Consider the following 57,671-nt stretch of genomic DNA (forward strand, 5'->3'; position numbering starts at 1 on the left):
GGCGCTCGCTCAGGGCCTGGAACTCCTGCTCGATCAGGGCCAGCAGTTGCTCGCTCAGGTCGATGTCGTGGCGGGTGATCTCGAGCAAGTTGGCATGGGGCATGGCGCGGTTTCCGTTCGAACGTTAGTGGCGATCGTCAGAAAGGCCATGCCGAGCCGGGCGTCAGGACTCGAACGCCATCAGCTTGTCGGCCACCTTCTGGCTGTCGACCTTGTAGGAGCCATCGGCGATGGCCTGTTTCAGGCGGCTGACCTTGTCGCTGTCGACCACCGGCAGATCCTTGAGCCCTGCCGTCAGAGAGCTCAGTTGCTTGGCCTCGGCGCTCAAGCTGACCGACTCGCCGGAGGCGGTGCTCTTGGTAGCCTTGACGTCGCTGGTCTGAGCCGTGGACACGTCCTTAATGGACGCCGCCTTGGTGTTGCCTATGCCCGCAGTAGAGGACGAATTCAGGCGATTGATATCTAGAGCCATGAGTGAAGATCCTCGTGTCGTCTCATTCGCATGTCCGGCTTATCGGCGTGCCATGCCGAAACTTTAGCCGTAGACCTGTGCGCCTTGTCACATCCTTCGACAGGATGACGCGCAGAGGTTCAGGATGCAGACGCCAAGGTACTCCTTTTGACTTCTTCGCTAAAGCGCCACCTCCACCTGCCCCTGATCGACGACCCGACCGCGGATCACCCGGTTGGAGCTCAGGTTGCGTACACGAATCTCCTCATCCTTGGCGCCTGCGCTGAGGGCTTCGCCCTGCATGCGGATACTGAAGGAAGCGCTGCGGGCATTGATCACCACCTGTTCGCCCTTGCGGATGAGTTCGGCCTGCTCGATAAAGGAGGGCGACAGCACCTGCTCGCTGACCACCTGACGCTTCAGCTGGGTACCTATCACCTGCTCCAGGCTGGTCAGGTAACCCTGGGTCAGGGTGCCGACATCGCGCTCCACCAGGGCCACGTTCTGGTCGTCGAGCACCGCGCCACGCAACAGCGGCTGCTGAGTAACCACCACCGGGCGATACAGCTTGACCTGAGCGGGCACGAACACCGTCCAGGGACTGCCGCCTTCGCAACGCACCTTGACGTTGATCCGGCCCACCGGCGTCGGGCTGCCCTGTTGGGATAGCGTCAGGGGTTTGTCGCAGGCGGTAAGGCGCAATCGGGGATCCAGGGAGTTGATCTGGGTTTCATGGCGAGCGTTGGAATGGGTCTCCAGCAAATATTCCTGCACGCGCTCCTCAAGAAAACTTTCGACAGCGCCGATAAGTTCGTCAGATGAGGTGTAGTCGCCTTCTGCATAGGCCTTTCCGCCCAGGCATGTCAGGATCAACACAAGATTCGCAGCCCAGCGGCAAGAGTTCTTCATAGGTCGGAAACACGTCGCTTCGATCTTCATGAGTCACATCTAAGCAAGCCCTGTGCCGAGTTTTCCAACCGGTCCGTGGCAACGAGAGGAGTCGCCAAATGGCTGGTGTATTGGATGCAGTCAACCAACGTACCCAACTGGTGGGCCAGAACCGTCTGGAACTGCTGCTGTTCCGCCTGGACGGCTCGCAGCTCTACGGCATCAACGTCTTCAAGGTGAAGGAGGTGCTGCAGTGCCCCAAACTCACCGTGATGCCGAAATCCAGTCCGGTGGTACGGGGCGTGGCCAGCATTCGTGGCGGCACCTTTCCCATCATCGACCTGGCGATGGCCACCGGTCGTCGTGGGCTGGAAGACATCAACAACTGCTTCGTGATCATCACCGAGTACAACACCAAGGTGCAGGGCTTCCTGGTGCGCTCGGTGGAGCGAATCGTCAACATGAACTGGGAAGGCATCAATCCGCCGCCCAAGGGTACCGGTCGTGACCACTACCTGACCGCCGTCACCCGGGTCGACAACCAGCTCGTCGAGATCATCGACGTGGAAAAGATCCTCTCCGAAGTCGCACCGTCGGTCGAAACCGTGTCGGCCGGCGTCATCAGCGAAGTGGTACAGGCCAAGGCCGTCACCAAGCGCGTCCTGATCGTCGACGACTCCTCGGTGGCCCGCAAGCAGGTGAGCCGCTGCCTGGAAACCGTCGGGGTAGAGGTCATCTCCCTCAACGACGGTCGCCAGGCCCTGAATTTCCTCCAGGCGATGGTGGCGGAAGGCAAGCGTCCGGAAGAGGAATTGCTGATGATCATTTCCGACATCGAGATGCCGGAAATGGATGGCTACACCCTGACGGCGGAAATCCGTCATGATTCGCGGATGCAGAAAGTGCATATACTGCTGCATACCTCCTTGTCCGGCGTCTTCAACCAGGCGATGGTCAAGAAGGTCGGTGCGGACGACTTCCTGGCCAAGTTCCGTCCCGATGATCTTGCCTCCCGGGTAGCCGAGCGCATCAATGCGGTCGACAGTCACTAGGTGAAGGCGTCTCTATCCCGGTATCCAGAAGGCGGAGCGGCAGTGTCAGCAGTCAACGCGGATTTTGTGCTTTTTCGTGATTTCCTCGAGAAATCCAGCGGGATCCTGCTCGGTGACAACAAGCAGTACCTCGTCTCCAGTCGGCTCAACAAGCTGATGGAGACCGAGGGGATCAAGACGTTGTCGGAGTTGGTGCAGCGCATCCAGATGCAGCCCCGTGGCGGTCTGCGGGAAAAGGTCATCGATGCGATGACGACCAATGAAACCCTCTGGTTTCGCGACACCTATCCCTTCGAGGTGCTGAAGAACCGTCTCTTGCCGGAGTTGACCAAGAACACCTTCGGCCAGCGCCTGCGGGTCTGGTCGGCGGCCTGCTCCTCGGGTCAGGAACCCTATTCGCTGTCCATGACCATGGACGAATTCGAGCGCAGCGCGGCGGGGCAGGGGCGTGGCGGCATGCAGATCGTGGCGACCGACCTCTCCGGCGCCATTCTCACCGCGGCCAAGTCCGGTGAGTACGATTCGCTGGCGATCGGCCGGGGACTGTCTCCGGAGCGCCTGCAGCGCTACTTCGATGTGCAGCAGCCGGGGCGCTGGGCGGTCAAGCCGGCGATCCGCAGCCGTATCGAATTCCGTGCGCTGAATCTGCTGGACAGCTACGCCAGCCTTGGCAAGTTCGACATGGTGTTCTGCCGCAACGTGCTGATCTACTTCTCCGCCGAGGTGAAGAAGGACATCCTCACGCGCATCCATGGCACCCTCAAGCCGGGCGGCTATCTGTTCCTGGGCGCCTCCGAGGCCCTCAACGGCCTGCCGGATCTCTACCAGATGGTGCAGTGCAATCCGGGCATCATCTACAAGGCCAAGTAGGCCGGTGGATGGACACCCAAAGGGCAGACCCAGGTCTGCCCTTTCTTTTGCGCCAAAGTTTTGCCGCACCCGATCGCCGGGCCGGCAAAGACGGCGGAAAAACCTTGCCGCTTGCCGTCGTTCTGACTGCCGCGTCGCGCTAACCCCTTGATTTAGATGGATGCTGGAGACTGGCACGGGCCTTGCTAGATCGCTTGCAAGCCACGTCAAAGGTCTCTCGACATGAGCATCAGTTTCGACAAAGCACTCGGGTTGCACGAGCAGGCGCTGAACTTCCGTTCGCAGCGCGCCGAGGTACTGGGCAACAACATCGCCAATGCCGATACCCCGGGCTACAAGGCGCGGGATCTGGATTTCAGCGCCGTGATGGCAGAGCAGGCGGCCAAGAGCGCTCCGGGCGCTGCCGGCCACTATCAGCTGGAAACCACCAACAGCCGCCATATCGCCGCTGAAGGCTTCGATATGAGCATGGGTGACTCGGCGTTGAAATATCGCATCCCCACTCAGCCCTCGGTGGACCAGAACACTGTGGATGCGCAGGTCGAGCAGGCCAACTACGCCGAAAACGCGATGAATTTCCAGGCCAGCTTCACCCTGCTCAATAGCAAGTTCAAGGGGCTGATGTCGGCCCTGCGCGGAGAGTAGCCATGTCCCTGAGTTCGCTGTTCAACATCGCCGGTAGCGGGATGAGCGCCCAGAACGTTCGCCTCAACACCGTGGCCAGCAACATGGCCAACGCCGATTCCGTGTCTTCCAGCGTCGACCAGACCTACAAGGCGCGGCATCCGGTGTTCGCCGCCCAGCTCAACGACGCCCAGGGCGGCGCCTCGCTGTTCGACGACCAGGGCCAGGCCGGGGTCGGGGTGGAGGTGAAGGGCATCGTCGAGGATCAGAGCGAGGTGCAGAAGCGCTATGAACCCAACCATCCCATGGCGGACAAGGACGGCTACGTCTACTACCCCAATGTGAACGTGGTGGAGGAGATGGCCGACATGATTTCGGCCAGTCGCGCCTTCCAGACCAATGCGGAAATGATGAATACCGCCAAACAGATGATGCAGAAGGTACTGACCCTCGGTCAGTAAGGAACCGGCGCCATGGCCATAAGCACGACCAATTCAACCGCTCAATCGGTGCTCGACAAGTACTCCGTCAACAAGACGGACGCTACCTCCGAGACCGCTAGCAGCGATGGCAAGAAAGGCGGCAAGCTCGGCAAGGACGAGTTCCTCAAGCTGATGGTTGCCCAGATGAACAACCAGAATCCGCTGGAGCCCCAGGGCAACGGCGAATTCATCGCGCAGCTGGCGCAGTTCAGTACCGTCGAGGGCATCACCAACCTCAACACCAGCGTCAGCTCGATCCTCTCCGGCAGCCAGTCTTCCCAGGCGCTGCAGGCGTCCACCCTGGTGGGCCGCAAGGTGATCGTCGATACCGACAAGGTCAAGGTGGATACCAGTGCGGACTTCAAGGGTGCGCTCAATCTGACCGCGTCCAGTCCGAACGTCTGGGTCAACGTCTATAACGACGCGGGCAGTCAGGTGAATCGTCTGAACCTGGGGCAGCAGTCCAGTGGCCTGGTGAATTTCACCTGGGATGGCACCGACGCCAGCGGCAAGAAGCTGGATGCCGGCACCTACCGCTTCGAGGCCCAGGCGAACGTGAACGACACCACCACGGCCATGAAGACCAGTCTGCCAGCCAACGTCGACAGTGTGACGCTCGGGCAGAACGGCGGCGAAATGACACTCAACCTTGCCGGCGTCGGCAGCATCGGCATCTCCAAAGTCCAGGCGGTCGGCCAGTAAGGCGCGGCACACGAGAGGAATCCAGCATGTCTTTCAATATCGGTTTGAGCGGCATCAAGGCCGCGTCCAGTGACCTCAACATCACCGGCAACAACATCGCCAACGCCAGTACCGTCGGCTTCAAGCAGTCGCGGGCGGAGTTCCAGGACCTCTATGCCGCCTCGGTTCTGGGCACCGGCAAGAATGCCCAGGGCAGCGGCGTGCTGCTCGGCAATGTCGGCCAGCTGTTCAACCAGGGCACCATCGATTCCACGCAGAACGCGCTGGACATGGGCATCAACGGCAACGGCTTCTTCGTCACCAGCAACAATGGCGCTATCCAGTACACCCGTGCCGGTTACTTCGGGACCGACAAGCAAGGCTTCATCGTCGACAACAACGGCTACAAGCTGCAGGGCTATACCACCAACGACCAGGGTCTGCTGCAGCCGGGCGTGCGCAGCGACCTGCGCATCGAGACCGCCAGCCAGGCGCCCAAGGCGTCCAGCTCGATCAAGCAGACGGTGAACCTGAACTCGACCCAGACGACGCCGACCACGACGCCGTTCAACCCGTCCGATCCGACCAGCTACAACTCCTCGACCTCGGTGAACATCTATGACAGCCAGGGCAACGCCCACGTCCTGTCGCAGTATTTCGTCAAGGGCGCGAACAACTCCTGGACCATGAACGTGCTGATCGACGGTCGCAATCCGGGCGACCCCACCAAGGAAGATGCGACCACCAAGGTCGCCACGCCCTACAGCGTGACCCTGCCGTTCACCAGCAGTGGTGCGCTCGACGGTGCCAATGTGGCCTCGACCGATCTCAAGCAGGTCAACAACGCCAGCACCAATACCTTCGAGGGCGTGCTCAAGCTGGACAACTGGGTCCCGGCCATTTCCAACGGTGGTACCCCGGCGACCTGGGCCTCCAACGGCGCCGTGGCCAACCCGGCCGGCATTACCCTGGACATGCGTGGCTCGACCCAGTACAGCAGTGCCTTTGCCGTGACCAGCGTCAACCAGGACGGCTACACCACCGGCCAGTTGTCCGGCCTGGAGATCGACGATACCGGCCAGATCTTCGCGCGCTACACCAACGGTCAGTCCAAGGTGCAGGGCCAGGTCGTGCTGGCGAACTTCGCCAACGTCCAGGGCCTGACCCCCATGGGCAAGACCTCCTGGACCGAGTCTTCGGAGTCGGGTCAGCCGGTGGTCGGCACGCCGCGCTCCGGAACCCTGGGAGCCCTACAGTCCGGGGCGCTTGAGGCGTCCAACGTGGACATCTCCACCGAGCTGGTCGACATGATCGTGGCGCAGCGCAACTACCAGGCGAACGCCAAGACCATCGAGACCGAGAACGCCATCACCCAGACCATCATCAACCTGCGTTGATGTCGTTTCTCTGACGGCTTGCCGCTCAGACGTCAGGAAAAGCCTCCCTCGGGAGGCTTTTCTATTCTCAAGTCATTGATTCATATGTGTTTAAGTTTTCTGGAACGGGCCTTGCTATAGAACCTCCGAACGCAAGCTTGGCGGCAATCTGCCGCCGTCGGAGGATCAGATGGACAAGCTGCTGTACGTCGCCATGACCGGCGCCAGCCAGAACGAAATGGCTCAGCGCGCCCATGCCAACAACCTGGCCAACGTCTCGACCTCGGGATTCCGCAAGGATCTCGAACAGGCGCGCTCGATGCAGGTGTTCGGCGAAACCATGCCGTCGCGCGTCTATTCCATGAGCGAGCGGCCGGCGACCGACTTCACTCCCGGTGCGCTGCAGGAAACCGGGCGTGACCTGGACGTGGCCATCCAGGGGCCGGGCTTCGTCGCGGTCCAGGATCCCTCCGGCAAGGAGGCCTATGTGCGCACCTCCAGCCTGCAGATCGATCCCCTCGGCATGCTGCGGACCGGCAGCGGCTTGCCGGTGCTCGGCAATGGCGGACCCATCGCCGTGCCGCCCGCTTCCAAGGTGGAAATCGGTCAGGACGGCAGCATCACGGTGCGCGGCTCCGGTCAGGCGGCCAACGCCCTGGCCCAGGTCGATCGCATCAAGCTGGTCAATCCCGACACCAAGCAGATGGAAAAGGGGCTCGACGGCCTGCTGCACATGAAGCAGGGCCAGGCCGCGCCGCCCATGGACGCCAACGTGTCCCTGGTGTCCGGCTTCGTCGAGTCGAGCAACGTCAATGCGGCGGAGGAGATGACCTCGATCCTGTCGCTGTCCCGCCAGTTCGAGCTGCAGGTGAAGATGATGCGCAGCGCCGAAGACAACGACGCGGCGCTGGCAAAGGTTTTGCAATTCTCCTGATCAAGGCTAGCGCCGACGTAAAACCGGCACTTCGAGGAATACCATCATGATGTCGTCACTGTGGGTCGCCAAGACTGGTCTGTCCGCCCAGGACATGAACCTCACCACCATTTCCAACAACCTGGCCAACGTGTCCACCACGGGCTTCAAGCGCGATCGCGCCGAATTCCAGGACCTGCTGTACCAGATCCGTCGCCAGCCGGGTGCCCAGTCCACCCAGGACAACCAGCTGCCCTCCGGCCTGCAACTGGGTACCGGTGTGCGCATCGTCGGCACCCAGAAGAACTTCACCGAGGGTTCGCTGCAGACCACCGACCAGCCGCTGGACATGGCCATCAACGGCGACGGCTTCTTTCAGGTGACCATGCCTGACGGGACCATCAACTACACCCGTGACGGTACCTTCCACCTGAATGCCGATGGCCAACTGGTCACCGCCAACGGCTTCGCCCTGCAGCCCGCCATCGTGCTGCCGGCCGATACCAAGACCTTCACCGTCGGCGAAGACGGCACCGTGTCGGTCACCACCGCCGGGCAGGCAGCGCCCCAGGTCATCGGCAATCTGCAGATCGCCCAGTTCGTCAACCCGGGCGGTCTCCAGGCCGTGGGCCAGAACCTGTTCAGCGAGACGGCGTCCAGCGGCGCCCCCCAGGTCGGTACCCCGGGCCTCAACGGTCTTGGCACCGTGCTGCAGAGCACCCTGGAAAACTCCAACGTGAGCACCGTCGAGGAGCTGGTGAACATGATCACCACCCAGCGCGCCTACGAGATGAATTCCAAGGTCATCAAAGCGGCCGACGACATGCTCGGCTTCGTCAGTCAACAGCTCTAATCCCCTGTGAGGAAGCGCTCCATGAAACCTCTGTTCGCCGTCGCCCCGCTCCTGGGAGCGCTCGTACTCGCAGGATGCGTAGCCCCGGCCGCCAAGCCGGACGATCCCTACTACGCCCCGGTGCTGCCGCGCACGCCGGTGCCGGCGGCGCAGAACAACGGCGCCATCTTCCAGTCGGGGTTCGAGCAGAATCTCTATACCGACCGCAAGGCCTTCCGCATCGGCGACATCATCACCGTCACCCTGCAGGAGAAGACCCAGGCCAGCAAGAACGCCAGTTCCGACGTCGCCAAGAACAGCAAGGCGACCCTGGGGCTGACCTCGCTGTTCGGCGCCAAGCCGAAGATCCCCAATCCCCTGGCCGATGGCGACCTGAGCCTGGACGCCGGCTTCTCCGGCAACCGCTCCAACACCGGCAAGTCCACGGCGGCCCAGGGCAACAGCCTGTCCGGCTCGCTGACCGTGACCATCGCCGAGGTGCTGCCGAACGGCATCCTGGTGGTCCGCGGCGAGAAGTGGCTGACGCTCAACACCGGCAACGAACTCATGCGCATTCAGGGCATGGTCCGCGCCGACGACATCGCCACCGACAACACCGTGTCGTCCACCCGCGTGGCCGATGCCCGTATCACCTATTCGGGCACCGGCGCCTTCGCCGATGCCAGTCAGCCGGGCTGGCTGAGCCAGTTCTTCGGCAGCCCGCTGATGCCCTTCTGAGGATGAGCGCCATGTTCAAGACCCTCATCGCCGCTGCCGCCCTGGCCCTGGTCATGCCCCTGGCCCAGGCGGATCGGCTCAAGGACATCGCCAGCATCCAGGGCGTGCGGACCAACCAGCTGATCGGCTACGGCCTGGTGGTGGGGCTGCCCGGTACCGGCGACCAGACCACCCAGACGCCCTTCACCGTGCAGACCTTCAACAACATGCTGGCCCAGTTCGGCATCAAGGTGCCGCCGGGTACCACGGCGCAGCTGAAGAACGTCGCGGCGGTGTCCATCCATGCCGATCTGCCGGCCTTTTCCAAGCCTGGCCAGACCATCGACATCACGGTGTCCTCCATCGGCAACTCCAAGAGCCTGAGAGGCGGCAGTCTGCTGCTCTCACCGCTCAAGGGTATCGATGGCCAGATCTACGCCATCGCCCAGGGCAACCTGGTGGTCGGGGGTTTTGACGCCGAAGGCCGTGACGGCTCGAAGATTACCGTCAACGTTCCGTCATCCGGCCGCATTCCCAATGGCGCCACCGTCGAGCGACCGGTGCCGAGCGGCTTCGACCAGGGCAACAGCATCACGCTGGACCTCAATCGCAGCGACTTCACCACTGCCAAGCGCATCGTCGACAAGATCAACGAGACACTTGGCGCGGGTGTTGCATCTGCTGTTGATGCCGGATCGATTCGTGTCACGGCGCCGGTGGATCCTGGCCAGCGCGTCGACTACATCTCGATCCTGGAGAACATGGAAGTGGATCCGGGGCAGGCGGTGGCCAAGGTCATCGTCAACTCCCGCACCGGGACCATCGTCATCGGCCAGAACGTCAAGGTCTCGCCGGCGGCGGTGACCCAGGGCAGCCTGACCGTGACCATCAGCGAGGACCCTCAGGTGAGCCAGCCCAATCCCTTGTCGGGTGGGCAGACGGTGGTGACCCCCCAGTCGACCGTCAAGGCCAAGCAGGAGGCCAAGCCGATGTTCAAGTTCGGTCCGGGTACCACGTTGGACGAGATCGTGAGAGCGGTGAATCAGGTGGGCGCGGCGCCCAGCGACCTGGTCGCCATTCTCGAAGCGTTGAAACAGGCCGGCGCCTTGCAGGCCGATCTGATCGTTATCTAAGGAGAACGGGCGATGGAATCTCGTCTGGGTGGCAACTACGGCAACGTCAAGGATTCGGGGGCCTTCACCGACCTGAATCGGTTGGCCCAGATGAAGGGTAAGGATCGCGACAGCTCGGAAAACGTCAAGAAGGTCGCCGGCGAATTCGAGTCGCTGTTCCTGAGCCAGATGCTAAAGTCCATGCGCAGCGCCAACCAGGCGCTGGCGGACAAGGACAGCCCCTTTTCCAGCGAGACCACCAAGCAGTACCAGGACATGTACGACCAGCAGCTGGCCGTCTCCCTGTCCCGGGATGGCGGCGGTATCGGCCTGGCCAACGTGCTCGAGCGTCAGCTGAGCAAGACCGCCCAGCCGTCGGCGCGCCCCAATCCCTTTGCCCAGGTCGGCCAGGCTGCGCCCACCGAAGGCCAGTTGGCGGCTGGCCGCAATGCCAAGCTCAACGATGTGGCGAGCCACGGCCTCAAGCCGACCAATGCGGTGGCGTCCGGGCGTGACGATTCCAGCGCGCTCAATTCGCGTCGGCTGGCGCTGCCCGGGCGATTGGCCGAGCGTACCGCCGCCAATATTTCCGGCGCGGCGGAGCAGGGTGCTGCGCTCAAGCAGAGCTTCCAGGAAGTGGCTGCCGCCCAAAGCGCCTGGCGCCAGCAGGCCACGCAACCCGGCAGCAAGCCGGCTGCCTCGACCGAGGCCGTCGCCAGCGTGGACAGCGCCGCCGCTGCCACCGGCAAGACCCGTTTCCGTACCCGTCAGGAATTCGTCGACACCATGATGCCCATGGCCGAAGCCGCGGCGAAGCGCCTGGGCGTGGACCCCAAGTACCTGGTCGCCCAGGCGGCGCTGGAAACCGGCTGGGGCAAGCACATGGTCAAGCAGGCCGATGGCAGCAACAGTAACAACCTGTTCGGCATCAAGTCCCACGGCTGGGACGGCGGCAGCGCCCCGGCGGTGACCCAGGAATTCGTCAATGGCAAGGCGGTGACCGAGACCGCCAAGTTTCGCACCTACGATTCCTTCGCCGACAGCTTCCACGACTATGTGAACTTCCTGCAGAGCAACGACCGCTACGACAAGGCGCTGTCCACCAACGGCAACTCCGAGCGCTTCATGCAGGGCCTGCAGCAGGCCGGCTACGCCACCGATCCGCAATACGCACGCAAGGTGATCCAGATCGCCCGCAACATGAACACCTATCAGACGGTCGCCTCCCTGGGCACCAGTCCGTCCCGCGGTTGAGGTGAGCCATGGCTGATCTACTTTCCATTGGTCTGTCGGGCCTGCGCACCACGCAGAACGCCCTGACCACCACCGGCCACAACATCGCCAACGTCAACACGCCCGGCTATTCGCGGCAGGAGACCATCCAGCAGACCAACATCGCCCAGTTCAATGGCTCGGGTTATGTCGGTTCCGGCTCCCAGACGGTGGATGTACGCCGCCTCGCCAGCGATTTCCTCACCAGCCAGGTGCGCTCGGCCAACAGCCAGAACAGCGAACTGCAGACCTTCAAGAGCCAGATCTCCCAGCTCGACGGCCTGCTGTCCGACAGCACGACGGGTATCACCCCGGCCATGCAGAAGTTCTTCGCCACCCTGCAGACCGCTGCCCAGGATCCGTCGTCGATCCCGGCGCGGGAGGCCGTGCTGGCTCAGGCCCAGGGCATGGCTAAGTCGTTCAACACCCTGTACGACCAGGTCGACAAGCAGAACGGCCAGATCAACGACCAGCTGTCGGCGCTGACCAATCAGGTCAATGCGCTGGCCAAGAGCGTCGGCAGTCTCAACGACGCCATTGCCCGTTCCAAGGCCGCCGGCGGTTCGCCCAACGATCTCATCGATTCCCGTGAACAGGCGATCAAGCAGCTGTCCGGCATGGTCGGGCTGCAGGTAGTGGAACAGGACGACGGCGCGCTGAACCTCTTTGTTGGCACCGGCCAGCCGCTGGTGGTGGGCAATACCGTGTCCAGCATGACGGCCAAGCCCGGCACCGACGATCCCTCGCGCTTCCAGATCGTCCTGACCTCCGGCTCGACCGAGCAGAATGTCACCAGCCAGCTGAGCGGCGGCGAGATGGGCGGCCTGCTGTCCTATCGCGACACGGCGCTGGACCACGCCTACAACAGCCTGGGGCAGTTGTCGCTGACCCTGGCGGACACCGTCAACAAGCAGCTGGGACAGGGCCTGGACCTGTCCGGCAATGCCGGCTCGGCGCTGTTCGGCGACATCAACGACACCCAGAGCATCGGTCTGCGGGTGATGGGGCGGGCCACCAATACCGGCTCGGCCAGCGCGACCCTGAGTATCACCGATACCAGCAAGCTCTCGCCCAGCGACTACCGTCTCGACTACAACGGCACCGGCTTCACGGCGCGGCGGGCGAGTGACAACGCGGCGCTCACGGTCAACCAGAGCGGTACCGATCCGGTCACCCTGACCCTTACGGATGCCAATGGCAACGATCAGGGCTTCAAGGTGCAATTCAGTGCTGCCGAGCTCGCCAAGGCCCAGGCCGGCGATGTCTTCAGCCTGCAGCCGACGCGTCGCGGTGCTTCCCAGCTCAAGGTGGATCTGGCCCAGGCCGATCAACTGGGCTTCGCCGGTACCGCCAAGACCGCGGCCACGACCAACAACCGCGGTACGGGGGCCATCACCCAGCCGGCGCTGACCAGCACGGTGTCGCCGGTCAACACCGCCGACTTCGGGCGGCTGTTCGGAGCCACTGGGCTGAAGCTGAGCTTCAACAGCACTACCAGCCAGTTGGATGGCACCCTGCCGAGCGGCGCGACGCTCAGCTACGTGTCGCCTTCAACGACCGGTCTTACCAGTGGCCAGACCAACGCTGTTCGCCTCACGTATACCGACCCGACCACCAACAACAGCTACACCTACGATTTCAATATCAGCGGCGTTCCCCAGGCCGGTGACAGCTTCACCCTTGGGACCAACACGGGCGCGGTCTCGGACAACCGTAACGCGCTGAACCTGGTGGCCTTGCAGACCAAGCCCACCATGGGCGGCTATGGCAATACCGGCACCACCTACAACAACGCCTACGGCGGCCTGGTGGAGCGGGTCGGTACCCTGACCGCCCAGGTGCGGGTGGATTCGGCCGCCAGCGAAACCGTGCTCAAGCAGTCCCAGGACAACCGTGACTCCCTGTCGGCCGTCAACCTCGACGAGGAAGCCGCCAAACTCGTCCAGTTCCAGCAGTACTACGGTGCCTCGGCGCAGGTCATCAAGATCGCCCAGTCGCTGTTCGATACCCTGCTCGGCGCCTTCAGATAAGGAAACCGCCCATGCGCATCTCAACCGTCCAGGCATTCAACAACGGCATCAGCGGCCTGCAGAACAACTACGGCAGCGTCACCCGTACTCAGGAAGAGATCAGCACGGGCAAGAAGATCCTGACCCCGGCGGACGATCCGGTGGCCTCGGTCAAGCTGTTGCAGATCAGCCAGGAAGAGGCGCTCAACGGTCAGTACAACACCGGCATGACCGCCGCCAAGAACAGCCTCAACACCGAGGAGTCCATGCTGACCTCGGTGGAAACCGTGCTGACGCGCATCCGCGAGATCGCCGTCCAGGCCGGCAACGGTGCCTTGGATCCAACCGATCGCGCGTCCCTGGCCAAGGAGGTCGGTCAGCGCGAAGACGAGCTGATGAACCTGATGAACAGCAAGGATGCCAGCGGCAAGTACCTGTTCTCCGGCTCCATGGGCGATACCCAGCCCTATGTGCGCAACGCCGATGGCACCTACAGCTACAACGGTGATGAAGGCCAGCGCAGCGTACAGATCGCCAGCTCGACCTTCGTGCCCATCAGCGACAGCGGCAAGGACGCCTTCGAGAACAACTTCAACGCCAATCGGGTGGATACCACGCCGGTGGCTGGCAACACGGGTACCGGGCGGATCTCGCTCGGCTTGGTGGATGACAAGAAAGCCTACGATTCCACTTTTCCCGCCAGCAACCCACCGGCCGCTACCGATGGCGTCGGCATCCATTTCCTCGATGACAAGAAGTACGTCATCTACGACCTGTCCAAAGCGCCTACCGCTGCCGAATGGGCGGCCTACGACCCGGCCAATCCGCCGGCTGGCCAGCTCAAGGCAGATAGCCTCAACAGCACCCAGGAAGCCAGCAAGTTCATCAACTACGGCGGGGTGAAGGTGCAGATGGACGGTGCTCCCGCTGCCGGCGATGAGTTCAAGATCACCCGCGATACCTCCAACGAGAAGCGCAGCCTGCTCAACGTGGTATCCGATCTGCGCAAGGCCCTGGAGAGCGGCGATGGCAGCACCGAGGGTGTGTACAAGATGCGCGACAACGCTGCAGTAGCCCTGAGCAACCTCGATACGGCCTATACCCAGGTCGATGGCATCCGCGGCAAGGTCGGTGCACGTCTCAACGTCATCGACTCCACCAGCGACTTCATCGCCGACGTCAGCCTGGTCAACAAGTCGGTGCAGTCGGATCTCCAGGATCTGGACTATGCTGAGGCTTTGTCACGCTACGCGCTGCAGAACACCGTACTGCAGGCGACCCAGCAGAGTTTCGTGAAGGTGTCGCAGTTGAGTCTGTTCAATTATCTGTCATAGCTGTAGAAGGTTGTTTTATTATTATGGGGTTCGATTAATGACGAAAGTGGCCATCGTCCAGTCCAATTACATTCCTTGGCGCGGCTATTTTGATCTGATCCGAAGTGCTGATGTATTTGTGCTGTATGATGATGTCCAGTTTACTCGACGGGATTGGCGTAACCGCAATCTGATCAGGACTGCACAGGGGCTGCATTGGTTAAGTATTCCAGTGAAGAACCGTGGTCGCTTTACCCAGAGAATCCAAGATGTAGAGGTTAGTGACCGCGACTGGTCCGCAAAGCACTGGCAGACCATAAGCACTAGCTATCGCAAAGCTGCGGGCTTTGCGGCTATGGCAAATCGCCTAGAAGAGCTCTATGCCCAGTGCCAGCCTCTGGAGCGACTCTCCGATGTCAACCAGCTTTTGCTCAGCGGCATATGTCGTTTGCTCGGTATCCCTACGCCACTGATCTTTTCATCGAGTTTTCCAAGCGTGTCCGGCCGTACCGAGAATCTCGTCAACCTCTGCGTAGCTTTGAAAGCCAATACCTACATTTCGGGCCCCGCTGCCAAGGTTTATTTGCAGCACGACCTCTTTGAAAGGCGAAACATAGGCGTCGAGTATTTTGATTATGCTGGCTATCCAGCATACGCACAGTTGCACGGTGGGTTCGAATCGGCCGTCAGTATCTTGGACCTGCTGCTCAATACTGGAGAAACCGCTGCCGCTTATTTGCAAAAGGAGCTCGCATGACTGAGGTTCTGCAGGCTCTCGAGGGGGCGACGGAAAGATATTATTCGAGGAAGATCAGTGAGTTCGGTGCCACTCCCCGAGGGGTGGACTGGAATGGTCACGAGTCGCAGCAGATCAGGTTCCATCAGTTGGCCAAGATCATTGGCGAAGCCGGGCAGGAGCCGATATCGCTAAATGACCTGGGCTGCGGCTATGGAGCCTACTACGATTATTTGAACACATTGAGCATCCCGCTGAGCTACCGGGGTACCGATCTCTCAGCGGGCATGATCGCAGCAGCGCGGAACGCTCATCCCGGAGCCGGTAATGCCCAGTTCGAGGTCAAGCGCACCTGTGCAGGGCCTGCCCACTACTCGGTGGCCAGCGGAGTGTTCAACGTCCGTCAGACGGCATCCGTAACCGATTGGCATGCCTATGTACTGTCCATGTTGGAGGAGCTTGACAGCAACAGTAGTCGGGGATTCGCCTTCAATTGCCTCAGCATCTATTCCGACCTTGACCGTCAGCGCGCCGATCTCTATTACGGTGACCCGCTGTTTTTCTTCGATCATTGCAAGAGGCATTTTGCGAAAAATGTCGCGCTGCTTCATGATTATGATTTATACGAATTTACGGTGCTCGTAAGGAAGTCGTGAGAAGGGGCCATTTGATGCTCTCTGGCAATGCGGACCAATGATAAAAGGGTGTGACGCATGGAGATTCCGTTGGTCATCATCGGCGACGGGCTGTTCGCTGATATAGCCTATGAATACTTTACTCATGATTCTTCGTACCATGTCGTTGCGTTCAGCGTCGATCAGGACTATTTGCGCAGCTCGGAGAAGTTCGGTTTGCCGGTCATTCCCTTTGATAGGCTGACCGAATATTTTTCCGATACTGCTACCCGGCCTCACTTCTACGCTGCCATCACGTACGGCCAGTTGAATCGCACCCGCGAACGTTTCTATAGAGAAGCCAAGGCCATGGGCTTCCTAGCGGCGAGTTATATCAGTTCCAATGCTTTTGTATGGCGTAATGTGGTAGTTGGTGAGCATTGCTTCATCTTTGAGAACAATACGGTGCAACCGTTCGTGACCTTGGGCGACAACGTAGTACTGTGGAGCGGTAACCACATAGGTCACCATTCGGTCATTGGCAACCACGTGTTCGTCGCGTCCCAGGCAGTGATTTCCGGCAATTGCCGGATCGGCGATCACCAGTTCATCGGAGTCAATGCAACGTTGGTCAATGATGTCGCTTTGGCCGACGATGTTCTGGTGGGAGCCGGTGCGCTGGTCACCCGCAGCGTCGCCACCGATCAGATCGCGAAGGGCGTCGCCGCCACCAATGTTGCTGGAGCCAAGCGCTACTTCAAGGTCGAGCATGAGTGAACAGCGCTGGCGTCGGCTCGGATCAGTGTTCGTTCCGGATCGGCAGCGTTCCTGGCTATTCAGCCATGCCGCCAATCCCCAAGCGATAAAACTTCCCCATTCCGACCTGTACCGGATTTACTTCAACTTCCGTGATGAGCGTAGGCGCTCCGGAATTGCCTGGCTGGACTGGCGGCTTGCCACAAATGAGGTGATCTCGTTAAGCGAACACCCGGTGCTTCTCCCTGGCAAAGAAGGACATTTTGACGAGGATGGCGTTTCGCTGGGCAATATCGTCGTCCGTGACGCGGAGCTGTGGTGCTTTTATGTCGGCTGGAACCTGAGTGTCAGCGTCCCTTGGCGCAACTTCATCGGGCTCGCCCGTGGCCAGGGGGAGTATCTCCTCGAGCGGGTAGGACGAGTACCCATTCTCGACCGCAGCGAAGCTGATCCCTTTTCCCTTTCCTATCCCTGGGTGCTGTGGGACGCCCAGCATTCCCGCTGGCGTATGTGGTACGGCTCGAACCTCGCCTGGGGAGCCCAGCCAGAAAGCATGCAGCACGTCATCAAGTATGCCGAGTCGGTGGATGGCCTTTCCTGGCAACGCTCGGGCGCGGTGGTGTTGCCGTTGCGTGAGGGCGAGCTGGGCCTTTCCCGACCCTGCGTCCTGATCGACCCTCAGGGCCGGTACCGGCTCTGGTACGCCATTCGGTCGTCCCAGGGGTATCGGCTGGGGTATGCCGAATCAGCTGATGGAACGAACTGGGAACGGCTGGACCAGCGACTCCATTGGCTTGGACCGGTCGGCGCATGGGAGGGTGAGAGCCAGACCTATCCCTGCGTTTTCGCGGCTGAAGGCGTCCTCTACATGCTGTACAACGGTAACGGCTATGGTCGTCACGGGTTCGGTCTGGCGCGTCTGGAAGAGTAATCGCCCATGAAAACAAGCACGCTCGACATCGACGAGCTCAAGATTCTACTTGATACCCAGGGGTACGCTGTCGTGCCTGCCGTGGTCCCCCCACGGTTGCTAGCGCGCATGAGCGAAGGTCTCTACAGGGTGCGGGATCGAATCGAGGAAGAGGTGGGGCGGTTTCGCCTGGAAAGAGCCAGGGAAGTGGGCGTCCTACGGCTGATGATGAGGTTCGATCCGGTCTTCACCGAGCTGTTGGAGTTGCCCATCCTGCTCACGCTTGTAGATGAACTCATGGGGAGCACAGCCATTCTTCACCTGCAGAATGGCTTGCTGCTGCCGCCTACCAGCGAGCCTGACGCGGATGTCTTCCAGTATCGTTTCCATCAGGACTTCCCGCGCTATCTCAACGGTTATCGGGCATCGCTGAACGTCATGATCGCCATCGACGCCTTCACCGCAGAAAATGGCGCGACCCTAGTGGTTCCTGCAACTCATCAGCGCGAGATAGCTCCTTTGGAAGAGTTCTGCCGGCGTTGGGCGCGGCCTGTGATCTGTGCCGCCGGCGATGCCATCGTGTTCGATTCGACGTTGTGGCACGCGGCGGGGACCAACCGCAGTAGCCGTGATCGTCTGGCGATCAATCACCAGTTCACCCGTCCCTGGATAAAACAGCAGATCGATTATTGTCGTGCCCTGGACGCCACTCTGCTAGACGGCCTGCCAGAACGCAGTCGTCAGCTATTGGGCTACTACACTCGGGTGGTGGCTTCGCTGGATGACTACTACCAGCCCACGGAGCATCGCCTTTACCGGAGTGGCCAGGGCTGAACACTATGCGTCGAAAAACTGGCGGGTCTGGTTCTTGCAACGAAGGCATTGCAGACTCCATGTCGGAAGCTCGAGAGCGCTAGCGCCGCTCGTGGCATTCGATCTACTCCATTCTGGGAGACCTCATGTCACGAGCGCGTATCCCCTTCGCGAAGCCATTCATCATGGGCAAGGAGCTGTTCTACATCGCCCAAGCGGTAATGAATGGTTCCATTGCTGGTGACGGCGAGTTCACCAAGCGCTGCCAGGCCTTGCTTGAAGAGCAGCTCGGTTGCCGGAAGGTCCTGTTGACTCACTCCTGCACGGCGGCTCTGGAGATGACCGCGATTCTGGCTGGGATCGGTCCCGGAGACGAAGTCATCATGCCTTCGTTCACCTTCGTCTCTACAGCCAATGCCTTCGTCCTGCGCGGAGCAGTACCGGTATTCGTGGATATTCGCCCGGATACCCTCAACATCGATGAGCGCCTGGTCGAGGCAGCCATCACACCGCGTACCAAGGCCGTCGTCGCGGTGCATTACGCTGGTCAATCCTGCGCGATGTACACGCTCAAGGCCCTCTGCGTACGCCATGGCTTACGGCTGATCGAGGATGCGGCTCAGGCCATCCTCGTCAAGAACGAAGGCCAGTCGCTGGGTACCATAGGCGACATGGGCTGCCTGAGCTTTCACGAGACCAAGAACATCATCGCTGGCGAGGGTGGAGCGTTGATGATCAACGACGAGAGCCTGATCGAGCGCGCCGAGATCATTTGGCAGAAGGGCACCAATCGTAAGGCGTTCTTCCGCGGCGAGGTAGACAAATACACCTGGGTCGACATGGGTTCATCGTTTCTGCCAAGCGAACTGACGGCAGCCTTCCTCTTCGCCCAGCTCGAGCATGGCGAGCGGATCAACGCTCATCGTCGGGAGCTTTACGAATACTATTACCAGGCCCTGCTGCCGCTGGAGCGCGATGCGTTTCTGACACTGCCCACCTATCGCGGCGATGCCTCGGCCAATGCCCACATCTTCTTCGTTCTCACCCGGGACAGCGAAGAGCGGCGGGCGCTGATCGCTCATCTACAGGCGCTGGGTATTAGTGCGGTGTTCCACTTCGTCCCGTTGCACGACTCTCCCGGCGGCCAACGTTTTGGCCGAGCGTCCGGGGAGCTGCCGGTCACCCATGACATCTCCGATCGCATCCTCAGGCTGCCCTTGTTCTCGGACTTGACCCACGAGCAGGTACGGCAAGTCACGGAGGCTGTCACAGGCTTCTACAGGCCGACTTCGCTTTCTTTGTTCAATGTGGAATCCAGGAAGGACCGCGCATGAGTTTCTCATCGATGGCGGGCGTGCCGACAGACAGCAGGCTCCACCAAATGCACCTTGGGCTGGGGCATCCCTATTACATCTATGCGCCAGATTTCCGCGATTCCTCGGCCGGGGTAGCCTGCCTGCATTACCTCTGTCACACCCTTAACATCCACGGGCGAGATGCCTATGTGATGAGCTGCAATCAGGTCAACCCCAACCTGAAGACTCCGCGGGTGAGCCAGGAACTGGTGGATAGCCATCGACAACTGGGCAAGGTTCCCATCGTTATCTATCCAGAGGTGGTCAGTGGTAACCCGGCTGGCGCAGATGTCGTGGTGCGCTACCTGCTCAATTTCGAGGGTGCCCTGACCGGTCGAGGTATGGAGGCAGGCAGCGACGACCTGAGGATATATGCCGGCCCGGTCCTCGTCCGAGATCCCGGCGAGCGTGCGGATGGCTTTCTCGACGTCCCTTGCATCAACACCGTGCTGTTCAATGCCAATGGTTGCGGTACGCGCCTGGGCCGCTATCTCTATCGCCATCGCTATCCGCTCGATCAGGTGGACTTCAGCCGATTCCCCCTGGACGTCCAGGAATTGTCGATGCACGAGCCGCTTCCCCTGCCCAGGCTGGCGCAGCTGCTCCGAGGCGCTGAGGTTCTCTACACGTACGAATGGTCCATGACCTGTGTCCTAGCAATTCTCTGCGGCTGTCCGGTGCTGTTCATGCGGGAAGGAGGCATTGATGAGGCCTTTCTGGACCAGAGCTACATAGGTTCCGGTGGCTTCGCCATGTTCGACGCGCCTCAAGCACTGGAGGTTGCTCAAGGGGGGCTGGCCGATGCCATGGCGCGTTATGCGAGGCTCGAACATGGCTTCTGGCGGCAGCTCGATCGCTTCATCGAACTCACTCAGGCACGTAGCGAGCATCACGTGGGCGCTGATCGTCTGAACCAGCAGTATCAGCGGTGGCTGGGCGAACGTGCGCTGCAGGGTACCCGGCTGCGCCTGTACGAGCAGGCGCTGGTGGTGGGAGAGCGGCCGCTGCACTTCGAGGTAGTGGTGTTCGGTGGAGCAGGGGAGGACGAACGGACCCTGGCCAGTCTGGCGCGGCAGCACTATCCACTTACCCAGGCGTCCTTCCTGCCGGAAGCGACGGACTACCTGACGCCATGGCAGGCGCTGGCACATGCCAGTCGTTGCCAATGGTTCGTGCTGCTACCCAATGGCGATGAGGTAGCGACCGATCTATTACTGCTGGCGGCCGAAGCCATTTCCCTGAACCCGCGCCTTAAGGCGCTATACGTCGACCAGGACGAGCTGACCGCCCAGGGGCCTGCCAATCCCGTGTTCAAGCCGGATTTCAATCTGGACTTGCTCCGCAGCTACAACTATACGGGCTCGCTGTTGCTGGTGAGTCGTGACGCGCTGCTGGTTACGGTCCCCAGTGTGCCCTGTACTGGCGAAGCCATCTTCACCGATATTCTATTCCAGAGCGTTGAACGGGATGGGGTGACGGCCATTGGTCATCTCTCCGCTATCCTCCATCACAGTCGCCAAAGCTATGCAGCCTGGCTGGCCGAGCAAGTCGATCCTTCAGTCGGACGCGGCATCGTGCAGGCCCATCTTCAACGGCTGGGCCTGGCCGCTCAGGTGGAGTCTTGTCGTCTGCCGTTCGTCAACCGCATCCGCCTGGTATGGCCAGGCAACCCCCTGGTGTCCTTGCTCGTGGATGCCCGCGGGCCGCTGTCCCAGGTCACTCGCTGCCTGGAAAGCCTATTACAGACGCGCGGCGTCAATTACCAGATCCATCTGGTGGAGTCATCGCAAGCGGAGCCCGAGTTGCGCGCCTGGTTGATGGAAATCGAGGCGATGGGTGAGCCGTTGATCCGGGTCGTACGCGCACCGCTGAGCCAGGCGATTGAATCGGCGGAGGGTGAGTACCTCGTGCTGCTCGACGCTGCCTGTCTCGCCATAGATCCTGACTGGCTTCTGGAGCTGCTGGCGCAGGGGCGCCGCGATGAGGTCGCGGCGGTGGGTGCAAAACTCGTCGGGCCCGACGACCGCATCGTATCGGCCGGGCTGGTACTGGGTCTACGGGGTGCTGCCGATTGCCTGTTCAGGGGCGAGTCCGATCAGAATGGCGGCTATCTGCATCGTCTTCAGGTTGCCCAGAATCTCAGCGCCCTAGACGGAAGATGCCTGCTGCTCAAGAAGGCAGCGCTCGCTGAAATCGATGGCCTGGCTGACCTCGCCTGGGGGCAGCGAGGCGCTGATGTCGAGTTGAGCCTGAAACTTACGCAGGCCGGCTATCTGCTGGTTTGGACGCCCTACGCGAAATTGCTCTGGCAGGAACAGGAGTATCGTGGGGCCATGCTCGACGAGGTCTCTCCGGGGCTCTACGAACAATGGCTGCCGAAGCTGGTCGACGATGCTGCTTACAATCGTAACTTCAGCCGTGAGGGCCTGGATTTCGAACTGGAGACCCAGTCGCAGCATCTTTGGCGACCCCTGGCGTGGCGGCCGCTACCGGTCGTCCAGATCGTGCCGGGTCAGTCGGCGGGATGTGCTTATTACCGTGTGCTGCAACCCTTCCGAGCATTGGAACAGGCGCTCGAAATCGAGGGCATCATCACCGAGCGGCCGAAGTCGCCTGTACTGTTGGCCGGTATCGCAGCTGACGTGGTGGTCGTCCAGCGTGAGCACCAGCCCTTGCAAATGGATGCGTTGCAGACCCTAAGGCGGGCCACGGACGCCTTTGTCATTTACGACATGGACGATTGGCTCGCCGATTCGCCTGCTGCAGGTAAGGGAGCGGCGACTGGGGCACCAGCCGTTGCCGACTTGGAAAGAGCACTCGCCAACGTCGATCGTGTGGTCGTCTCTACCCCTGCGCTGGCGAATCGGCTGGAGGGCCGGCATCACGACGTACGCGTGGTACCTACCCGACTTCCCGCTGCCCATTGGGGCTCCCTTGTCAGTAATCGGCGACGCCAAGGGCGGCCACGGATCGGTTTTGCCGGCAACGCTGGTCATAGGCTGGATTTGGCGATAATCGAGGAAGTGATACAGACACTCGGGCAGGAGGTCGAATGGGTATTCCTCGGAATCCGGCCCGCAGTGGCCAAGATCGACGAGTTCCACGCTCCCGTGCCGATTGAGGATTATCCAGGGAAGCTCGCAGGTCTCGACCTCGACATCGCGCTTGCGCCCTTGCTGGCGAACGATTTCAACGAGTGTAAGAGCAACCTGCGCCTATTGGAGATGGGAGCCTGTGGCTATCCGGTGATTGCATCGGATATCGCGCCATACCGGGGAGACCTCCCTGTACAACGGGTCGCCAACGAGCCGACGCAATGGCTGGAGGCGATCCGCGCTCATCTGGTGGATTTGGACGCGGCCTTCATCCAGGGGCAGCGGCTGCGAGAAGCCGTGCAACGTGACTGGCTATTGGAGGGTGCCAATTTGAGAAGTTGGAAACGAGACTGGTTGCCAGGCTAGGAGATGTTAGCCCGCCACTGGCAGGTGCTTAGCCTCCTTCTACTCTCGAGCCTTGGCGGACGTGCCTATCTTTGTAGTACCAGGGGCTGCGCTGCCGGCCTTTGACAACCTAGATCCCCAAGGCGAGGGCCGGCCTTCAGGGGGTTTCCTTGCGATTGTGTCGCAGTGCCGACCCGGAAGCTTGGGGTTCGAGTTTGGTTAGCTTCTTGCTTGTCTCGGCCATCCACCTTCTGCTGCCGATTTCTTGACTGGAGCAGAAGCTAACCAGCAAGAGGTCTCAAGATGACGGGCTCACCCGCCAATGTGTTCTGTAATGCCGATACCGATTCGGGTGAGGTGCCTACGGCGGCTGAGGTTGATCGGAGCCATGCGCAGTGGCTGGCTGATCGGCGCTCCAGCGCGACGCGCCTTGAAATCTATCGCCAGGCACTGATCCAAAATGCTCAGCTGCATTTCTTGGTAGTGATCGTCGGCAGTCCGACGGAAGCCAGCTCTACCCTGGCATCGCTGGCTGAGCAGCATTATCCCAACTTCAGTACCGCATTGGTGGTGGCTTCGGCCAACGAGCTGTCGGACTGGCAGGAAGCGCTGGCGAGCAGTGAGGCGCACTGGTCGCTGAAGCTTCCAGCGGGTAGCCACCTAGAGCCCGAAACATTGTTGCGTTTGGCTGAGCGTATCCTTGTCTCCGGTGGCATACATGCTTGCTATTGCGACGAAGATCATCTTGCCGATAGTGGTCTCGAGTGTCCGATCTTCAGACCTGGCTTCAATCTCGATCTGCTACGCAGCTATCCCTACACCGGCTCTCTGCTGGCCATGAGTCGCGAGGCGTTGCTGGCGTCCTCATCCAGCGTCACCGCGCCTGGCGTGGCACTGGTCCAAGACGTGTTGCTGCAGGTGGTCGAGCGCCAGGGTGTCACGGCCATCGCCCATCTACCCGAAGTATTCCACCACTCGCGACAGACCTTTCCCGACTGGCTGCAACAGTGCGAACCGGCGGCGACCCATGGCATCGTCCGCGCGCACCTGGCGCGCCTGGGTGTGCAGGCGGAGATCAGCGCTGGTGCTCTTCCATGTGTCAGCCGTATTCACTACCAGAGCGATCACCAACCGCTGGTTTCCATTTTGATTGAAGCCAGGGGTTCGCTCGAAGAGCTGGGTCGCTGCCTGGAGTCTGTCTTGGGAGGCACCGCCTATCCACGTTACGAGATCCTTGTCGGGCGGCCTTCGAACGTCGCGGTCGATACCGGCTGCTGGCTAGACGAGCTGGTGACGCTGGGCTTGGAGCATTTGCGGGTCATCCCCGCTGACGGAGCTCAGGCCCTGGCTCGGGCTGCCAAGGGCGAATACCTGCTCTGGCTCAGTGCAGGTTGTCTCAGCATCAAGGCCTCTTGGCTGGATGAGCTGGTCAATCAGGCGCGACGCCCGGAGGTCGGGGTGGTAGGCGCCAAGCTTCTGGATCGTGAGGGCAGAGTAGCCATGGCCGGGCTGGTACTCGGACTGCGTGGTCCTGCCAGCAGCCTCTTCCTGGGTGAACCCGATGACCGCGCAGGCTATCTCTACCGGCAGCAGGTGGTGCAAAACTTCAGTGCCGTGAGCGGTCGTTGTCTATTGGTGCGGGCGGAGATATTTCATGCCATCCCTGATTGCGGTTCCTTCGCCACCCAGCCGTTCGCCGATGTCGAGTTCTGTCTCAAGGTTGGTCAGGCCGGCTATCTTGTGGTCTGGACGCCCCACGCCCGTCTCGGTTGGGAGTCGGAGCAGAGCCCAGAGGTGTCGGCGTGGACGCGGGCCGAGTCGAGACTCTACGAGCAGTGGCTACCCGTCCTGGCCAATGATCCCGCCTATAACCCAAGTCTAGCTCTGGACAAGGCGGATTTCGCAGTGGAAGTCGCACCCGAAAACTTATGGCGACCACTGTCCTGGCGTCCGCTGCCGGTAATCCAGGTCATGCCCGGCGATCGCTGGGGCTGCGGTCACTACCGGTTGATCCAGCCGCAGCGAGCGATGGAAGCCGCCCTGCAGATCGATTCCAACGTGCAGTTCCGCTACTTGCACGCAGCCAACCAGGGACGCATTCAGGCAGACAGCATCATCGTACAGCGCCAGCTCTCCGTGCCGCAGATCGAGGAAATGCAGGCTATCAAGCGCTATACCTCGTCCTTTCTCGTATACGACCTGGACGATCTACTGGGTAACCTCCCGCTCAAAAGCATACATCGTGAGTCTTTCCAGCCTTCCCAGGTCGCGAGAGCTCTGCGTAACGGATTAGCCATCGCGGATCGAATGACGGTCTCCACGGAACCCTTGGCTGAGGCGATGCGCGGATTTAATGCGGACATTCGCGTTGTTCCCAATCGATTGCCTGTCCCTTGGTGGGGAGAACTACAAGGCAAGCGGCGCGAAGGTCGCCCAAGGGTCGGTTGGGCAGGCGGCACCAGTCATACAGGAGATCTGCAGATCGTGGTGGATGTCATGAAGGCCTTGGCCGACGAGGTGGAGTGGGTGTTTCTTGGTATGAGCCCACCGGGTGCGCCACCTCATGAATTCCATTATGGAGTCGAAATCGAGGAATTTCCCGCGAAGCTCGCCAGTCTCGATTTGGATCTAGCCATCGCCCCGCTCGAAATCAACGCCTTCAATGAGTGCAAGAGCAATTTGCGGCTGTTGGAGCTCGGCGCCTGTGGTTTCCCCGTTGTAGCTACTGACATAGAGCCCTATAGGTGCGGTCTTCCCGTGACCCTGGTACGCAATAGATATAAAGACTGGCTAGCTGCTATTCGCGATCATCTGGCCGATATCGAGGGGGCCCGTGCATTGGGGGCCAGCCTTCGCCAGCACATTCATCGTGATTGGATGCTTGAGGGAAGAAATCTCGAGGCATGGCGAGCGGCCTGGTTGCCTGACTGACTGGAGCACGGCCTCATACGAGCTCGTTGCCGCTACCAAGAAGCTGCGAGGCGTGAGTGTGTAGGCGGATGCGTCCCTTGTAACCCGATCCGCCAGGGTGAGCGTCGCTAAGGGGCTAAATAATTTACGGGTTCGGTCGATAACCAGTATGCACGAATCGGTATGTCACCACCTGTCAAGCTTCTGCTGAAGAAAATCGCGGAAAAATCCTAAAGGTTTGACGGCAGGTACCGATAAATATCTTGAATGCGAAATACAGGGGCGTCTGAGCAAGCAGGTCCCATTCGCATGCTCAGGCACACAAGGTTCAACTGGAGACGCCACCATGGCACTTACCGTCAATACCAACATCCCTTCCCTGAACACTCAGCGTAACCTGCAGAACGCGTCCAGCTCGCTGGCTACCTCCATGCAGCGCCTGTCCACCGGTAGCCGTATCAACAGCGCCAAGGACGACGCCGCCGGTCTGCAGATCTCCAACCGTCTGACCAACCAGATCAACGGTTTGAACCAGGCGACTCGCAACGCTAACGACGGTATCTCCCTGTCGCAGACCGCTGAAGGCGCCATGCAGCAGTCCACCAACATCCTGCAGCGTATCCGCGATCTGGCCGTGCAGTCCGCCAACGGCTCCAACAGCGACGCCGACCGTTCTGCTCTGCAGAAAGAAGTGACCGCGCAGCAGAACGAACTGACCCGTATCGCCCAGACCACCACCTTCGGTGGCCGCAAGCTGCTGGACGGCTCCTTCGGCACCACCAGCTTCCAGATCGGCGCCAATGCCTACGAAACCATCGACGTCACCCTGAAGGACACCTCGGCGACGGCCCTGGGTTCCAACCAGGTGGGCTCTGGTGCCAGTACCTCCGCAGGTAGTGTCGTTGCAGGTAGTGGCAATGCCCTGGCTTCCGGTGGCACCGTTACCTTGGTGGGCGGGGGCAAGAGCCAGCCTGTGGATTATTCTGCAGGCGACTCTGCGAAGACCATCGCTGGCAAAATGAATGGCCAGATTCCCGGTCTGGCGGCCTCGGCGCGCACCGTGCTGACTGTGACCGACAGCATCTCCAGCGGTGCGGCCAACATGACCATGACCGTGGGTAGCAACTCCTTGAACCTGGTCGGTGTGGCCAGCACCAAGGACATGGCTGACCAGATCAATGCCAACGCCGCCAAGCTGGGCGTCACTGCCAACTACGATAGTCAACTCCAGAAGTTGACGATTACCTCTGCTACTGGGGAAAACGTAACCTTCGGCAAGGATACCGGCAACGCTGCAGGCGCCATCAGCGTATCCTCGCAGAAGTCCGACGGCTCCTTCAGCACTCCTGCGGTCGATATCCGGGCCAACGGCGGCCAAGCTATGGGTTACGTCAAGCTGGACTCGCCTACGACCTTCGCGATGACCGGTGACACCGCCCAATTGTTCGGCGCTAACAAGTCGACACTTAGCCAGGTTTCCAACGTCGACATCTCCACCGCCGACGGTGCCCAGAAAGCCCTGTCCGTGATCGACCAGGCCCTGGCCAACATCGACTCCCAGCGCGCTGACCTCGGTGCGGTGCAGAACCGCTTCGACAACACCATCAGCAACCTGACCAACATCTCGGAGAACGCCACCTCCGCCCGTAGCCGCATCAAGGACACCGACTACGCCGCGGAAACCGCGAACCTGTCGAAGAACCAGGTGCTGCAACAGGCCGGTACCGCGATCCTGGCCCAGGCCAAGCAGCTGCCGCAGTCGGTTCTCAGCCTGCTCCAGTAAGGGCGGAGATCGGTCTAGGCAGGGAGAAGGGGGACGCCCCTTCTCCCTTTCATGCGTTGTGAGGACATTACAATGGACATCGTCAAGACAACGGGTTTTTCAGCGGTAAGGCCCTATAGCGCTCAATCGAGCCCTGCGGCCGCAACGTCCTTCAGTGCTTCGGCGCCCACGGCGGACTCCACGATCAAGCCGGTTTCCCAGGCCAGCAAGGCTGACGGTGACAAGGCCGAGAAGCCGGAAGAAAGCAACATGGATGGCGCCCTGTCCAAGCTGAAGTCGAAATTCCAGGAAGACCACCGCAACCTGGATTTCAGTATCGATGACTCCACCGGCGAGGTAGTGGTCAAGGTGCTGGACGGCGAATCCGGCAAGCTCATCCGGCAGATGCCCAGCGAGGAAGTGCTCAAGCTGGCCAAGCAGCTGGATGAAATGCGCAGCCTGATGTTCAAGGCCGAAGCTTAGTTGGCGCGGAACTTGAATCAGACTGACTGAGCGCAGGGGCGACGACGTAACGTTGGCAGGGGGATAGACACATGGCAGGTATCAGCGGGATTGGCGGATCGGGACTGGACATCGATTCCATCGTCACCAAGATGGTGGCCGCCGAAAAGGCACCCAAGCAGGATCAGTTGAACGCGACGCAAAGCAAGGCGACCGCGCAGCTGACCGCGATCGGTTCCCTGAAGGGCGCTATCAGTGAATTCCAGACCGCGCTGACCACGCTTAACAGCCCCACCAGCTTCCAGGCGCGCGCCGTCACCCTGTCGAAGAGCGACTACCTCACGGCAACGGCCAGTACCAGCGCCAGCGTCGGGAGCTATCAGGTCGCCGTCACTCAACTGGCGGGCAGCAGCAAAGTGGCCCTGGCATCCGTGCCAGCCACTTTCACCACCACTGCCAGCGACAACAAGACCTCTACGACGTCTCCCACCACCTTCGGCCAGGGCACGCTCAGCATCAAGGTTGGTAATACCGCCTTGGCCGATATCAAGGTCGATGCCACCAACAACACTCTGAGTGGTATTCGCGATGCCATCAACAAGGCCGGACAGAGCCAGGGCCTCAGTGCCAGTGTAGTCAATGACGACTCGGGTTCGCGACTGGTACTGAGCAGCACCAAGACCGGCGACGGTAACGATATCTCGGTAGCGGTGAGTGGTGACGACGGTTCGGGCAAGCAGAGTCTGACCAAGCTGGCCTACACGCCGAGCAACACTGACTCGACTGATCCTGCTGCCGCCCATTCGCTCACGAAAGCCAAGAGCGCCCAGATGACCATCGATGGGCTGAAGGTCACCAGTGCCTCGAACACGGTGAGCAATGCGGTCGATGGCCTGAGCTTCACCCTCAAGGCCACCACCCCGGCGGACAGTCCCATGACCGTCGGCGTCAGCCAGGACGAGTCGGGGGTCAAGGGCAACATTCAGAAATTCGTCGATTCCTACAACAAGCTCATGGGCGTTATCAAGACCCAGACCTCGGTGACGAAGGTCGGGGACAACAGTTCGCCCATCGCGGCTGCGCTGGTGGGGGATGCGACTGCTCGCGGCCTTACGACCACCATCCGCAACGAACTTGGCACCCTGCAGGGGACGGGCGCCGTCAAGGCGCTGGCCGACCTGGGCATCACCACCCAGAAAGATGGCACCCTGGCCGTGGACGATACCAAGCTCAGCAAGATGGTCAGCTCCAATTTCAGTGACCTGTCTGGTTTCTTCACCGGCGACCAGGGGATTGCGGCGCGCCTCAAGGGTAAGCTCGATCCCTATACCATGACCAATGGCATTCTCGAGCAGCGTTCGAATTCCCTGAGCGATACCCTGAAAAAGGTCGACGCCCAGACCGCGACGCTAAATACCCGGATGACCGCGCTCTCCGACCGTCTTTACAAGCAATACAACACCATGGACCAGCTGTACTCGTCGTTGTCGAGCACCGCGTCCTCGCTGTCCCAGCAGCTGGCGGCCATGCCCTTCGCCAACAAGAGCTGAGTGGGCGGATTCGGCCAATCCGGTCGATAAAGGGGTCAAGTTCTTCGCGTCATGACCGATAAACAAAGTATCGGAAACACATAGAGGTCGTGACATGAACGCAATGACAGCCATGCGCCAGTACCAGCAGGTCGGCCTGCAGGCGCAGGTGTTTGAAGCCAGTCCCCATCAGCTGATCCAGATGCTCATGCAGGGCGCCCTGGATCGTCTGGCCAAGGCGCAAGGTGCCCTGGAACGCGGTTGGCTGCCGGAGAAGGGCGAGCTGATCGGCAAGGCGGTATCCATCATCGCCGGCTTGAAGGACGTTCTAGATTTCGAGCAGGGTGGCGAGCTCGCCACAAACCTGGATCGTCTGTATGACTATATGATCCGCCGGCTCAGCGAAGCCAACCGCAACAATGATCCTGTTATCCTGGAAGAAGTATCCGGCCTGATCCGCGAGATCAAATCCGGCTGGGATGCCATTGCCCCCTGATCTGGAGTCGACCGATGAACGTCGCCATGCAAAAGACCCCGGTGGAACGCGTCGAGCTCGTCTATGAGCAGATGGCCGCTGCGCTCAAGGCCGGAGACTGGACGCGGATCGCCGAGCTGGATCTGGATTGCCGGCTGTTCGTCGACGAAGCCATGTATGCCACGGGCGACGAGGCCGTAGCCCTACGTGCCAGTCTCGAGCGTCTCCTTGCCCTCTATGCCTCCCTGCTGCAAGGCTGCAAGGCAGAGCGGGACGCCACCGCCCAGGAGCTGACCAAGCTCAACAAGTCGAATCAGGCCGCCAAGGTCTATCAACTGTTCGGTTGACTGTCATCTGTTGGACAGTAATTCAAAGTTTGAATATTTCGCCGCCATAAAATTGACCCCGCATCACAATTTGTCTTAACTTGCGCAAGATGCCGACCAGTTGGCACTTGGATGCAGGCGACACCTGCGCGTAGCGAACCGACAAGCCGAATTGGGGCAGGGACATGTGGCGTGAAACCAAGATCCTTCTGATCGACGATGAAGCCGAGCGGCGCAAGGCGGTATCGGTCATTCTCGATTTTCTCGGCGAAGATCACCTCGCCTGTACCAGTTCCGATTGGCAACCCTCCCTCGAAGCGCTCGACAGCAGTCGCCAGGTCAGCTGTGTGCTGGTCGGCCGCGTCGACAGCCGCGGCAACAGCGTCGAGCTGCTCAAGCAGGTCGTCGCCTGGGACGAGATGGTCCCGCTGCTGCTGCTGGGCGAATCAGCGCAGCCGGAGTGGCCAGATGACGTTCGCCGCCGCGTGCTGGTTTCTCTCCAGTATCCGCTGGCCTACAACAAGCTGCTGGACTCCCTGCACCGCGCCCAGGTCTATCGCGAGATGTACGACCAGGCCCGGGATCGCGGGCGTCAGCGCGAGCCCGAGTTGTTCCGCAGCCTGGTGGGTACCAGCCGCGCCATTCAAGGCGTGCGCAAGATGATGCAGCAGGTGGCCGATACCGAGGCCACGGTGCTCATTCTCGGCGAATCGGGTACCGGCAAGGAGGTGGTGGCGCGCAATCTGCACTTCCACTCCAAGCGCCGCGAGGCACCCTTCGTGCCGGTCAACTGCGGCGCCATCCCCGCCGAGTTGCTAGAAAGCGAATTGTTCGGCCATGAGAAGGGCGCCTTCACCGGTGCCATCACCAGCCGCGCCGGACGCTTCGAATTGGCCAACACCGGCACCCTGTTCCTCGACGAGATCGGTGACATGCCGCTGCCCATGCAGGTCAAGCTGCTGCGCGTGCTGCAGGAACGGACCTACGAGCGGGTGGGCAGCAACAAGACCCAGAGCGTGGACGTGCGCATCATCGCAGCGACCCACAAGAATCTGGAGCAGATGATCGCCGCGGGCACCTTCCGCGAAGACCTCTACTATCGCCTCAATGTCTTTCCCATCGACATGGCGCCGCTGCGCGAGCGGGGCGAAGACATTCCGCTGCTGATCAACGAACTGATCGCCCGGATGGAACACGAGAAGCGCGGTTCCATCCGCTTCAACTCCGCAGCGATCATGTCGCTGTGCCGCCACGAATGGCCGGGCAATGTCCGCGAACTGGCCAACCTCGTGGAGCGCATGGCAATCATGCATCCCTATGGCGTCATCGGCGTGGCCGAGTTGCCGCTCAAGTTCCGCTACGTGGAGGACGAAGCCGATCCCATGGTGGAATCCCTGCGCGAGGAATTGCAGGAGCGCGAGGCCATGGCCGGGATCGGGACCCTCGAGGTGTCTTCCTCGGCGTTGCTGCCGAGCGAAGGCCTGGATCTCAAGGACTACCTGGCCAACCTGGAAAAGAGCTTCATCCAGCAGGCGCTGGACGATGCCGGTGGCGTAGTGGCGCGTGCCGCCGAGCGGCTGCGTATCCGTCGCACCACCCTGGTCGAGAAGATGCGCAAGTACGGCATGGGTCGCCGCGACGACGAGTTCGACGAAGAGATCTAGTGCACCTTCAGCGGTACTGAGCGTATCGGGGTAGGGTGGATGATGGCGTAGCCTCATCCACCTTCTACTTCATAGCGCTGCAAGTGGGTGGAAAAGGCAGCGCCGTTTTCCACGCTACGGCGATTTGACGCCAGGGCGGCATGGGTCTTGCTCCAGCCCGGCTAATGTCAATTGTCCGTCGCGAGCCCCAGCCGATGCCTGCGCAAGCCCTTTCTTCCACCGTCTCCGTCGACGCTGCCGTGGAGGCCTCCGCCTCGGCACAGGCCCGCGAAGCCTTGGGGCAGATGTCGCGTCAGCTGAGCGAATCCTTCCAGTTGCTCGAAGCCCGGATGAATTCGCTGCAGGGCGAACTGGAGTGGGTGTCCGCCCAGCGTCTGCAGGAGCTGGCGGAAAAGGAGCGCCTGGCCAGCCGGCTGCAGAATCTGCTCGATGTGCTGCCCGCCGGTATCGTGGTGGTGGATGGCGCCGGGCGCGTGCGCGACGCCAACCCGGTGGCGGAGGCCCTGCTCGGCGAACCCTTGGCCGGTGAGCTGTGGCGTACGGTGATCGCGCGGGCCTTTGCGCCGCGCCATGACGATGGCCACGAAGTGTCCCTGCGCGACGGGCGACGCCTGTCCATCGCCATCCGCTCCCTGGATGGCGAACCGGGGCAACTGGTGCTGCTCAACGACCTCACCGAAACCCGTCATCTGCAGGGCGAATTGGCACGACATGAACGACTCTCGGCACTGGGGCGGACCATGGCCTCGCTGGCGCATCAGATCCGGACCCCGCTGACCGCGGCGCTGCTCTATGCCAGCCATCTGGAGGAGGGCGGTCTGGCGCTGGCGCAACAGCAGCGTTTCGCCGGCCGCCTCAAGGAACGGCTGCACGAACTGGAAAACCAGGTCCGCGACATGCTGGTGTTCGCCCGGGGCGAATTGCCGCTGGCGGATCGGCTGACGCCGGCCGCGTTGTTCACTGCCCTGCGCGAGGCCGCGAACCCGCATCTCGGCGACTGCCCCGTGCGCTGGCAACTCGATGTCCAGGCTGGGCTGCTCACCTGCAACCGCGACATGCTGGTAGGCGCCGCCTTGAACCTCATTCACAACGCCTTGCAGGCCATGGCCGGCAGTGGCCGCCCGGGACGACTCAAGGTGCATCTCCATCGTCGTGACGGGGAGTTGTGCCTGGCGATCAGCGACAGCGGTCCCGGCATTCCGCAGGCGGTCCAGCAACGGCTGGGCGAACCCTTTCTCAGCACCAAGACCACCGGCACCGGTCTCGGCCTGCCGGTCGCCCTGGCGATGGCCAAGGCCCATGGCGGGCGGCTGAACGTGCGCTCCCGGGTGGGGCGCGGCACGCTGGTGACCTTCATCCTGCCGCTGCTGGCGAGCGAGGAGATCCCGGCATGACCCTGCCCATTCTGCTGGTGGAAGACGACCGTGCCCTGCGCGAAGCCCTGGCGGACACCCTGGAGCTCGGTGGCTATCGCTATCGCGCCGTGGACAGCGGCGAGGCGGCGCTGCTGGCGCTGGCCGAGGAACCCTTCGGCCTGGTGATCAGCGACGTCAACATGCCAGGTATCGACGGGCATCAATTGCTGGCCAGTATCCGACTGCGCGATCCGGCGCTGCCGGTGCTGCTGATGACCGCCTTCGGCAGCATCGAACGCGCCGTCGAAGCCATGCGCGGTGGGGCGGCGGATTATCTGGTCAAGCCCTTCGAGCCGCGCCTGTTGCTGGAGACCCTGGCGCGCTGCTGCCCACAGGGACGGCGCCTGTCCGATGCTCGCCAGCCGGTGGCGGCCGATCCCCAGAGTCGACAACTGCTGGAGCTGGCCAGCCGGGTGGCCCGGAGCGAGGCCACGGTGCTCATCACCGGTGAGTCGGGCGCCGGCAAGGAGGTGCTGGCGCGCTTCATCCACGATCAATCGGCGCGGGCGGATGGTCCCTTCGTGGCGGTCAATTGCGCGGCCATTCCCGATCACCTGCTCGAGGCCATCCTCTTCGGGCACGAGAAGGGCGCCTTCACCGGGGCCATCGCCGCCCAGCCGGGCAAGTTCGAACTGGCCCAGGGCGGTACCCTGCTGCTGGACGAGATTTCCGAGATGCCGCTGGGCCTGCAGGCCAAGCTGTTACGCGTCTTGCAGGAGCGCGAGGTGGAGCGGGTCGGCGCGCGCAAGCCGCTGGCGCTGGACATCCGCGTGGTGGCCACCAGCAACCGCAAGCTGGCGGAGGAGGTGGCCGCCGGGCGCTTCCGCGAAGACCTCTTTTATCGCCTGTCGGTGTTTCCGCTGGCCTGGCTGCCGCTGCGCCAGCGACCGGCCGATATCGTGCCCCTGGCCGAACGACTGCTGGCGGTCCAGGCCGCGCGGATGAATCGTTCGGTACCGGTCCTGAGCCCTGCCGCGCGCCAGGCCCTGGCCGAGCACCCCTGGCCGGGCAATGTGCGCGAGCTGGACAACGCCGTGCAGCGGGCGCTGATCCTGCAACCGGGCCAGCAGATCCAGGCCGAGGACTTCGGGCTGCACTGGTTGCCGACCGGGGTATCCCCGACGCCTGCCGCCGCGCCTGTGCCAGCGACAGGCATTGGCGATGACATACGTCCGCTGGACGCCGATCTGCGCGATCGGGAATTCCAGGTGATTCTCGATACCCTGAAGGCCGAACGCGGCCGCCGCAAGGAGACCGCCGAGCGCCTCGGCATCAGCGCCCGTACCCTCAGGTACAAGCTGGCGCAGATGCGCGACGCCGGCCTGGATGTCGAGCTGGCCCTCGCCGCCGGCTACTGAGCGCGCAAGTCGATAGCCGGCTATCTACCCGTGCGGAACCAACCCTCTGGCGTGCTGTTCTAGAGAAAGGATCGCGACTGCGGCGTGGGGTCGCAGAGGATGCATGCCCCCGCCGCCCCGGACCCTGTCCGGCCGCTTTGCTTTCTTCTCTTAGGCGCCGCCTTTGCTGAAAACGGTTTCACGGACGGTGTTTGCCGTTTTCGCCGCGGGTGGCGCGCCTGCCAGCACGAGGACGCTTGCCATGGGTTCCACCGCACCTTCCAGCTCCAACGCCGACCAGCTCGTCATCAATACCATCCGTACCCTGTCCATGGACGCGGTGCAGAAGGCCAACTCCGGCCACCCTGGTACGCCGATGGCCCTGGCCCCGGTCGGCCACACGCTGTGGAGCCGCTTCCTCCGCTATCACCCCGAGCATCCGGACTGGCCCAACCGCGACCGCTTCGTGCTGTCGGTCGGCCATGCCTCCATGCTGCTCTATTCGCTGCTGCACCTGGCGGGCGTCAAGGAAATCGACGAGCACGGCACCGCCACCGGCAAGGAAGCGGTCAGCCTCGACGACATCAAGCAATTCCGCCAGCTGGATTCCAAGACCCCGGGTCATCCCGAGTACCGCATGACCACCGGCATCGAGACCACCACCGGTCCGCTGGGGCAGGGCTGCGGCAACAGCGTCGGCATGGCGCTGGCGCAGAAGTGGCTGGCCGCCCGTTTCAACCAGCCGGGCGTGACCCTGTTCGACTATGACGTCTATGTGCTCTGCGGCGATGGCGACATGATGGAAGGCGTCACCGGCGAGGCGGCCTCCATGGCCGGTCACCTGGGGCTGGACAACCTCTGCTGGATTTACGATAACAACACCATCAGCATCGAAGGCCACACCGAGCTAGCCTTTAGCGAGGACGTGGCCGAGCGCTTCCGCGGCTATGGCTGGCATACCCTGCACGTCAAGGATGCCAATGACGCCGAAGCACTGGCCGCCGCCCTGCATCGCTTCAAGGGCAACACCGGCAAACCGACCCTGATCGTGGTCGACAGCCTCATCGGCTACGGCGCACCCAACAAGCAGAACACCGCGGCAGCCCACGGCGAGCCCCTGGGTGCGGACGAGATCAAGCTGGCGAAGAAGGCCTATGGCTGGCCCGAGGATGCCGACTTCCTGGTGCCCGACGACGCCCGTCACCACCTGCGCGACGCCCTGCTGGAACGTGCCAGCGGTCTTTACGAAGACTGGAACCGTGCCTTCGATCGCCTGCGTCAGGACGATCCGACCCGCGCCGATGAACTCCAGCGCATGCGCGCCGGTGAGATGCCGGAAGGGTGGGACGCCAAGCTGCCCAGCTTCGATACCGATGCCAAGGGTGTGGCGTCCCGCGAGTCCGGTGGCAAGGCGCTCAATGCCTTTGCCCAGAACATTCCCTGGTTGGTGGGCGGGGCGGCGGATCTGGCGCCGTCCACCAAGACCAATCTCAAGTTCGATGGCGCGGGCAGCTTCTCCGCCCGTGAGCCGTCGGGGCGCAACATGCACTTCGGCATCCGCGAGCACGCCATGGGCTCCATCGCCAACGGCATGGCGCTCTGCTACCTGCGCAGCTTCACTGCCACCTTCCTGGTGTTCAGCGACTACATGAAGCCGCCGATCCGCCTGGCGTCCATCATGGAATTGCCGGTGGTATTCGTCTTCACCCACGACTCCATCGGCGTCGGCGAAGATGGCCCGACCCACCAGCCCATCGAGCACCTGGCGCAGCTGCGCGCCACCCCGGGTCTGCTGACCCTGCGTCCGGGCGATGCCAATGAAACGGTGCAAGCCTGGAAGATCGCGCTGCAGCAGACCAATCGACCCTCCTGCATGGTGCTGTCGCGGCAACCGCTGCCGACCCTGGATCGCGCCAAGTACGCCAGCGCCGAGGGCGTCGCCCAGGGTGCCTATGTGGTGGCCGATGCCGAAGGCGGCAAGCCCCAGGTGATCCTCATGGCCACCGGCAGCGAACTGGGCCTGGCGATGCAGGCCTATGAGCAGCTCCAGGGCGAAGGGGTGAAGGCACGAGTCGTCTCCATGCCCTGCTGGGAGCTGTTCGAGGAGCAGGACGAGGCCTACAAGCAGTCGGTGCTGCCGGACGAGGTCCTGGGCCGCGTTGCCATCGAACAGGCCGGTCCCCTGGGTTGGGAGCGCTACATCGGTCGCAAGGGTGCCTCGGTGACCATGAGCACCTTTGGTGCCTCCGCGCCCATCGGCAAGCTGCAGGCGAAATACGGCTACACCGTGGAAAACGTGGTCAAGCTGGCCAAGGAACAGGCGCAACGCAAAGGGAGCGCCACATGAGCAATCCACTCAAGCAGCTGACGGAGCAGGGCCAGGCGGTCTGGCTCGACTTCGTCAGCCGCGAGTTCCTCGCCAAGGGTGAGCTGCAAAAGCTGATCGAGCGTGACGGCCTGACGGGCGTCACCTCCAACCCCTCGATCTTCGAGAAGGCCATGGGCCACGGCAGCGACTACGATGCCAGCCTCAAGGCCTTCCTGGAACGGGCCGATGCCGAGCCGGTGGATGTCTACGAGCATCTGGCCATCGAGGACATCCAGCAGGCGGCCGACATCCTGCGGCCGGTCTATGACCGGCTTGAAGGACGCGATGGTTATGTGAGCCTGGAAGTTTCGCCCTATCTGGCGCTGGATACCCGTGCCACCCTGGACGAGGCGCGCCGCCTCTGGCAGGCGGTGAATCGGCCCAACCTCATGGTCAAGGTGCCCGGCACGCCCGAAGGGGCGGTGGCCATCCGCAAGCTGATCGAGGAGGGGATCAACGTCAACGTGACCCTGCTGTTCGATCGCAATGCCTACATGGCCGTGGCGGAGGCCTATATCGCGGGTCTGGAAGCCCGGCTGCATCAGGGCAAGGACATCAGTCGGCTCGCCAGTGTCGCCAGCTTCTTCATCAGCCGGGTCGACGGCGTGCTGGACAAGCTGATCGACGAGCGCAAGGGTAACGACGGCGAACTGACCGAGCTGCGCGGCAAGGTCGCCATCGCCAACGCCAAGCTGGCCTATCAGGATTACCTGCGTCTCATCCAGTCGCCACGCTGGAAGGTGCTGGCAGTTAAGGGAGCTCATCCGCAGCGTCTGCTGTGGGCCTCCACCGGGTCCAAGGATCCCGCCTATCCCGATACCCTGTATGTCGATCAACTGATCGGCCCGGACACCGTCAACACCATGCCGCCCAAGACCATGGACGCCTTCCGCGACCATGGCACGGCAGCCCCCATGCTGAGCACCGCTATCGACGCCGCGCAGCGGGTGGTGGATGCGACGGTCCGTTTCGGGCTGGATCTCGATGGCGTGGCCAAGCGGCTGGTCAAGGATGGCGCCCGGCAATTCGAAGATGCCGCTGATGCCCTGTTGGGCGCGGTTGGGCAGAAGCGCCTCGAATTTCTTGGCGAGCGTCTGAATGCCGCGGACTATCGACTGCCAGACGATCTGAATGAAGCCGTCGAGGCCCGCCTGGACGAGGCGCGGCGTGAAGGCTGGTCGCGCCGGCTCTGGCAGGGCGACGCCTCGCTCTGGACCGGTCGTGACGAAGACCAGTGGGTCGGCTGGCTGGCCGCGGCCCAGGGGCGTCAGGCCGATCCGGTTGCCCTCGGGGTCTTGACCGAGGCCGTTCGCAAGGAAGGCCTGGATACCGTGGTGCTACTGGGCATGGGTGGTTCGAGCCTGGGCCCGGAAGTGCTGGCCAATACCCTGGGTACCGCCACGGGCGGACTCACCCTCAAGGTGCTGGATTCCACCGACCCGGCGCAAATCGCCGCGTTGGAAGAACAGTTGGACCTGCGCAAGACGCTGTTCCTGGTATCGAGCAAATCCGGCTCGACCCTGGAGCCGGAAATCCTGCGGGCCTACTTCCACAAGGCCGTCGAGCAGGCGCTGGGGGCGGAAGAGGTGCGGCGGCGCTTCGTCGCCATCACCGATCCGGGTTCCAAGCTTGAAGCCAGTGCCACGGCCAAAGGCTACCGCGCCATCTTCCAGGGCGATCCCCATATCGGCGGGCGCTACTCGGTGCTGTCGGTGTTCGGCATGGTGCCCCTGGCGCTGCTTGGCCATTCGGTGGCCGACTTCTTCCAGGTGACCCAGCCCATGGTACTGGCCTGCAGCCCCAGTGCGCCCCCTGCCATCAATCCCGGCATTCGCCTGGGCGTGGTCCTGGGCGAGGGGGTGCGTGCCGGACGCGACAAGGTCACCTTGATCGCCTCACCGGGTGTCGCCAGTCTGGGCGCCTGGCTGGAGCAGCTGCTCGCCGAGAGCACCGGCAAGCAGGGCAAGGGCATCATCCCGGTGGACCTGGAGCCCCTCGGCGAGCCAGGCGTCTACGGCAGGGACCGGGTGTTCGTCAGCCTGGTGCTGGCCGGCGAGGAAGACGCCGAGCGCGACAGTCGCCTGCAGGCCCTGGCCGCCGCGGGGCATCCGGTGGTGGATATCCGTCTGGCGCGCGCCGAATTGATCGGCCAGGAATTCTTCCGCTGGGAGGTGGCCACCGAAGTGGCCGGTGCCGTCATCGGTATCAATCCCTTCGACCAGCCGGATGTGGAAGCCAGCAAGATCAAGACCCGTGCCCTTACCGATGGCTACGAGCGCGAGGGTCGTCTGGCCGGTGATGAGCCGCTGCTGGAGGAGGGCACGCTGACACTGTTCGGCGATGCCGACCTGCAGGGGCAGGATACCGCCCGCGCGGCGATCAAGGCGCATCTGGCACGCCTGCAGCCCGGCGACTATCTCGCCGTGCTGGCCTATCTCGAGCGCAATGCCGTGCACGAGGAGGCCTTGGGCGCCATGCGTGATAGCATTCGCGACAGCAAGCGCGTAGCGACCGTCGGCGGCTTCGGCCCCCGTTTCCTGCACTCCACCGGACAGGCCTACAAGGGCGGTCCCAACTCGGGTGTGTTCATTCAGATTACCGCCGATGCCCAGAACGACCTGCAGATTCCAGGGCGGAGTCTGAGCTTTGGTGTCGTCGAGGCCGCCCAGGCCAAAGGCGACCTCGAGGTGCTGGCCGAACGGGGACGGCGCTATCTGCGCGTGCATATCAAGGGCGGCGACATCGACGCCGGCCTGCAACAAATCGTCGAACTGGTCGAGGCGGCGGTCGCCTGACCTCAAGGAGTCATCAGCATGCAATTGGGAATCATCGGACTGGGCCGCATGGGCGGCAACATCGCACGGCGTTTGATGAAGCATGGGCATGAAGTCGCGGTCTATGACCGCAGTGCCGAAACCGTGGCCGGCCTCGGCAAGGAAGGCGCCATCACCGCCGATAGCCTGGATGGCGTCATCGCCGCCCTGGCACAGCCGCGGGCCATCTGGGTCATGCTGCCGGCGGGCGCGCCGACCGAACAGACCATCGCCGAGCTGGCCGACCGCCTGGCTCCCGGTGACGTCATTATCGATGGCGGCAACACCTACTACAAGGACGACATCCGTCGCGCCAAGACCCTGGCCGAGAAGGGCATCGACTATGTCGACGTCGGTACCTCCGGTGGCGTCTGGGGCCTGGAGCGCGGCTACTGCATGATGATCGGCGGCAAGTCCGAGGCGGTCGAACGCCTGGAGCCCATCTTCGAGGCCCTGGCTCCCGGCTACGGCAGCATCGAACGGACCCGTGGTCGCAACGCCCCGGACGAGCGTGCCGAGCGTGGCTTCATCTTCACCGGTCCGGCCGGTTCGGGTCACTTCGTCAAGATGGTGCACAATGGCATCGAGTACGGCCTGATGCAGGCCTACGCCGAGGGCTTCGACATCCTCAAGATGAAGAACAGCGACAAGCTGCCGGAAGACGAGCGTTTCGACCTGGACCTGGCCGACATCGCCGAAGTCTGGCGCCGTGGCAGCGTGGTGTCCTCCTGGCTGCTGGACCTGACCGCCCAGGCCCTGGCCGGCGACGTCGAGCTGGAGAAGTTCTCCGGTTCGGTGGCCGACAGCGGCGAAGGCCGCTGGACCATCGAGGCGGCCATCGAGGAGGCGGTGCCGGTCAACGTCCTGTCCGCTGCCCTCTATGCGCGCTTCCGTTCTCGCCAGCAAGCCACCTACGCCGACAAGCTGCTGTCGGCCATGCGCTTCGGCTTTGGCGGCCACGTCGAAATCCCGCAATAAAACCCTGGCCGTTCCCCTGTGGAGCGGCCACGGGCCGCGTCCCGGGGGACGGCATCAGCCGCCCTCGTGGATAAGGCCCTGTCATGACCGATTCTCCTGCCGTTACCCCCAGCACCGCCGCCCAGGAGCGCCGCTCCTGCACCAAGGCGCCCACCGCGCCGCCCGCCACGCTCTTTCTGTTCGGCGCCAATGGCGATCTGGTCAAGCGACTGCTGATCCCCTCGCTGTACAACCTGCTGCGTGACGGCCTGCTCGACGACCGCACCCAGATCATCGGCGTCGACCACAATCCCAACACTGACGAAGGTTTCGCCGACCGGCTGGAAGCCTTCATCCGCGACCAGGCCGAAGCCAAGGGCAAGTCCCGGGACGAGGCGCTGGATGCCGATCTCTGGGGCCAGTTGCGCGGGCGCATCCGCTATCTGCAGGGTGACTTCCTCGAAGACGCCACCTATCAGGCGGTGGGCGAGCGCATCGCCCAGGCCGACACCGACAATGCCGTCTTCTACCTGGCTACCGCCGCGCGCTTCTTTGGCGACGTCGCCGAGCGCCTGGGCAAGGCCGGGCTGCTGGAAGAACGCGAAGACGCCTACCGCCGACTGGTGGTGGAAAAGCCCTTCGGCGCCGACCTGGCCAGTGCCCAGGCGCTCAACCAGCGCCTGCTGGCGAACATGGACGAAAAGCAGATCTATCGGATCGACCACTACCTGGGCAAGGAGACGGTGCAGAACATTCTGGTCAGCCGGTTCTCCAACGCGCTGTTCGAGTCGTTCTGGAACAACCACTACATCGACCATGTGCAGATCACGGCGGCCGAGACCGTGGGCGTGGAGTCGCGGGGCGATTTCTACGAGAAGACCGGCACCCTGAGGGACATGGTGCCCAACCACCTGTTCCAGCTGCTGGCCATGGTCGCCATGGAGCCGCCGGCGTCCTTCAATGCCACCTCGGTGCGTGACGAGAAGGCCAAGGTGGTCGGCGCCATCCGCCCTCAGACCACCGAAGAGGCCCTGGCCAATTCGGTGCGTGGCCAGTACGCCGCCGGGACGATGAACGACAAGCCCGTCAAAGGCTATCGCGAGGAAGAGCGGGTCGATCCGCAAAGTCAGACCGAGACCTATGTGGCGCTCAAGCTGTTCGTCGACAACTGGCGCTGGGCCGGGGTGCCCTTCTACCTGCGTACCGGCAAGCGCCTGACCGCGCGCGATACCGAGATCGCCATCTGCTTCAAGCACGCGCCCTACGCCCAGTTCCGCGATACCAAGATCGATCGGATGCGGCCCAATTACCTGATCATCCAGATCCAGCCCGACGAAGGCATGTGGTTCGACTTCCATGCCAAGCGCCCGGGACCGCTGGTGGAGCTGGAAAACATCCGCATGGGCTTCGCCTACAGCGACTTCTTCGAGATGCAGCCCTCCACCGGCTATGAAACCCTGATCTACGATTCCCTGATCGGCGACCAGACCCTGTTCCAGCGCGCTGACAACATCGAGAACGGCTGGCGCGCCGTGCAACCCTTCCTCGACGCCTGGCAACAGGGTGGCGCGGTGGAAAGCTACGCCGCGGGCAGTGCCGGTCCCGCCGGTGCCGATGAACTCCTGCAGAAGGACGGCCGCTCATGGCATCCGCTGACCTGACCCCCATCGACCTGCTGGTGTCGGATATCGACGGCACCCTGGTGCGTGACGACAAGAGCCTGAGCGAGGCGGTGATCGCCGCCGTCAAACGGCTGCAGGCGGCCGGCAAGGCCATTACCCTGGTCAGCAGCCGCCCGCCGCGGGCGCTGCTGCCGCTGGTACGGCAACTGGGCATTCATCAGGCGGTGGCCGGTTTCAACGGCGGCAATCTGGTGGAGGCGGACGGTACCCTGATCCGCGCCCATCGCCTGGCGGAGCCGGTGACGCGCCAGGTGCTGGAGCGGCTGGACAATGAAGCCTTCGAGGTCTGGCTGTTCGCCGATGACCTCTGGCTGACGCGCGATGGACAGGGTGCCTACGTTCCGCGTGAAACTCGGGCGCTGGGATATGGGCCGACTGTGGTGAAATCCTTCGAACCCTATCTGGATCGGGTCGACAAGATCGTCGCCGCCGGTAGCGATCATGCCGGCCTCGAAGCCCTGGAAGGCGAGTTGGGCGAGCGGCTGGGGGAGGGCGCCACGGTGCTGCGCTCCCAGCTCTATTACCTCGACATCACCCATCCCAAGGCCAACAAGGGCGATGCCCTGATCGAACTGGCCCAGGCCGCGGGCGTACCGGTGGCGCGCACGGCGGCTATCGGCGATGGCAGCAATGACGTGCCCATGTTCCGCCAGGCTGGCCTGGCCATCGCCATGGGCCAGGCCGGCGCAGGGGTACGGGAAGCGGCTGACCGGATAACGGCCAGTAACCAGGAAGATGGCCTGGCCCAGGCCATCGATCGGTGGATTCTGGAAAGCTGATATCGGTCGGTCGATGTTGGGCTTCGCTTGCCCTCAGCCCAACCTACAGGATGCCTAGGTTGGTTTGAGGCGGTTCCACCGCCGAAGCCCAACAGGGCCTGCCTTCGCACCAGGTGGAAAAGGCTGCGCCGTTTTCCACCCTACGCGGGGTCAGGCGGGCGCTCCCTCTCCCTCCGGGAGAGGGCCGGGGTGAGGGCCGCCCCAACCCGCGCTACCCCGCCTTCTCCTCCCGATACCCCCGCACATGCTCCACCAGCGCCCGCAGCTTGGGCGCCAGGTTGTGGCGGTTCGGATAGTAGAGGTAGAAGCCAGGAAAGGGCGGCAGATAGTCTTCCAGCACCCGCTCCAGTTCACCCCCCGCCAGATAGGGGCGGAAGGTGTCCTCCATGCCAAAGGTGATGCCGCCTCCGGCCAGGGCGGCGCGCACCATCAGCAGCATGTCGTTGGTGGTGATCCGCGGCGCGACGGCCACATCGAAGGCGCGACCGTTCTCGCTGAATTCCCAGCGCCAGGGCGCCACCTCCGGGGCCGGGCGCCAGCCGATGCAACGGTGGCCCGCCAGTTCGCGCGGGTGCCGGGGTCGGCCATGACGGGCGAAATAGCCCGGGGTCGCCACCGCCACTTCGCGCTGCGGTCCGGTCACCGGAATGGCAATCATGTCCTGCTCGATCACCTCGCCCAGCCGTACGCCGGCATCGAAACCACGCGCGACGATATCGAATTCCTCGTCGGTGACGGTGATGTCCAGGGTCACCTCCGGATAGGCCTCGACGAAGCTGGCCAGCAGCGGCCCATCGAGAAAGCGCTCGGCGATGGAGGTGGCCGCGACCCGCAACAATCCGCGCGGCGGGCCGGCGTGACTGGCGTCTTCCAGGGCGCCGAGCAGACCGGCCAGGGGTCCGGCAATCTGCCGCTGCAGGCGTTCGCCAGCCTCGGTCAGGCGCACGCTGCGGGTGGTGCGCTGCACCAGCGAGCTGCCCAGTTCGTCTTCCAGGCGGCGGATGGCCTGGCTGACCGCGGAGCGGCTGACGCCCAGGCGATCAGCCGCCACTCGGAAATTCTCCGCCGTGGCCACCACGACGAAGACCTTGAGCAGATTCAGATCGGTGTGCATTGGTGAGTCTGGCTAACCATGGCAGTCAGGAGCGGGGGAATTATCACGACAATGAGCCTTCGCTAAGGTGGTGGCAAGCCTGGAAGGGCGCAGTGCCGGAAGAGCACGCAGCCGGCCAGCAGGCCGTCCAGGCAAACCACCCCATTCGAGAGGAACACTTCATGGCTATCGACAAGGTCGTACTCATTACCGGCGCCTCCAGTGGCATAGGCGCGGGCATCGCGCGCGAACTGGGCGCGGCCGGCTGCAAGCTGCTGCTCGGCGCGCGCCGCAGCGAACGGCTGGAGGCCCTGGCGGCCGAGATCAACGCCGCGGGTGGCGAAGCCGCCTGCCGCCGGCTGGACGTCACCGACAGCGCCGACGTGGTCGCCTTCGCCCAGGCGGCTCGCGAGCGCTGGGGCCGGGTGGACGTCATCGTCAACAACGCCGGGATCATGCCGCTGTCGCCCATGGCCTCGCTCAGGACCGAAGAATGGATGCAGATGGTCGACGTCAACATCAAGGGCGTGCTCAACGGCATCGCCGCGGTGCTGCCGGAATTCACCGCCCGTGGCGCCGGGCACATCATCAACCTGGGCTCCATCGGTGCCCTGTCGGTGGTACCCACGGCGGCGGTCTATTGCGCCACCAAGCACGCGGTGCGGGCGATCTCCGAGGGACTGCGCCAGGAGCGTGACGATCTGCGGGTCACCTGCATCCATCCGGGTGTGGTGGAAAGCGAACTGGCTTCCACCATCACCGATCCCGCGGCGCGGGCGATGATGGACGACTATCGCGCCATTGCCCTGCAACCCGACGCCATCGGCCGCGCGGTGCGCTATGCCATCGAGCAGCCGGACGATGTGGACGTCAACGAGATTGTCGTCCGCCCGACCCGCAGCGCCAACTAGACGGTCTCGGCCAGGGCTTCGAGAAAGCGCTCCAGCACCAGATTCGGTCGCCGGCCCTTGCGGGTGACGGCGGCCAGGGTGGTGTCGAAGTGAAAGCGCTCGGGATTCAGGGCGCGCAACTGACCCTGGGCTACCCAGGGCTGGGCGACGTGGTCGGGCAGGTAGCCGATGTAGCAGCCGGTGAGGATGAGAAAGGCCACGCCTTCGCGATCCGAGGCGCGTGCCGTGCAGTTCAGCGCGGCATGGCGTTCGTGGCCGTCCTGGTTGAGGAGGTGATTGGGGCCGACGGCGTCCTGAGCGGCCAGGAGGGCGTCGTCCAGCGCCGCGTCGGCCACCGCGAACAGCGGATGGCTGCGGCTGCAATAGAGCAGGGCGCGTTCCTCGTAGAGCGGCAGGTAGTCCAGCCCGGCCAGGGCATTGATCAGCGGCAGCACGCCCAGGTGCAGGTGGCCGTCGAGCACGCCGGTCTCGATCTCGCCGGGCAGGGTCATGCCGATGTTGACCACCACCCCCGGCGCGGCGCGCTTGAGCGCGGCCAGGGCATGGGTGATGCGCATGCGCGGCTGGGTCACCAGGTTGTTGATGATGCCCAGGTTCAGTTCGCCACGCAGGTGCTGGTGCAGCTGGTTGACCTCGCTGCGGAAGCCTTCCAGGGCGGCGAACAGCGACTGGCTGGCCTTGAGCACCTCGCGGCCTTCGTCGGTCAGGGAGAAACCGGCGCGCCCGCGCTGGCAGAGGCGCATGCCCAGGCGTTTTTCCAGGTCGTTCATGTGCAGGCTGATGGCCGAGCGGGTGATGCCCAGCCGGCCTTCGGCGGCGGTGAAGCTGCCGCATTCCACCACCGTCTTGAACAGTCGCAGCAGGCGGATCTCGAAATCGCCGACCTGGGCGAGCAGGGCCTTGCGCGTCGTCTTCATGGCTGCCACCGCAAATGCGGGACAGCATAAGGCGCCGTCGGGAGCGGCGCCAGCGACCGGTTTCAGGCGCCGATCAGGACCCGGCTGCGCTGCCGGGTGACCTGCTTGACCACCCAGACCGCGGCGATGCAGCAGAGCAGGGTGATCAGCGTCAGGCACAGGCGGGTGCCCAGGTACTGGGCGAAGTTCTGCTCACCCAGCAGGCGACCCAGCACGCGATAGGCGCCGGCGAGATAGCCGTGCAGGAAGTAGATGGCGAAGCTGTAGGCGCCCAGCAGGGCCATGCCCTTGGTCAGGCGGCTCTCGGCGTATCCCGGCGCCTTGATCTTCTGGCTGAAGACCGCGAACAGCAACAGGCACAGTGCCAGTTTCTGCAGCCCGTAGAAGGCGCTGTCGAGTACTGCCGCGCCACTCAGCAGCAGCAGGGCCGCCAGCAGCCAGTAACGCGCCTGGGGCCGTTGCAGCCGCTCGCGCTGTTCGCAGGCCAGCATGCCGCAGAGGTAGATCGGCAGGAAGTGCAGGGCCGCCAGCAGCGGATCGGCGTCATTGATCGGGCGATCGGAAACCAGGAAATACAGCAGGCCGACCATGGTCGCCGCCGGCAGCAGGCCATGCTTGACGATCCACTCCAGGGCCGGCGCGAGCAGGAAGATCAGCGTCAGCGCCGGAATGAACCACAGCGGACCCAGGTGGGCGCCAGTGGCCAGCAGCAGGGCGGTCTGGGCGAAGGGTGGCCAGTCGTGGAAGGCGTTCATGTCGATCCACTCGTGTTCCTGCTTCAGTCCGGAGACATAGAGCAGCACGGCGGGAATCGAGATCAGCAGATAGGGGAGGATGACGTTCTGGAGCTTCTTGCCCAGATAGACCTGGTAGCTGTATTTGCCGAGGTTGTAGCGAAAGAAAAAGCCCGAGAGCGCGACGAAGATGCAGGTGGTTTCCAGCGACAGCAGATTGAGGGCGATCTGCTGGTGCTCGGTGGTCTGGTAGCTGCCCACGGTCATGTGGTGGAAAACGATGAGAACGGCCGCCAGGCCGCGGATCCAGTTGAGCTGAATCAGCATGGGGGAGGTTTCCTTGAGGAATAGCTGAACCGCGCGCTCTGCCTCGGAAGAGGGGCACGGGTTGGCAAAAGCGGAAGGTTGGCTACGCGGCAGAGACGGCGGACAGGCTACCGCGCCCGGCTGGACTACGCGCCGGGAAAAGAGGTGAGGCGAGGGTGCCTCGGCGCCACGGGACTACGGTGGCAGGCGGCCAGCTTAAAGTGTTTCAGGCAAGTTATTGATTACTAATCAAATTTGTTGGTTTCAAAATATTTCTATGGCGCCGAGTTGGCACGGATAATTGCGTCTATGAAGGGCTTTTCAGCCAATCCGTGACTGCATGAAGCGGTGTCGTTTCCCCCGCCAGTTTCTTTTGATTTCACTGGTTAGAACCCATGATTGGGTGAGTTTCAAGATGTATAGGCGCGAGAAAAAAACCATTTAACTCACGCAAGACTGGGCGCATTCTGCAGGCTCAATGTCACCGCCCGAGGCCCCGTCATGAACCAGCCGCTGACCGTTTCGCCACCTGTCGCCGCCCAGCTCAACCTGCGTGCCCACTGGATGCCCTTTACCGCCAATCGCGCCTTTCAGAAGGATCCGCGCATCGTGGTGGCCGCCGAAGGCAGCTGGCTGATCGACGACCAGGGGCGGCGCATCTATGACAGCCTCTCCGGACTCTGGACCTGCGGCGCCGGTCACTCGCGCAAGGAGATCCAGGAGGCCGTGGCGCGCCAGCTGGGCACCCTCGACTATTCGCCGGGCTTCCAGTACGGCCATCCGCTGTCCTTCCAACTGGCCGAAAAGATGGCCGAGCTGACCCCGGCGGGTCTGGACCATGTCTTCTTCACCGGCTCGGGTTCCGAGAGCGCCGACACCTCGGTCAAGCTGGCGCGGGCCTACTGGCGCATCAAGGGTCAACCCGCCAAGACCAAGCTGATCGGCCGGGCCCGCGGCTACCACGGCGTCAACATTGCCGGCACCAGCCTGGGCGGCATCGGCGGCAACCGGAAGATGTATGGCTCCTTCATGGACGTCGACCATCTGCCCCATACCCTGCAACCGGGCATGGCCTTCACCAAGGGCATGGCCGAGACCGGCGGCGTCGAGCTGGCCAACGAGCTGCTCAAGCTGATCGAGCTGCACGATGCGTCCAATATCGCGGCCGTCATCGTCGAGCCCATGTCCGGCTCGGCCGGGGTGATCGTGCCGCCGGTGGGCTATCTGCAGCGCCTGCGCGAGATCTGCACCCAGCACGACATCCTGCTGATCTTCGACGAGGTCATCACCGCCTTTGGCCGCATGGGCCGCCACACCGGCGCCGAATTCTTCGGCGTGACGCCGGATATCATGAACGTGGCCAAGCAGGTCACCAACGGCGCCGTGCCCCTGGGCGCGGTGATCGCCAGCAGCGCCATCTACGACACCTTCATGAACCAGGCCACGCCTGAGCACATGGTCGAGTTTCCCCATGGCTACACCTATTCGGCCCATCCGGTGGCCTGTGCCGCGGGTCTGGCGGCGCTGGAACTCATGGAACGTGAGAATCTGGTGCAGCAGGCCGCCGAGCTGGCACCTAAGTTCGAAGCCTCGCTGCATGGCCTCAAGGGCGCCAAGCATGTGGTGGACATCCGCAATTGCGGCCTGGCCGGTGCCCTGCAGCTCGCCCCGCGTGACGGCGATGCGGTAATCCGCCCGTTCGAGGCCGGCATCGCCCTGTGGAAGGCCGGCTTCTACGTCCGCTTCGGCGGCGACACCCTACAATTCGGACCCACCTTCAATGCCAGGATCGAAGACCTGGATCGCGTCTTCGCCGCGGTCGGTGATGTCCTCAATCGCCTCGACTGACCCTCTTTCCGGCGCTTCCCCGAGGAAGCGCCCATCCCTCGTACAAGGAGTCCCTTCATGAGCCTCAAGCATCTCATCGGCGGCCAGCTGATCGACGGTGGCAGCCGCCGCGCACCGGTTTACAACCCTTCCACGGGCGCGGTCATCCGCGAAGTGCCCCTGGCCGATGCGGCCACCCTGCAGCAGGCCGTTGATGCCGCCCAGGCCGCCTTTCCGGCCTGGCGCAACACCCCGCCGGCCAAGCGCGCCCAGGTGCTGTTCCGCTTCAAGCAGCTGCTGGAGAGCAACGAAGAGCGCCTGGTGCAGCTGATCAGCGAAGAGCACGGCAAGACCCTGGAAGACGCCGCCGGCGAATTGCGTCGCGGCATCGAGAACGTCGAATACGCCACCGCGGCACCCGAGTTGCTCAAGGGCGAATACAACCGCAACGCCGGTCCGAGCATCGACACCTGGTCCGACTTCCAGCCCCTGGGCGTGGTGGCCGGCATCACCCCCTTCAACTTCCCGGCCATGGTGCCGCTGTGGATGTATCCGCTAGCCATCGCCTGCGGCAACACCTTCATCCTCAAGCCCAGCGAGCGCGATCCCAGTTCCACCCTGGCCATCGCCCAGCTGTTCGAAGAAGCCGGCCTGCCCAAGGGCGTGTTGAACGTGGTACATGGCGACAAGGAAGCCGTGGACGGTCTGATCGACGCCCCCGAGGTCAAGGCGCTGAGCTTTGTCGGCTCCACCCCCATCGCCGAATACATCTATGCCCGCGGCACCGCCAAGGGCAAGCGCGTCCAGGCCCTGGGCGGCGCCAAGAACCATGCGGTGGTCATGCCCGATGCCGACCTCGGCAACACCGTCAATGCCCTGATGGGCGCTGCCTATGGCTCCTGCGGCGAGCGCTGCATGGCCATCTCGGTGGCGGTCTGCGTCGGTGACCAGGTCGCCGATGCCCTGATCGCCCGGCTGGTGCCGGAGATCGAGAAGCTCAAGGTCGGCCCGGGCACCCAGTGCGGCCTGGACATGGGCCCGCTGGTTACCGGCGCGCACCTGGACAAGGTCACCGGCTATGTCGTCGATGGCGTGGCGGCGGGCGCCAAGCTGGTGGTGGACGGCCGCAATCTCAAGGTCGCCGATCATGAAGAGGGCTTCTTCCTCGGTGGCTGCCTGTTCGATCAGGTCACCCCGGAGATGCGCATCTACAAGGAAGAGATCTTTGGTCCGGTGCTCTGCGTGGTGCGGGTCAAGAGCCTGGCAGAGGGCATCGCCCTGATCAATGCCCACGAATACGGCAACGGCACCTGCATCTTCACCCGCGACGGCGAAGCGGCGCGGCTGTTCGCCGATCAGATCGAGGTGGGCATGGTCGGCATCAACGTGCCGCTGCCGGTGCCGGTGGCCTACCACAGCTTCGGCGGCTGGAAGAGATCGCTGTTCGGCGACCTTCACGCCTACGGCCCGGACGGTGTGCGCTTCTACACCCGCCGCAAGACCATCACCCAGCGCTGGCCGCAACGCGAGGCCCAGGAGGCTTCGCAGTTTGCCTTCCCCAGCAACGGCTGAGCCTGTTCAAAAGCTGCTACGCGTCGGTCGAACGGCGTTGAAAATGCCCTGGGTCGCCAGCCCGGTTGGAATGCTCATTTACTACTTGTAAACCCGAGCGCAGGTCCGATCCGCTTCCTCAGCCATTTTCGCGGGGCCACCTAGGCCGTGTTTGTCGCTAGCTCGCGAGCCTTTGAATAGGCTCGAAAAGGCCCATTCCTTGGCCTGCCGCACAGCAGGCCGGCCAGGGAAGGCCTTACCCTTCGGCTGCCCTTAGCCGCCGAAGCCCCCATGCCTGCCCTTACCTTCACAGCCGTCGCCCGTCTCGGGTGTGTGATTGGCCTCCTGCTCGCGAGCCTGGCCGGCTGTAGCAGCCAGTCCGCCCAGGACATTGCCCGGCAATTCGGCAAGACCCGCCCCAGCGAATTCCTGCAGACCAGCTCCGACCGCATGGCTACCCTCGCCATGCAGGCCAATCTGCAAAGTCTCTACCGGCTGATGAACAAGCTCTACCTGCGCAATCCGGCCGAATGGAAGAAGACCGGCCTGCCCGATGCCGCCAGCGCCGAGCGCGAGATCCGCATGGCCATCGAGCAGCAGCGCAGCCTGCCTGCGCTGGGCGGACGCAAGGACGTGGCGGCCCTGAGCTACGTGCTCGGCGACGACTACCGCGGCGACCGCGTCGGCGCCTTCATCTATGCCATCGGCAGCATGATCATCGCGGCCCACGGCAATCGCACCGAGTTCTACATCACCGATGTGGTGAATGCGCGCTTCGTCAACAACGCGGCCCGCAACATTGAGAAAGCCACCTGGCTGCTCGGCCAGCGCAAGAACGCCGAGGGCGAACCGCTGCTGTTCGCCAACGAGATCTCGGAGGAGGGCAGCAACCTCAGCTTCGCCACCGAGTTCGGCAAGATCGTCGCCCGCCTGGACCTGCTCGCCCAGTTGCTCGACGAGCGCTATCGGCGCATCGGCGTCAACTACGCCCAGAGTCTGCTGTTCATCAATTTCCTGCCGGTGCAGTAGCGCCTTCGACCGGGCGTCCCTTAGAGTCGAGCGACCTCGACAACCACAACAAGGGGTTCTCTCATGGTCGCTGCCTTGCGCATCGCCCTCATCGGCGCCGGCAACATGGGCCGCCAGCACCTGCATCATCTTCAAGCCGTGCCGAGCGCCCGGCTGTGCGCCCTGGCCGATCCCGATCCGAGGGCGGCCGAGCTCGCCGCGCAGTGGGCCGTGCCGCATTTCCGCGATCATCGGCAGCTGCTGGAAAGCGTGCGCCCGGAAGCGGTGATCGTCGCCAATCCCAATGCGCTGCATGTGGCCACCGCCCTGGATTGTCTGGATCTGGGCATCCCGCTGCTGCTGGAGAAGCCCGTGGGGACCACGTCAGCAGAGGTGGCTCAGCTGCTGCACGCCCAGCGCGACCAGCGCGTGCCACTGCTGGTCGGGCATCATCGTCGCCACAATCCGCTGATCGCCAGGGCTCATGAATTGTTGCGCCAGGGCGCGCTTGGCCGCCTGGTCACCGTCACCGCGCTGTGGCAACTGCAGAAGCCTGAGAGCTATTTCGAGAGTGCCTGGCGCCGCGAAGCGGGGGCCGGGATGCTGCTTACCAATCTGATCCACGACCTCGACCTGCTGCGTCATCTCTGCGGTGAGGTGCGCCAGGTCCAGGCCTTCGCCGACAACGCCCTGCGCGGCTACGCCAATGCCGACAGCGCCGTGATCAATCTGCAATTCGAGAGCGGCGCCCTGGGCAGTCTCACCGCCAGTGACGGCGCCGTCGCGCCCTGGAGCTGGGAGCTCACCAGTGGCGAGAATCCGGTCTATCCCCACCAGCCTGACCAGTCCTGCTACCTCTTCGCCGGCACCGAAGGCGCCCTGAGCGTGCCGCAGCTGCGCCTCTGGCGCTATGCCGAGCCGGGCGCCGGCTGGCACCAGCCGCTTGCGACAGAGGTGCGGGCAACGGTCCCGGACGAGGCCTTGCGGCTGCAGCTGGAGCACTTCGTGCGGGTCGCGCGGGGAGAGGAGGCTCCCCTGGTCAGCACCGAGGATGCCGCCCGTACCCTGGCGCTGGTGGCCGCCGTGGAGCGTGCCGCCGCCAGCGGCACGGCACAGCACCCGGCAGCGCCCTTGCCAGACTAGCGGTCCTTACAGCGGCTTGGTCAGTTCCTTGGCGCGGTCATAGGCCTTGGAAAAACCCTTGAGCGACAGGCTTTCGCTGGCGGTCTCGCCATTGGCGACCGGAGTGGTCACGGTCAGGCGACCGCCGCGCTGCAGCTGCTTGAAGACGTCACCGACGAATTCCACCGGCACCACGCAGCCCTGGGGGATGCAGGTGTGGAAGGGCCGATTCTCCAGGCTGCGCTTGTCGATCTGCAGCGAGATCGGCTTGGTCACCGCCACGCCAAAGGGCAGCACCAGGATGCCGTCCACACCTTCCCGATTGGGGCGCAACTCGGTGACCAGCATGCGCTGGCCCTTGGCGCTGTCCTTCTGCTGGGTGATGGCGCACAGCTGCGCGGAGCGGTCCGCGTTGCGGGCGATGCGGCAGATCACCTGCCAGTCGCCATACTTCTCCGTGACTGACGGCTGAGGTTCCTGGGCGTTGGCAGGCGCCGACTGGGCGAAGGCCTGGCCGGCGAGCAGCAGGGGCGCGAGGAACAGGGCCGAGCGGATGAAGCGCTGAGACATGGAGAGTCCTTGGCAGGAGGGAAAGAGCCTCAAGGGTAGGGCATCGCTCCGCCAGGGAACACCCCGGCACGACGATCAGACCTTTTTGACGAACTCGGATTTGAGCTTCATCGCACCTATGCCATCGATCTTGCAGTCGATGTCGTGATCGCCGTCGACCAGGCGGATGTTCTTGACCTTGGTGCCGACCTTGACCACCAGCGACGAGCCCTTGACCTTGAGGTCCTTGATCACGCTGACGGTATCGCCGTCCTGCAGGGGATTGCCGACCGCATCGCGGATCACCTTGGCTTCAGCCGCGGTACCGACGTCCCCGGGCGTCCATTCATGGGCGCATTCCGGGCAGATCAGCTGATCGCCATCGGCGTAGGTGTATTCGGATGCGCAGAGGGGACAGGGTGGCAAAGCGGTCATGGGGGGGCACCTGGCTGGAAAAGCCGCGCATTGTATAGGGTTTTAGCCCGGCGCGGGTGGGGGCCATGCCCTAGGCTGCCAGCTGTACCTCGACCACGGTACCGTGGTCGTTGCGGTAGTGCGCCTCGCCACCGAGCTGTTCGGCCAGGCTCTTGATGATCTTGAAGCCCAGGCGCTGGCTGGTACGCGGATTGAATTGCGGCGGCATGCCCCGACCGTTGTCGGCGATCCGCAACAGCAGTCGCTGATCGTCGCCGCGCTGCAGGCTGATGCTGATCAGGCCACGCTGGCCGGCGTCGAAGGCGTGCTTGAGGGAATTGGTCACCACCTCCGCCACCAGCATCGACAGGGTGGTCAGACGGGGCAGGTCGAAATTGAGCGGTTCGGCGGTGATGGCGCAGGAGACATTGGCCTGGCCCGCGGCGGCCAGCAGATCACTGGTCAGCAACTGCAGGTGATGGGCCACTGGCTGATCGGCATCGGCGGGGTCGTGCAGGCGCCGGTGGATGCGCGAGATGCTCTCCAGCCGCGAACGGGCTTCTTCCAGGGCCTGGGACGCCTGGCTGTCGCCGGGCAACTTGAGTTGCTGCAGCATGAGCAGCGAGGCGATGAACTGGATGTTGTTGGCGACCCGGTGCTGCAACTCCTGGAACATCGTCGTCTGGACGTTGTAGAGGTCGTGGATCACCTGCTGTTCGGCGCGCAGCCGGGCGCTGGCTGTGTGCATGAAATGGATCAGCACGATGTCGACGCTGACGATGACCACATAGAAGGCCAGGGCCAGGGCACCCTGGGGCCCTACGTCGAAGGTCCAGCCCGGCGGAATGAAGAAGTACCAGGCGGCCAGTCCGGACAGCACGGCACACAGGGTGCCGGCGCGGCTGCCGCAGAAGAAGGCAGTCAGGATGACGGCGGGAAAGAATGTCAGGTAGGGAAAGCCCTGCATCAGGACGTCCACCAGGGCGAAGCGTGCCGCCAGGGCCAGGGCGAATGCCAGCAAGGCGAGGCTGTAGGCCAGTGCCGGGCGGGCGCGGATCCTGCTGCTGAGATCGCTGATCCAGTGACGACGAGACGACGGATCCAAGGCTCTGACCTGCGGGGTAGACGGCGGCGGCGCAAGCTTAACGCAAAGCCGTCTCGCTTGGGCGGATGGTGGCACCAAAGGTGGCTCTGTCCGGCTCGACGGCGATTTCCTGTACAAGGCCTGCACCTTCCCGAGCGAAATGGCTGGCTCTGGGCGGGACGAGGGTTTTTTCTTGTACAGAGTGCCCTTGGTCGTACAAGTCAGGATGGCAGCGAAACGTTATGGTCAAACGATTACGTCTTTAACCATCACAGGATTCGCTCATGAGTTGCCAGCGCGTATTGGTCGCCGAAGATGAGCCCGTCCTATTGGATCTGCTGCAGGAGCTGTTCGAGGGCTGGGGTTATCAGGTGCATGCCTTCGGCAGTGCCGATGCGGCCTGTGCCTTTCTGCAGGACGAGCAGCCGCAGCTGGATCTGCTCTTCACCGATGTGCGCATGCCGGGAATCCTGAGCGGCGTCGACTTGGCACTGCAAGCCCGTGGGCGGCAGGCCAATCTGCCCATCGTCATCACCTCGGGCTATTGCGACGACAATCCCGCTCGCGCGGCACGAGCGACCTTTCTGCCCAAGCCCTGGGATCTGGAGGCGTTGCACCGCAGTTGCCCGCCGCCCGGGCGCCAGGGGCGCTATGCCTAGACCCTTTGCAGGGGCGGTAAGTTGCGCCCATGAAAAAGCCCGTAGCGGTCGCCCGCTACGGGCTTTTCAGATTTTGGCTCCGCGACCTGGACTCGAACCAGGGACCCAATGATTAACAGTCATTTGCTCTACCGACTGAGCTATCGCGGAACAACGGAGCGTATCTTACTGATAGATAACGGGAAGTCAAGCCTTGGCAGCGCCTTGAAAAGACGCTGCCGGAAGTGCCATCTTAGCCCTTCAGGACGGCGGCGATGGCCTGGATGGTCGGTGGCAGATTGCGCTCGTTCAACGCCGCCACACAGATGCGTCCGGTGCTGACCGCATAGATGCCGAATTCGCTTTTCAGCCGCTCGACCTGCTCGGCGGTGAGCCCGGAGTAGGAGAACATGCCGCGCTGGGCGTTGACGAAAGCGAAGTCGCGAGTGGCGCCAGCCGCAGCCAGGCCTTCCACCAGGGCGTTGCGCATGGTACGGATGCGCTGGCGCATCTCGCCCAGTTCGGCTTCCCACAGGGCGCGCAGCTCGGGATTGCTCAGCACGCTGGCGACGATGGTGGCGCCATGGGTCGGCGGGTTGGAGTAGTTGGTGCGGATCACCCGCTTGACCTGGGACAGCACCCGGGCGCTTTCCTCGCGGCTCTCGCTGACCAAGGTCAGGGCGCCGACCCGCTCGCCATACAGCGAGAAGGATTTGGAGAAGGAGCTGGAGACCAGGAAGGTCAGGCCGGAGTCGGCGAACAGGCGTACCGCCTGGGCGTCTTCCTCGATGCCGTCGCCAAAGCCCTGGTAGGCGATGTCGAGGAAGGGCACCAGGTTGCGCGCCTTGACCACGTCCAGCACCGCCTGCCAGTCGGCCGGTTGCAGATCGACGCCGGTGGGGTTGTGGCAGCAGGCATGCAGCACCACCACCGAGCGCTCCGGCAATGCCTGGAGATCGGCCAGCAAACCTGCGCGGTTCAGGCCATTGCTGGCGGCGTCGTAGTAGCGATAGTTCTGCACGGGAAAGCCGGCGCCCTCGAACAGCGCGCGGTGGTTTTCCCAGCTCGGGTCACTGATGGCGACCACGGCATCCGGCAGCAGCCGCTTGAGGAAGTCGGCGCCGATCTTCAGTGCACCGGTGCCGCCAACGGCCTGCACGGTGATGGCGCGGCCTTCGCGCACCAGGCTCGACTCGGCGCCGAACAGCAGGTGCTGGACGGCCTGGTCATAGGCGGCGATGCCCTCGATGGGCAGGTAGCCACGCGGTGCCTGGGCGGCCACGCGCTGCTGCTCGGCCTCGGCCACGGCGCGCAACAGCGGAATGCGGCCCTGCTCGTCGTAGTAGACCCCCACGCCCAGATTGACCTTGTGCGGACGGGCATCGGCGTTATAGGCCTCGTTCAGGCCAAGGATGGGGTCGCGGGGTGCCATTTCGACGGCGGAGAACAAACTCATGGGGCAGGGGCTCGAATGAGGGGTGAAGGGAAGGGCGGAACGCTTAGGAACCAGGAGTATAGCCCCCTGCAGGCACCATCGCGACCCGACCTCGGTAGGAGATTTCCTGACGTGCGGCGCCGCAGGCGGATTGCAAAGGGGTGCATGCGACCTCATCTAGGGCCTTCCAGCTTTTTCCTCGTCCACACCGCCCTGACCTTGCGTCGGCGCGGTGGTGTCCGTGCATTTCCGCGCTCTTGAGGCAGCCATGTCCGCATTCCAGCTCTCCACTCGCTACACCCCGGCCGGCGACCAGCCCGAAGCCATTCGCCAGATGGTGGAAGGCCTGGAGGCGGGCCTGTCGCACCAGACCCTGCTCGGCGTGAC

At 63.1% G+C, this 57,671-nt stretch carries 51 protein-coding genes and 1 tRNA gene (2 of these 52 cut by a window edge); 41 read left to right on the plus strand and 11 right to left on the minus strand.

The features are described from left to right. The 3 genes from PVZ72_RS05965 to flgA all read right to left on the minus strand — a co-directional run. Positions 1–103: the start of a flagella synthesis protein FlgN gene (locus PVZ72_RS05965; protein WP_133862465.1), read on the minus strand. The gene continues 365 nt to the left of window position 1, outside the view; 103 of the gene's 468 nt are visible here — the first part of the coding sequence; its start codon is at positions 101–103; the stop codon falls past the left edge of the window. Positions 104–163: 60 nt separating this feature from the next. Then, entirely contained in the window at positions 164–472 is a 309-nt protein-coding gene (gene flgM / locus PVZ72_RS05970; protein WP_187979933.1) for a flagellar biosynthesis anti-sigma factor FlgM, read from the minus strand. 159 nt (positions 473–631) lie between these two features. Further along, complete coding sequence (flgA, locus tag PVZ72_RS05975) at positions 632–1,360, minus strand: flagellar basal body P-ring formation chaperone FlgA (protein WP_443218233.1); 729 nt, start codon at positions 1,358–1,360, stop codon at positions 632–634. A 98-nt stretch (positions 1,361–1,458) separates the two neighbouring features. Between flgA and PVZ72_RS05980 the strand changes: the two genes are divergently transcribed. From PVZ72_RS05980 to PVZ72_RS06145, 34 genes are all read left to right on the plus strand, one after another. Next, a complete protein-coding gene (locus PVZ72_RS05980; protein ID WP_044340938.1) occupies positions 1,459–2,391 on the plus strand; it encodes a chemotaxis protein CheV in 933 nt (310 codons plus the stop codon). A gap of 42 nt (positions 2,392–2,433) precedes the next feature. Next, positions 2,434–3,261 (plus strand): protein-glutamate O-methyltransferase CheR, encoded by an 828-nt coding sequence (cheR, locus tag PVZ72_RS05985; protein WP_027601640.1) that lies wholly within the window; start codon positions 2,434–2,436, stop codon positions 3,259–3,261. Positions 3,262–3,483: 222 nt separating this feature from the next. Then, complete coding sequence (flgB, locus tag PVZ72_RS05990; protein ID WP_187979932.1) at positions 3,484–3,906, plus strand: flagellar basal body rod protein FlgB; 423 nt, start codon at positions 3,484–3,486, stop codon at positions 3,904–3,906. Positions 3,907–3,908: 2 nt separating this feature from the next. Continuing rightward, positions 3,909–4,346, plus strand: a complete 438-nt coding sequence (flgC, locus tag PVZ72_RS05995) for a flagellar basal body rod protein FlgC (RefSeq protein ID WP_027601641.1) — start codon at positions 3,909–3,911, stop codon at positions 4,344–4,346. 12 nt (positions 4,347–4,358) lie between these two features. After that, positions 4,359–5,069, plus strand: coding sequence for a flagellar hook assembly protein FlgD (locus PVZ72_RS06000; RefSeq protein WP_160923428.1), 711 nt, complete (start codon positions 4,359–4,361; stop codon positions 5,067–5,069). A gap of 26 nt (positions 5,070–5,095) precedes the next feature. Then, positions 5,096–6,445, plus strand: a complete 1,350-nt coding sequence (gene flgE, locus PVZ72_RS06005; RefSeq protein WP_273861435.1) for a flagellar hook protein FlgE — start codon at positions 5,096–5,098, stop codon at positions 6,443–6,445. 169 nt (positions 6,446–6,614) lie between these two features. Continuing rightward, the gene (locus tag PVZ72_RS06010; protein ID WP_007160441.1) at positions 6,615–7,358 is read left to right on the plus strand and encodes a flagellar basal body rod protein FlgF; all 744 of its coding nucleotides are present in this window, start codon (positions 6,615–6,617) and stop codon (positions 7,356–7,358) included. A gap of 46 nt (positions 7,359–7,404) precedes the next feature. Further along, positions 7,405–8,190: a flagellar basal-body rod protein FlgG gene (flgG, locus tag PVZ72_RS06015; RefSeq protein ID WP_027598031.1), complete on the plus strand. Its 786-nt coding sequence runs from the start codon at positions 7,405–7,407 to the stop codon at positions 8,188–8,190. A gap of 21 nt (positions 8,191–8,211) precedes the next feature. Further along, positions 8,212–8,907 (plus strand): flagellar basal body L-ring protein FlgH, encoded by a 696-nt coding sequence (gene flgH, locus PVZ72_RS06020; RefSeq protein ID WP_133862455.1) that lies wholly within the window; start codon positions 8,212–8,214, stop codon positions 8,905–8,907. Between the two features lie 11 nt (positions 8,908–8,918). Beyond that, positions 8,919–10,019, plus strand: coding sequence for a flagellar basal body P-ring protein FlgI (locus PVZ72_RS06025; RefSeq protein ID WP_133862454.1), 1,101 nt, complete (start codon positions 8,919–8,921; stop codon positions 10,017–10,019). Positions 10,020–10,031: 12 nt separating this feature from the next. Beyond that, positions 10,032–11,252, plus strand: a complete 1,221-nt coding sequence (flgJ, locus tag PVZ72_RS06030) for a flagellar assembly peptidoglycan hydrolase FlgJ (protein WP_273861436.1) — start codon at positions 10,032–10,034, stop codon at positions 11,250–11,252. Positions 11,253–11,260: 8 nt separating this feature from the next. Beyond that, positions 11,261–13,300 carry a flagellar hook-associated protein FlgK gene (gene flgK, locus PVZ72_RS06035; RefSeq protein ID WP_273861437.1) on the plus strand — a complete coding sequence of 680 codons (2,040 nt, stop codon included), beginning with the start codon at positions 11,261–11,263 and terminating at the stop codon, positions 13,298–13,300. Positions 13,301–13,311: 11 nt separating this feature from the next. Further along, complete coding sequence (gene flgL, locus PVZ72_RS06040) at positions 13,312–14,613, plus strand: flagellar hook-associated protein FlgL (protein ID WP_273861438.1); 1,302 nt, start codon at positions 13,312–13,314, stop codon at positions 14,611–14,613. Between the two features lie 37 nt (positions 14,614–14,650). Next, positions 14,651–15,349, plus strand: a complete 699-nt coding sequence (locus tag PVZ72_RS06045; protein ID WP_183629114.1) for a WbqC family protein — start codon at positions 14,651–14,653, stop codon at positions 15,347–15,349. Beyond that, positions 15,346–15,984 (plus strand): methyltransferase domain-containing protein, encoded by a 639-nt coding sequence (locus PVZ72_RS06050; protein ID WP_183629115.1) that lies wholly within the window; start codon positions 15,346–15,348, stop codon positions 15,982–15,984. The genes PVZ72_RS06045 and PVZ72_RS06050 overlap by 4 nt, the downstream gene beginning before the upstream one ends. A gap of 57 nt (positions 15,985–16,041) precedes the next feature. Continuing rightward, on the plus strand, positions 16,042–16,719 hold the full coding sequence (locus PVZ72_RS06055) for an acetyltransferase (protein ID WP_183629117.1): 678 nt from the start codon (positions 16,042–16,044) through the stop codon (positions 16,717–16,719). Then, positions 16,712–17,629, plus strand: a complete 918-nt coding sequence (locus PVZ72_RS06060; protein WP_273861439.1) for a hypothetical protein — start codon at positions 16,712–16,714, stop codon at positions 17,627–17,629. Before PVZ72_RS06055 ends, PVZ72_RS06060 begins: the two co-directional genes overlap by 8 nt. A gap of 6 nt (positions 17,630–17,635) precedes the next feature. Continuing rightward, entirely contained in the window at positions 17,636–18,442 is an 807-nt protein-coding gene (locus PVZ72_RS06065; RefSeq protein WP_273861440.1) for a phytanoyl-CoA dioxygenase family protein, read from the plus strand. 125 nt (positions 18,443–18,567) lie between these two features. Next, the gene (gene rffA, locus PVZ72_RS06070; RefSeq protein WP_183629122.1) at positions 18,568–19,755 is read left to right on the plus strand and encodes a dTDP-4-amino-4,6-dideoxygalactose transaminase; all 1,188 of its coding nucleotides are present in this window, start codon (positions 18,568–18,570) and stop codon (positions 19,753–19,755) included. Then, entirely contained in the window at positions 19,752–23,237 is a 3,486-nt protein-coding gene (locus PVZ72_RS06075) for a hypothetical protein (protein ID WP_273861441.1), read from the plus strand. Before rffA ends, PVZ72_RS06075 begins: the two co-directional genes overlap by 4 nt. A 282-nt stretch (positions 23,238–23,519) precedes the next feature. Then, positions 23,520–26,147 carry a hypothetical protein gene (locus tag PVZ72_RS06080; protein WP_273861442.1) on the plus strand — a complete coding sequence of 876 codons (2,628 nt, stop codon included), beginning with the start codon at positions 23,520–23,522 and terminating at the stop codon, positions 26,145–26,147. Positions 26,148–26,472: 325 nt separating this feature from the next. Continuing rightward, complete coding sequence (locus PVZ72_RS06085; RefSeq protein ID WP_273861443.1) at positions 26,473–27,909, plus strand: flagellin; 1,437 nt, start codon at positions 26,473–26,475, stop codon at positions 27,907–27,909. A gap of 72 nt (positions 27,910–27,981) precedes the next feature. Next, positions 27,982–28,371 (plus strand): flagellar protein FlaG, encoded by a 390-nt coding sequence (locus PVZ72_RS06090; RefSeq protein ID WP_273861444.1) that lies wholly within the window; start codon positions 27,982–27,984, stop codon positions 28,369–28,371. Between the two features lie 71 nt (positions 28,372–28,442). Beyond that, positions 28,443–29,900: a flagellar filament capping protein FliD gene (gene fliD / locus PVZ72_RS06095; RefSeq protein ID WP_273861445.1), complete on the plus strand. Its 1,458-nt coding sequence runs from the start codon at positions 28,443–28,445 to the stop codon at positions 29,898–29,900. Positions 29,901–29,994: 94 nt separating this feature from the next. Then, the gene (fliS, locus tag PVZ72_RS06100) at positions 29,995–30,375 is read left to right on the plus strand and encodes a flagellar export chaperone FliS (RefSeq protein WP_026083956.1); all 381 of its coding nucleotides are present in this window, start codon (positions 29,995–29,997) and stop codon (positions 30,373–30,375) included. A gap of 14 nt (positions 30,376–30,389) precedes the next feature. Then, the gene (locus PVZ72_RS06105) at positions 30,390–30,701 is read left to right on the plus strand and encodes a flagellar protein FliT (RefSeq protein WP_133862436.1); all 312 of its coding nucleotides are present in this window, start codon (positions 30,390–30,392) and stop codon (positions 30,699–30,701) included. A 164-nt stretch (positions 30,702–30,865) separates the two neighbouring features. Further along, the gene (locus PVZ72_RS06110) at positions 30,866–32,344 is read left to right on the plus strand and encodes a sigma-54 dependent transcriptional regulator (protein ID WP_273861446.1); all 1,479 of its coding nucleotides are present in this window, start codon (positions 30,866–30,868) and stop codon (positions 32,342–32,344) included. 194 nt (positions 32,345–32,538) lie between these two features. Then, the gene (locus tag PVZ72_RS06115) at positions 32,539–33,738 is read left to right on the plus strand and encodes a sensor histidine kinase (protein WP_273861447.1); all 1,200 of its coding nucleotides are present in this window, start codon (positions 32,539–32,541) and stop codon (positions 33,736–33,738) included. Beyond that, positions 33,735–35,117, plus strand: coding sequence for a sigma-54-dependent transcriptional regulator (locus PVZ72_RS06120; protein WP_273861448.1), 1,383 nt, complete (start codon positions 33,735–33,737; stop codon positions 35,115–35,117). Before PVZ72_RS06115 ends, PVZ72_RS06120 begins: the two co-directional genes overlap by 4 nt. Positions 35,118–35,358: 241 nt before the next feature. Further along, positions 35,359–37,443 carry a transketolase gene (tkt, locus tag PVZ72_RS06125; RefSeq protein WP_273861449.1) on the plus strand — a complete coding sequence of 695 codons (2,085 nt, stop codon included), beginning with the start codon at positions 35,359–35,361 and terminating at the stop codon, positions 37,441–37,443. Then, positions 37,440–40,259 carry a bifunctional transaldolase/phosoglucose isomerase gene (locus PVZ72_RS06130; protein WP_273861450.1) on the plus strand — a complete coding sequence of 940 codons (2,820 nt, stop codon included), beginning with the start codon at positions 37,440–37,442 and terminating at the stop codon, positions 40,257–40,259. The genes tkt and PVZ72_RS06130 overlap by 4 nt, the downstream gene beginning before the upstream one ends. Positions 40,260–40,277: 18 nt before the next feature. Further along, complete coding sequence (gene gnd / locus PVZ72_RS06135) at positions 40,278–41,255, plus strand: phosphogluconate dehydrogenase (NAD(+)-dependent, decarboxylating) (protein ID WP_273807662.1); 978 nt, start codon at positions 40,278–40,280, stop codon at positions 41,253–41,255. A gap of 83 nt (positions 41,256–41,338) precedes the next feature. Beyond that, a complete protein-coding gene (gene zwf, locus PVZ72_RS06140; protein ID WP_273861451.1) occupies positions 41,339–42,895 on the plus strand; it encodes a glucose-6-phosphate dehydrogenase in 1,557 nt (518 codons plus the stop codon). Continuing rightward, positions 42,877–43,695: an HAD family hydrolase gene (locus tag PVZ72_RS06145; protein ID WP_273861452.1), complete on the plus strand. Its 819-nt coding sequence runs from the start codon at positions 42,877–42,879 to the stop codon at positions 43,693–43,695. The genes zwf and PVZ72_RS06145 overlap by 19 nt, the downstream gene beginning before the upstream one ends. A gap of 211 nt (positions 43,696–43,906) precedes the next feature. On the opposite strand, the gene PVZ72_RS06150 is transcribed toward PVZ72_RS06145, so the two are convergent. Beyond that, a complete protein-coding gene (locus PVZ72_RS06150) occupies positions 43,907–44,809 on the minus strand; it encodes a LysR family transcriptional regulator (RefSeq protein ID WP_273861453.1) in 903 nt (300 codons plus the stop codon). A gap of 161 nt (positions 44,810–44,970) precedes the next feature. Between PVZ72_RS06150 and PVZ72_RS06155 the strand changes: the two genes are divergently transcribed. Then, on the plus strand, positions 44,971–45,699 hold the full coding sequence (locus PVZ72_RS06155; protein WP_273861454.1) for an SDR family oxidoreductase: 729 nt from the start codon (positions 44,971–44,973) through the stop codon (positions 45,697–45,699). Here the strand turns inward: PVZ72_RS06155 and PVZ72_RS06160 are convergent. Both PVZ72_RS06160 and PVZ72_RS06165 read right to left on the minus strand, forming a co-directional pair. After that, on the minus strand, positions 45,696–46,616 hold the full coding sequence (locus tag PVZ72_RS06160; RefSeq protein WP_133862425.1) for a LysR family transcriptional regulator: 921 nt from the start codon (positions 46,614–46,616) through the stop codon (positions 45,696–45,698). The two genes, PVZ72_RS06155 and PVZ72_RS06160, sit on opposite strands and share 4 nt — an antisense overlap. Before the next feature lie 62 nt (positions 46,617–46,678). Continuing rightward, entirely contained in the window at positions 46,679–47,677 is a 999-nt protein-coding gene (locus PVZ72_RS06165; RefSeq protein WP_273861455.1) for an acyltransferase family protein, read from the minus strand. Positions 47,678–48,157: 480 nt separating this feature from the next. On the opposite strand from PVZ72_RS06165, the gene PVZ72_RS06170 reads away from it, so the two are divergent. The 4 genes from PVZ72_RS06170 to PVZ72_RS06185 all read left to right on the plus strand — a co-directional run bounded on the left by PVZ72_RS06170 (position 48,158) and on the right by PVZ72_RS06185 (position 53,185). Next, positions 48,158–49,504, plus strand: coding sequence for an aspartate aminotransferase family protein (locus tag PVZ72_RS06170; RefSeq protein WP_273861456.1), 1,347 nt, complete (start codon positions 48,158–48,160; stop codon positions 49,502–49,504). Positions 49,505–49,561: 57 nt separating this feature from the next. Further along, positions 49,562–51,055 (plus strand): CoA-acylating methylmalonate-semialdehyde dehydrogenase, encoded by a 1,494-nt coding sequence (locus PVZ72_RS06175; RefSeq protein WP_273861457.1) that lies wholly within the window; start codon positions 49,562–49,564, stop codon positions 51,053–51,055. A gap of 270 nt (positions 51,056–51,325) precedes the next feature. Next, positions 51,326–52,063 carry a hypothetical protein gene (locus tag PVZ72_RS06180; RefSeq protein WP_187979902.1) on the plus strand — a complete coding sequence of 246 codons (738 nt, stop codon included), beginning with the start codon at positions 51,326–51,328 and terminating at the stop codon, positions 52,061–52,063. A 63-nt stretch (positions 52,064–52,126) separates the two neighbouring features. Then, positions 52,127–53,185 carry a Gfo/Idh/MocA family protein gene (locus PVZ72_RS06185; protein ID WP_273861458.1) on the plus strand — a complete coding sequence of 353 codons (1,059 nt, stop codon included), beginning with the start codon at positions 52,127–52,129 and terminating at the stop codon, positions 53,183–53,185. 6 nt (positions 53,186–53,191) lie between these two features. Here the strand turns inward: PVZ72_RS06185 and PVZ72_RS06190 are convergent, their stop codons facing one another. The 3 genes from PVZ72_RS06190 to PVZ72_RS06200 form a co-directional block, all read right to left on the minus strand. After that, positions 53,192–53,734: an invasion associated locus B family protein gene (locus PVZ72_RS06190; RefSeq protein ID WP_187979900.1), complete on the minus strand. Its 543-nt coding sequence runs from the start codon at positions 53,732–53,734 to the stop codon at positions 53,192–53,194. Positions 53,735–53,809: 75 nt separating this feature from the next. Beyond that, on the minus strand, positions 53,810–54,148 hold the full coding sequence (locus tag PVZ72_RS06195; protein ID WP_158894478.1) for a zinc ribbon domain-containing protein YjdM: 339 nt from the start codon (positions 54,146–54,148) through the stop codon (positions 53,810–53,812). A gap of 70 nt (positions 54,149–54,218) precedes the next feature. Then, complete coding sequence (locus PVZ72_RS06200) at positions 54,219–55,232, minus strand: sensor histidine kinase (RefSeq protein WP_273861459.1); 1,014 nt, start codon at positions 55,230–55,232, stop codon at positions 54,219–54,221. A gap of 263 nt (positions 55,233–55,495) precedes the next feature. Between PVZ72_RS06200 and PVZ72_RS06205 the strand changes: the two genes are divergently transcribed. After that, the gene (locus PVZ72_RS06205) at positions 55,496–55,870 is read left to right on the plus strand and encodes a response regulator (protein WP_273861460.1); all 375 of its coding nucleotides are present in this window, start codon (positions 55,496–55,498) and stop codon (positions 55,868–55,870) included. Between the two features lie 74 nt (positions 55,871–55,944). Here the strand turns inward: PVZ72_RS06205 and PVZ72_RS06210 are convergent. Further along, positions 55,945–56,020: transfer RNA gene (locus PVZ72_RS06210), tRNA-Asn, on the minus strand. An 82-nt stretch (positions 56,021–56,102) separates the two neighbouring features. Further along, positions 56,103–57,305: an amino acid aminotransferase gene (locus PVZ72_RS06215; RefSeq protein WP_273861461.1), complete on the minus strand. Its 1,203-nt coding sequence runs from the start codon at positions 57,303–57,305 to the stop codon at positions 56,103–56,105. 247 nt (positions 57,306–57,552) lie between these two features. Here PVZ72_RS06215 and uvrB point away from each other — a divergent pair, with 247 nt between their 5' ends. Beyond that, positions 57,553–57,671: the start of an excinuclease ABC subunit UvrB gene (gene uvrB, locus PVZ72_RS06220; protein ID WP_187979897.1), read on the plus strand. 1,891 nt of this gene lie beyond the right edge of the window; the window shows 119 of its 2,010 coding nt (coding positions 1–119); its start codon is at positions 57,553–57,555; its stop codon lies beyond the right edge, outside the window.

This window comes from Pseudomonas sp. LA5, assembly GCF_028640825.1.
GTDB classification, from domain to species: Bacteria; Pseudomonadota; Gammaproteobacteria; order Pseudomonadales; family Pseudomonadaceae; genus Chryseomonas; species Chryseomonas aestiva.

Bases quoted from the DNA above. Each gene is read 5' to 3' on its own strand.
- PVZ72_RS06170 (WP_273861456.1), top strand. From the start codon at position 48,158: ATGAACCAGCCGCTGACCGTTTCGCCACCTGTCGCCGCCCAGCTCAAC.
- PVZ72_RS06215 (WP_273861461.1), bottom strand. From the start codon at position 57,305: ATGAGTTTGTTCTCCGCCGTCGAAATGGCACCCCGCGACCCCATCCTT.
- PVZ72_RS06115 (WP_273861447.1), top strand. From the start codon at position 32,539: ATGCCTGCGCAAGCCCTTTCTTCCACCGTCTCCGTCGACGCTGCCGTG.
- flgL (WP_273861438.1), top strand. From the start codon at position 13,312: ATGCGCATCTCAACCGTCCAGGCATTCAACAACGGCATCAGCGGCCTG.
- PVZ72_RS06180 (WP_187979902.1), top strand. From the start codon at position 51,326: ATGCCTGCCCTTACCTTCACAGCCGTCGCCCGTCTCGGGTGTGTGATT.
- PVZ72_RS06145 (WP_273861452.1), top strand. From the start codon at position 42,877: ATGGCATCCGCTGACCTGACCCCCATCGACCTGCTGGTGTCGGATATC.
- PVZ72_RS06195 (WP_158894478.1), bottom strand. From the start codon at position 54,148: ATGACCGCTTTGCCACCCTGTCCCCTCTGCGCATCCGAATACACCTAC.
- PVZ72_RS06190 (WP_187979900.1), bottom strand. From the start codon at position 53,734: ATGTCTCAGCGCTTCATCCGCTCGGCCCTGTTCCTCGCGCCCCTGCTG.
- flgA (WP_443218233.1), bottom strand. From the start codon at position 1,360: ATGAAGAACTCTTGCCGCTGGGCTGCGAATCTTGTGTTGATCCTGACA.
- PVZ72_RS06045 (WP_183629114.1), top strand. From the start codon at position 14,651: ATGACGAAAGTGGCCATCGTCCAGTCCAATTACATTCCTTGGCGCGGC.
- flgH (WP_133862455.1), top strand. From the start codon at position 8,212: ATGAAACCTCTGTTCGCCGTCGCCCCGCTCCTGGGAGCGCTCGTACTC.
- PVZ72_RS06055 (WP_183629117.1), top strand. From the start codon at position 16,042: ATGGAGATTCCGTTGGTCATCATCGGCGACGGGCTGTTCGCTGATATA.
- flgG (WP_027598031.1), top strand. From the start codon at position 7,405: ATGATGTCGTCACTGTGGGTCGCCAAGACTGGTCTGTCCGCCCAGGAC.
- flgJ (WP_273861436.1), top strand. From the start codon at position 10,032: ATGGAATCTCGTCTGGGTGGCAACTACGGCAACGTCAAGGATTCGGGG.
- PVZ72_RS05980 (WP_044340938.1), top strand. From the start codon at position 1,459: ATGGCTGGTGTATTGGATGCAGTCAACCAACGTACCCAACTGGTGGGC.
- PVZ72_RS06060 (WP_273861439.1), top strand. From the start codon at position 16,712: ATGAGTGAACAGCGCTGGCGTCGGCTCGGATCAGTGTTCGTTCCGGAT.
- PVZ72_RS06075 (WP_273861441.1), top strand. From the start codon at position 19,752: ATGAGTTTCTCATCGATGGCGGGCGTGCCGACAGACAGCAGGCTCCAC.
- fliD (WP_273861445.1), top strand. From the start codon at position 28,443: ATGGCAGGTATCAGCGGGATTGGCGGATCGGGACTGGACATCGATTCC.
- PVZ72_RS06010 (WP_007160441.1), top strand. From the start codon at position 6,615: ATGGACAAGCTGCTGTACGTCGCCATGACCGGCGCCAGCCAGAACGAA.
- PVZ72_RS06160 (WP_133862425.1), bottom strand. From the start codon at position 46,616: ATGAAGACGACGCGCAAGGCCCTGCTCGCCCAGGTCGGCGATTTCGAG.
- gnd (WP_273807662.1), top strand. From the start codon at position 40,278: ATGCAATTGGGAATCATCGGACTGGGCCGCATGGGCGGCAACATCGCA.
- flgB (WP_187979932.1), top strand. From the start codon at position 3,484: ATGAGCATCAGTTTCGACAAAGCACTCGGGTTGCACGAGCAGGCGCTG.
- zwf (WP_273861451.1), top strand. From the start codon at position 41,339: ATGACCGATTCTCCTGCCGTTACCCCCAGCACCGCCGCCCAGGAGCGC.
- PVZ72_RS06050 (WP_183629115.1), top strand. From the start codon at position 15,346: ATGACTGAGGTTCTGCAGGCTCTCGAGGGGGCGACGGAAAGATATTAT.
- PVZ72_RS06205 (WP_273861460.1), top strand. From the start codon at position 55,496: ATGAGTTGCCAGCGCGTATTGGTCGCCGAAGATGAGCCCGTCCTATTG.
- PVZ72_RS06000 (WP_160923428.1), top strand. From the start codon at position 4,359: ATGGCCATAAGCACGACCAATTCAACCGCTCAATCGGTGCTCGACAAG.
- PVZ72_RS06155 (WP_273861454.1), top strand. From the start codon at position 44,971: ATGGCTATCGACAAGGTCGTACTCATTACCGGCGCCTCCAGTGGCATA.
- flgE (WP_273861435.1), top strand. From the start codon at position 5,096: ATGTCTTTCAATATCGGTTTGAGCGGCATCAAGGCCGCGTCCAGTGAC.
- PVZ72_RS06105 (WP_133862436.1), top strand. From the start codon at position 30,390: ATGAACGTCGCCATGCAAAAGACCCCGGTGGAACGCGTCGAGCTCGTC.
- PVZ72_RS06175 (WP_273861457.1), top strand. From the start codon at position 49,562: ATGAGCCTCAAGCATCTCATCGGCGGCCAGCTGATCGACGGTGGCAGC.
- fliS (WP_026083956.1), top strand. From the start codon at position 29,995: ATGAACGCAATGACAGCCATGCGCCAGTACCAGCAGGTCGGCCTGCAG.
- PVZ72_RS06080 (WP_273861442.1), top strand. From the start codon at position 23,520: ATGACGGGCTCACCCGCCAATGTGTTCTGTAATGCCGATACCGATTCG.
- PVZ72_RS06025 (WP_133862454.1), top strand. From the start codon at position 8,919: ATGTTCAAGACCCTCATCGCCGCTGCCGCCCTGGCCCTGGTCATGCCC.
- PVZ72_RS06185 (WP_273861458.1), top strand. From the start codon at position 52,127: ATGGTCGCTGCCTTGCGCATCGCCCTCATCGGCGCCGGCAACATGGGC.
- PVZ72_RS06065 (WP_273861440.1), top strand. From the start codon at position 17,636: ATGAAAACAAGCACGCTCGACATCGACGAGCTCAAGATTCTACTTGAT.
- tkt (WP_273861449.1), top strand. From the start codon at position 35,359: ATGGGTTCCACCGCACCTTCCAGCTCCAACGCCGACCAGCTCGTCATC.
- PVZ72_RS06110 (WP_273861446.1), top strand. From the start codon at position 30,866: ATGTGGCGTGAAACCAAGATCCTTCTGATCGACGATGAAGCCGAGCGG.
- PVZ72_RS06090 (WP_273861444.1), top strand. From the start codon at position 27,982: ATGGACATCGTCAAGACAACGGGTTTTTCAGCGGTAAGGCCCTATAGC.
- PVZ72_RS06120 (WP_273861448.1), top strand. From the start codon at position 33,735: ATGACCCTGCCCATTCTGCTGGTGGAAGACGACCGTGCCCTGCGCGAA.
- flgC (WP_027601641.1), top strand. From the start codon at position 3,909: ATGTCCCTGAGTTCGCTGTTCAACATCGCCGGTAGCGGGATGAGCGCC.
- PVZ72_RS06130 (WP_273861450.1), top strand. From the start codon at position 37,440: ATGAGCAATCCACTCAAGCAGCTGACGGAGCAGGGCCAGGCGGTCTGG.
- PVZ72_RS06150 (WP_273861453.1), bottom strand. From the start codon at position 44,809: ATGCACACCGATCTGAATCTGCTCAAGGTCTTCGTCGTGGTGGCCACG.
- rffA (WP_183629122.1), top strand. From the start codon at position 18,568: ATGTCACGAGCGCGTATCCCCTTCGCGAAGCCATTCATCATGGGCAAG.
- flgK (WP_273861437.1), top strand. From the start codon at position 11,261: ATGGCTGATCTACTTTCCATTGGTCTGTCGGGCCTGCGCACCACGCAG.
- flgM (WP_187979933.1), bottom strand. From the start codon at position 472: ATGGCTCTAGATATCAATCGCCTGAATTCGTCCTCTACTGCGGGCATA.
- PVZ72_RS06085 (WP_273861443.1), top strand. From the start codon at position 26,473: ATGGCACTTACCGTCAATACCAACATCCCTTCCCTGAACACTCAGCGT.
- PVZ72_RS06165 (WP_273861455.1), bottom strand. From the start codon at position 47,677: ATGCTGATTCAGCTCAACTGGATCCGCGGCCTGGCGGCCGTTCTCATC.